General features: G+C 61.6%; 46 protein-coding genes and 2 tRNA genes (1 of these 48 cut by a window edge). 17 read left to right on the top strand and 31 right to left on the bottom strand.

Annotation, left to right across the window (positions count from 1 at the left end; all coding sequences use genetic code 11):
* Positions 1-148 precede the first annotated feature (148 nt).
* The 9 genes from msrQ to mrcB form a co-directional block, all read right to left on the bottom strand.
* Positions 149-760: a protein-methionine-sulfoxide reductase heme-binding subunit MsrQ gene (msrQ, locus tag APH27_RS05845; protein ID WP_060484244.1), complete on the bottom strand. Its 612-nt coding sequence runs from the start codon at positions 758-760 to the stop codon at positions 149-151.
* Complete coding sequence (msrP, locus tag APH27_RS05840) at positions 760-1,773, bottom strand: protein-methionine-sulfoxide reductase catalytic subunit MsrP (protein ID WP_060484243.1); 1,014 nt, start codon at positions 1,771-1,773, stop codon at positions 760-762. The genes msrQ and msrP overlap by 1 nt, the downstream gene beginning before the upstream one ends.
* Positions 1,774-1,852: 79 nt before the next feature.
* Positions 1,853-2,695, bottom strand: coding sequence for a CDP-diacylglycerol--serine O-phosphatidyltransferase (gene pssA, locus APH27_RS05835; protein WP_027917652.1), 843 nt, complete (start codon positions 2,693-2,695; stop codon positions 1,853-1,855).
* 150 nt (positions 2,696-2,845) lie between these two features.
* The gene (ilvC, locus tag APH27_RS05830) at positions 2,846-3,862 is read right to left on the bottom strand and encodes a ketol-acid reductoisomerase (protein WP_027917653.1); all 1,017 of its coding nucleotides are present in this window, start codon (positions 3,860-3,862) and stop codon (positions 2,846-2,848) included.
* A 55-nt stretch (positions 3,863-3,917) separates the two neighbouring features.
* Positions 3,918-4,409, bottom strand: a complete 492-nt coding sequence (gene ilvN, locus APH27_RS05825) for an acetolactate synthase small subunit (protein WP_003250040.1) — start codon at positions 4,407-4,409, stop codon at positions 3,918-3,920.
* A gap of 1 nt (position 4,410) precedes the next feature.
* Positions 4,411-6,135, bottom strand: coding sequence for an acetolactate synthase 3 large subunit (locus APH27_RS05820; RefSeq protein WP_060484248.1), 1,725 nt, complete (start codon positions 6,133-6,135; stop codon positions 4,411-4,413).
* 408 nt (positions 6,136-6,543) lie between these two features.
* Entirely contained in the window at positions 6,544-6,876 is a 333-nt protein-coding gene (locus APH27_RS05815; protein WP_027917655.1) for a YqcC family protein, read from the bottom strand.
* The gene (locus tag APH27_RS05810; protein WP_033696031.1) at positions 6,876-7,664 is read right to left on the bottom strand and encodes a tetratricopeptide repeat protein; all 789 of its coding nucleotides are present in this window, start codon (positions 7,662-7,664) and stop codon (positions 6,876-6,878) included. The genes APH27_RS05815 and APH27_RS05810 overlap by 1 nt, the downstream gene beginning before the upstream one ends.
* A gap of 16 nt (positions 7,665-7,680) precedes the next feature.
* Complete coding sequence (mrcB, locus tag APH27_RS05805) at positions 7,681-10,002, bottom strand: penicillin-binding protein 1B (protein WP_027917657.1); 2,322 nt, start codon at positions 10,000-10,002, stop codon at positions 7,681-7,683.
* Positions 10,003-10,119: 117 nt separating this feature from the next.
* Here mrcB and APH27_RS05800 point away from each other — a divergent pair, with 117 nt between their 5' ends.
* Entirely contained in the window at positions 10,120-11,682 is a 1,563-nt protein-coding gene (locus APH27_RS05800; protein ID WP_060484242.1) for a bifunctional aminoglycoside phosphotransferase/ATP-binding protein, read from the top strand.
* Between the two features lie 171 nt (positions 11,683-11,853).
* A complete protein-coding gene (locus APH27_RS05795; RefSeq protein WP_027917659.1) occupies positions 11,854-12,132 on the top strand; it encodes a TfoX/Sxy family protein in 279 nt (92 codons plus the stop codon).
* A gap of 232 nt (positions 12,133-12,364) precedes the next feature.
* Here the strand turns inward: APH27_RS05795 and APH27_RS05790 are convergent, their stop codons facing one another.
* The 4 genes from APH27_RS05790 to APH27_RS05775 are packed head-to-tail and all read right to left on the bottom strand — an operon-like array spanning position 12,365 to position 15,938.
* On the bottom strand, positions 12,365-13,249 hold the full coding sequence (locus tag APH27_RS05790; RefSeq protein ID WP_060484241.1) for a ChaN family lipoprotein: 885 nt from the start codon (positions 13,247-13,249) through the stop codon (positions 12,365-12,367).
* 12 nt (positions 13,250-13,261) lie between these two features.
* Complete coding sequence (locus APH27_RS05785) at positions 13,262-14,029, bottom strand: heme ABC transporter ATP-binding protein (protein WP_060484240.1); 768 nt, start codon at positions 14,027-14,029, stop codon at positions 13,262-13,264.
* Positions 14,029-15,012 carry an iron ABC transporter permease gene (locus APH27_RS05780; RefSeq protein WP_177326680.1) on the bottom strand — a complete coding sequence of 328 codons (984 nt, stop codon included), beginning with the start codon at positions 15,010-15,012 and terminating at the stop codon, positions 14,029-14,031. The genes APH27_RS05785 and APH27_RS05780 overlap by 1 nt, the downstream gene beginning before the upstream one ends.
* 50 nt (positions 15,013-15,062) lie before the next feature.
* Entirely contained in the window at positions 15,063-15,938 is an 876-nt protein-coding gene (locus tag APH27_RS05775; protein WP_060484239.1) for a hemin ABC transporter substrate-binding protein, read from the bottom strand.
* Between the two features lie 147 nt (positions 15,939-16,085).
* On the opposite strand from APH27_RS05775, the gene APH27_RS05770 reads away from it, so the two are divergent.
* Positions 16,086-16,403, top strand: a complete 318-nt coding sequence (locus tag APH27_RS05770) for a Rieske (2Fe-2S) protein (protein WP_060484238.1) — start codon at positions 16,086-16,088, stop codon at positions 16,401-16,403.
* On the opposite strand, the gene sfsA is transcribed toward APH27_RS05770, so the two are convergent.
* Together sfsA and APH27_RS05760 are read right to left on the bottom strand one after the other, a co-directional pair.
* Positions 16,393-17,106: a DNA/RNA nuclease SfsA gene (gene sfsA / locus APH27_RS05765; RefSeq protein ID WP_060484237.1), complete on the bottom strand. Its 714-nt coding sequence runs from the start codon at positions 17,104-17,106 to the stop codon at positions 16,393-16,395. The genes APH27_RS05770 and sfsA overlap by 11 nt on opposite strands.
* A complete protein-coding gene (locus tag APH27_RS05760) occupies positions 17,107-18,279 on the bottom strand; it encodes a pyridoxal phosphate-dependent aminotransferase (protein ID WP_060484236.1) in 1,173 nt (390 codons plus the stop codon).
* A gap of 210 nt (positions 18,280-18,489) precedes the next feature.
* Between APH27_RS05760 and dksA the strand changes: the two genes are divergently transcribed.
* The 13 genes from dksA (at position 18,490) to APH27_RS05695 (ending at position 37,367) form a co-directional block, all read left to right on the top strand.
* Positions 18,490-18,936 carry an RNA polymerase-binding protein DksA gene (dksA, locus tag APH27_RS05755; protein WP_060484235.1) on the top strand — a complete coding sequence of 149 codons (447 nt, stop codon included), beginning with the start codon at positions 18,490-18,492 and terminating at the stop codon, positions 18,934-18,936.
* Between the two features lie 63 nt (positions 18,937-18,999).
* A complete protein-coding gene (gene gluQRS / locus APH27_RS05750; RefSeq protein ID WP_060484234.1) occupies positions 19,000-19,887 on the top strand; it encodes a tRNA glutamyl-Q(34) synthetase GluQRS in 888 nt (295 codons plus the stop codon).
* Between the two features lie 244 nt (positions 19,888-20,131).
* Entirely contained in the window at positions 20,132-20,308 is a 177-nt protein-coding gene (locus APH27_RS26315) for a hypothetical protein (RefSeq protein ID WP_003250005.1), read from the top strand.
* On the top strand, positions 20,292-23,267 hold the full coding sequence (locus APH27_RS05740; protein WP_027917669.1) for a sensor histidine kinase: 2,976 nt from the start codon (positions 20,292-20,294) through the stop codon (positions 23,265-23,267). The genes APH27_RS26315 and APH27_RS05740 overlap by 17 nt, the downstream gene beginning before the upstream one ends.
* Positions 23,268-23,271: 4 nt before the next feature.
* The gene (locus APH27_RS05735) at positions 23,272-24,717 is read left to right on the top strand and encodes a sigma-54 dependent transcriptional regulator (protein WP_060484233.1); all 1,446 of its coding nucleotides are present in this window, start codon (positions 23,272-23,274) and stop codon (positions 24,715-24,717) included.
* A 949-nt stretch (positions 24,718-25,666) separates the two neighbouring features.
* On the top strand, positions 25,667-27,058 hold the full coding sequence (locus APH27_RS05730; RefSeq protein WP_060484232.1) for a polynucleotide adenylyltransferase PcnB: 1,392 nt from the start codon (positions 25,667-25,669) through the stop codon (positions 27,056-27,058).
* Positions 27,055-27,534 (top strand): 2-amino-4-hydroxy-6-hydroxymethyldihydropteridine diphosphokinase, encoded by a 480-nt coding sequence (folK, locus tag APH27_RS05725; RefSeq protein ID WP_060484231.1) that lies wholly within the window; start codon positions 27,055-27,057, stop codon positions 27,532-27,534. The genes APH27_RS05730 and folK overlap by 4 nt, the downstream gene beginning before the upstream one ends.
* A gap of 262 nt (positions 27,535-27,796) precedes the next feature.
* Entirely contained in the window at positions 27,797-28,597 is an 801-nt protein-coding gene (gene panB / locus APH27_RS05720; RefSeq protein WP_027917673.1) for a 3-methyl-2-oxobutanoate hydroxymethyltransferase, read from the top strand.
* Positions 28,594-29,457 (top strand): pantoate--beta-alanine ligase, encoded by an 864-nt coding sequence (gene panC, locus APH27_RS05715; protein WP_027917674.1) that lies wholly within the window; start codon positions 28,594-28,596, stop codon positions 29,455-29,457. Before panB ends, panC begins: the two co-directional genes overlap by 4 nt.
* 146 nt (positions 29,458-29,603) lie before the next feature.
* Complete coding sequence (pgi, locus tag APH27_RS05710; protein WP_060484230.1) at positions 29,604-31,268, top strand: glucose-6-phosphate isomerase; 1,665 nt, start codon at positions 29,604-29,606, stop codon at positions 31,266-31,268.
* 237 nt (positions 31,269-31,505) lie between these two features.
* On the top strand, positions 31,506-33,440 hold the full coding sequence (gene acs / locus APH27_RS05705) for an acetate--CoA ligase (protein WP_027917676.1): 1,935 nt from the start codon (positions 31,506-31,508) through the stop codon (positions 33,438-33,440).
* A 42-nt stretch (positions 33,441-33,482) separates the two neighbouring features.
* The gene (locus APH27_RS05700) at positions 33,483-34,352 is read left to right on the top strand and encodes an oxygenase MpaB family protein (RefSeq protein WP_060484229.1); all 870 of its coding nucleotides are present in this window, start codon (positions 33,483-33,485) and stop codon (positions 34,350-34,352) included.
* Positions 34,353-34,430: 78 nt separating this feature from the next.
* Positions 34,431-37,367 (top strand): DUF748 domain-containing protein, encoded by a 2,937-nt coding sequence (locus APH27_RS05695; RefSeq protein ID WP_060484228.1) that lies wholly within the window; start codon positions 34,431-34,433, stop codon positions 37,365-37,367.
* A 156-nt stretch (positions 37,368-37,523) separates the two neighbouring features.
* On the opposite strand, the gene APH27_RS05690 is transcribed toward APH27_RS05695, so the two are convergent.
* Positions 37,524-37,937 (bottom strand): VOC family protein, encoded by a 414-nt coding sequence (locus APH27_RS05690; RefSeq protein ID WP_054885629.1) that lies wholly within the window; start codon positions 37,935-37,937, stop codon positions 37,524-37,526.
* Between the two features lie 60 nt (positions 37,938-37,997).
* Between APH27_RS05690 and APH27_RS05685 the strand changes: the two genes are divergently transcribed.
* Complete coding sequence (locus tag APH27_RS05685; protein WP_060484227.1) at positions 37,998-38,300, top strand: putative quinol monooxygenase; 303 nt, start codon at positions 37,998-38,000, stop codon at positions 38,298-38,300.
* Between the two features lie 80 nt (positions 38,301-38,380).
* Here the strand turns inward: APH27_RS05685 and APH27_RS05680 are convergent, their stop codons facing one another.
* From APH27_RS05680 to ftsH, 15 genes are all read right to left on the bottom strand, one after another.
* Complete coding sequence (locus APH27_RS05680; RefSeq protein ID WP_060484226.1) at positions 38,381-38,731, bottom strand: BON domain-containing protein; 351 nt, start codon at positions 38,729-38,731, stop codon at positions 38,381-38,383.
* 263 nt (positions 38,732-38,994) lie between these two features.
* On the bottom strand, positions 38,995-41,100 hold the full coding sequence (pnp, locus tag APH27_RS05675; RefSeq protein WP_027917682.1) for a polyribonucleotide nucleotidyltransferase: 2,106 nt from the start codon (positions 41,098-41,100) through the stop codon (positions 38,995-38,997).
* Positions 41,101-41,350: 250 nt separating this feature from the next.
* A complete protein-coding gene (gene rpsO / locus APH27_RS05670; RefSeq protein ID WP_016391796.1) occupies positions 41,351-41,620 on the bottom strand; it encodes a 30S ribosomal protein S15 in 270 nt (89 codons plus the stop codon).
* Positions 41,621-41,769: 149 nt separating this feature from the next.
* Complete coding sequence (truB, locus tag APH27_RS05665; RefSeq protein WP_060484225.1) at positions 41,770-42,687, bottom strand: tRNA pseudouridine(55) synthase TruB; 918 nt, start codon at positions 42,685-42,687, stop codon at positions 41,770-41,772.
* A gap of 3 nt (positions 42,688-42,690) precedes the next feature.
* Positions 42,691-43,089 carry a 30S ribosome-binding factor RbfA gene (gene rbfA / locus APH27_RS05660; RefSeq protein WP_033696035.1) on the bottom strand — a complete coding sequence of 133 codons (399 nt, stop codon included), beginning with the start codon at positions 43,087-43,089 and terminating at the stop codon, positions 42,691-42,693.
* A 116-nt stretch (positions 43,090-43,205) separates the two neighbouring features.
* Positions 43,206-45,746, bottom strand: coding sequence for a translation initiation factor IF-2 (gene infB, locus APH27_RS05655; protein WP_027917684.1), 2,541 nt, complete (start codon positions 45,744-45,746; stop codon positions 43,206-43,208).
* 27 nt (positions 45,747-45,773) lie between these two features.
* The gene (gene nusA, locus APH27_RS05650) at positions 45,774-47,255 is read right to left on the bottom strand and encodes a transcription termination factor NusA (protein WP_027917685.1); all 1,482 of its coding nucleotides are present in this window, start codon (positions 47,253-47,255) and stop codon (positions 45,774-45,776) included.
* Between the two features lie 59 nt (positions 47,256-47,314).
* The gene (gene rimP, locus APH27_RS05645) at positions 47,315-47,773 is read right to left on the bottom strand and encodes a ribosome maturation factor RimP (protein ID WP_033696040.1); all 459 of its coding nucleotides are present in this window, start codon (positions 47,771-47,773) and stop codon (positions 47,315-47,317) included.
* Between the two features lie 130 nt (positions 47,774-47,903).
* Positions 47,904-47,980 (bottom strand) — tRNA-Met (locus tag APH27_RS05640).
* A 100-nt stretch (positions 47,981-48,080) separates the two neighbouring features.
* A tRNA-Leu gene (locus APH27_RS05635) sits at positions 48,081-48,166 on the bottom strand.
* Between the two features lie 21 nt (positions 48,167-48,187).
* Complete coding sequence (gene secG, locus APH27_RS05630) at positions 48,188-48,583, bottom strand: preprotein translocase subunit SecG (protein WP_060484224.1); 396 nt, start codon at positions 48,581-48,583, stop codon at positions 48,188-48,190.
* A 4-nt stretch (positions 48,584-48,587) separates the two neighbouring features.
* On the bottom strand, positions 48,588-49,343 hold the full coding sequence (gene tpiA, locus APH27_RS05625) for a triose-phosphate isomerase (RefSeq protein WP_060484223.1): 756 nt from the start codon (positions 49,341-49,343) through the stop codon (positions 48,588-48,590).
* Positions 49,344-49,409: 66 nt separating this feature from the next.
* Positions 49,410-50,750 (bottom strand): phosphoglucosamine mutase, encoded by a 1,341-nt coding sequence (gene glmM, locus APH27_RS05620; protein ID WP_027917689.1) that lies wholly within the window; start codon positions 50,748-50,750, stop codon positions 49,410-49,412.
* Between the two features lie 16 nt (positions 50,751-50,766).
* Entirely contained in the window at positions 50,767-51,618 is an 852-nt protein-coding gene (gene folP, locus APH27_RS05615) for a dihydropteroate synthase (protein ID WP_027917690.1), read from the bottom strand.
* Between the two features lie 8 nt (positions 51,619-51,626).
* On the bottom strand, positions 51,627-52,712 hold the 3' portion of the coding sequence (ftsH, locus tag APH27_RS05610; protein WP_027917691.1) for an ATP-dependent zinc metalloprotease FtsH. 819 nt of this gene lie beyond the right edge of the window; only the last 1,086 of its 1,905 coding nucleotides appear in the window; its start codon lies off the right edge, out of view; its stop codon occupies positions 51,627-51,629.

Here is a 52,712-nt window from a genome sequence, read left to right as displayed (position 1 = left end):
TCATTGAATATCAAGGAGTTTGTCGTTCCGATGTCGCTGGAAGTGGGGCGCATTATAAGGGGATTCGAAACCCCGTCAACCGTTAATTTCATTTATTTGAAATATTCCAATCGAAAGGCTCAAAACAGGTACCCGGCCAGCCCCATTCTCAAACCGCCCTTCCCTGCTTCCGGGCAATCCTGGGAAGCACACGCGAAACCAGAGGTACCCGCATCAACATCAGCACAGCAGCCATGCATGCATAGATAGCCCACTCCCTCAGATCCGAACGAACGATCCACAGGAAATGCAGCAGTCCCAGCCCAAGCACCCCGTACACCAACTTATGCAGCTTCTTCCATCGCGCCCCCAGTCGCCGCTGGCTATATCGGTTCGAGGTAGCCGCCAGCACCAGCAACCCAAGAAAGCCGAGCGCACCGACAATAATGTATGGCCGCTTGCGCAGCTCAACCGCCAACTGCCCCCAATCCAGCCCGAGCATGAAGAACAGATAGGCCAGGATATGCAGCACGATATAGGCGAACACCCACAACCCCAGCTGCCGCCGCACCACGATCCAGCCTGACCACCCCGTCATCTTCTGCAGTGGCGTCATGCCCAGCGTTACCAGCAAAAATGTCAGCGCGCCGAGCCCAAGCCGATCCATCATGATCTTCCCGGGGTCCGGCCCCAGCAGATCCATCGCTGCCTCGTACAACCACCACGCGGGGAACAGGCACCCCACTATAAAGATGGCAAACCGAAACCAGGGATAGCGCATCAATAGTTCTTCCGCAGATCGAGCCCGGTATACAGCGACGCCACTTCATCGGCGTAGCCATTGAACATCTGTGTTTGTCGCACATTCGGACTGAACAGGCCGCTTGGTAAGCGCCGCTCGCGGGCTTGAGTCCAGCGCGGATGGTCAACGGTCGGGTTCACATTGGCGAAGAAGCCATACTCATCGGGTGCCAGCCCCTGCCAAGTCGTCCCCGGCTGTTCGGCCACCAGACTGATTCGCACGATCGACTTGATACTCTTGAAGCCGTACTTCCAAGGGACCACCAGACGTAACGGTGCGCCGTTCTGATTGGGCAGCTCCCGGCCATACATCCCTACCGCCAGAATAGCCAGAGGGTGCATCGCCTCATCAAGGCGCAAGCCTTCTCTGTAGGGCCAGTCGATCAAGGCAAAACCTGAGCGCTGCCCGGGCATATGCTGCGGATCCTTTAGCGTCTCGAAGCGCACGTAGCGCGCCTTCGAGGTCGGCTCGACCTGTTTGAGGACTTGCGCCAAGGGGAAGCCAAGCCAGGGAATGACCATCGACCACGCCTCGACGCAACGTAGCCGGTAGATACGCTCTTCAAGCTGATAGGGTTTGACGAAATCTTCCAGCGCGTAGCGCCCCGGTTTGCCCACCTCGCCATCCACCACTATCGACCAGGGCTCGGTCTTCAGGTTGCCGCCATTGGCGGCCGGGTCACCCTTGTCAGGCCCGAACTCATAGAAGTTATTGTAGTGGGTGGCATCCTTGAAGGGCGTGATCGCCTCGTCCTTGACCGTCACTGCCTGCCAGCGCGCAGCACCGAGCTTGTCGCTAAACCAGGCTGGCGCGGAGCCGGCCTCCACATCGGTATAACGCGATACTTCAACCGCACTAGCCGCAACGGGTAAAGCGCCCAGGGCCAGGCCGGCCAATGAGCCACCGAGCAGGGTACGCCGGGAAAGGTAGATGCCTTCGGGGGTGATCTCCGCTGCCTTGCAGTCGGAAGACCTGGGAAGCTTGATGAGCATGGTCGGCTCCACAGCACTGGATAACGGATGTACCAGTAAGACTATGGAGCCGGAGGGTTATTCCAACGTTAAATAATTATCACGCCTTGCGCCGACGACCGCGCAGCAGGAACTGGATCGGCCCCGATGCCGCATAGGCGAGGAAGATCAGCAGCAGGATGCGCGGTGGGTCGCTGAACACCACGGCAAACACCAGCACCACAGCCAGGATCGCCACGAACGGCACGCGCCCTTTGAGGTCCAGTTCTTTGAAGCTGTTGTACTTGATGTTGCTGACCATCAGCATGCCTGCAGCAGCCACCAGCAGCGCCACCAGGAACGACAGCTTGGAACCCTGGATGCCGTAGTCGCTGAACGCCCATACCGTACCGGCGACTACACCCGCGGCAGCCGGGCTGGCCAGGCCGATGAAGTAGCGCTTGTCGGCAGTGCCGACCTGGGTATTGAAACGCGCCAGACGCAGCGCCGCACCGGCCACATAGATGAAGGCGACCATCCAGCCTACCTTGCCCATGTCACCCAGCGCCCAACCAAAGGCCAACAAGGCCGGAGCCACACCGAAGGCGACCATGTCCGACAGCGAGTCGTACTCGGCACCGAAGGCGCTCTGGGTATTGGTCATACGCGCCACGCGGCCGTCGAGGCCGTCGAGCACCATGGCCACGAAGATCGCAATGGCGGCGAAGGCGAAATACTTGCTCGCCTCGCGTGGGTCGCCAGCGCTCTGCGCGCTCATCGAGCTGATGATGGAATAAAAACCGGCAAACAGGTTTGCGGTGGTGAACAGGTTGGGCAGCAGATAGATGCCGCGATGGCGCACCTTGCGCCCTTCGGCGTCATGCCCTTCTTCAACGTGCTCATCGACAGGTAGCAGGCTTTCGGCGTCGGAGGGCTTGTTCGGCTCTTCGGGACGTTCGCTCATGGAGGGTACCTTGCAACAGGATGGAAAATGTTCGACACGGGCCCGCGAAACAGGTTCTGACGGCGGGCCACTGGTCTGCTTTATACCAGAAGCTGACTGCCAGAACGAAAAAACGCGGCCGAAGCCGCGTTTTTCATCTTTCGATAAGACTTAGTTCTTGGTCTTGTCGACGATTTTGTTAGCCGAGATCCACGGCATCATCGAACGCAGCTGCTCGCCGATGATTTCGATGCCGTGAGCGGCGTTGTTGCGGCGCTTGGCGGTCATCGAAGGGTAGTTGGTAGCGCCTTCGGAGATGAACATCTTCGCGTACTCGCCGTCCTGGATGCGCTTCAGAGCGTTGCGCATTGCCTTGCGGGATTCTTCGTTGATGACTTCCGGACCGGTGACGTACTCACCGTACTCGGCGTTGTTGGAGATCGAGTAGTTCATGTTGGCGATGCCGCCTTCGTACATGAGGTCAACGATCAGCTTCAGCTCGTGCAGGCACTCGAAGTAGGCCATTTCCGGCGCGTAGCCCGCTTCAACCAGGGTTTCGAAACCGGCTTTTACCAGCTCGACGGTACCGCCGCACAGAACAGCCTGCTCACCGAACAGGTCGGTTTCGGTCTCGTCCTTGAAGGTGGTTTCGATGATGCCGGTACGGCCGCCACCGACGCCAGCGGCGTAAGACAGCGCAACGTTCTTGGCGTTGCCCGAAGCGTCCTGGTAAATAGCGATCAGGTCAGGGATGCCGCCGCCTTTGACGAACTCGGAGCGAACGGTGTGGCCCGGGGCTTTCGGCGCGATCATGATCACGTCGAGGTCGGCACGCGGAACAACCTGGTTGTAGTGGATCGAGAAGCCGTGGGAGAAGGCCAGGGTAGCGCCCTTCTTGATGTTCGGCTCGATCTCGTTCTTGTACAGCTGGCCCTGGAACTCGTCCGGGGTCAGGATCATGACCAGGTCGGCAGCAGCGACGGCGGTAGCCACGTCGGCAACTTTCAGGCCGTGGGCTTCAGCCTTGGCAACGGTAGCCGAACCTTTACGCAGACCGACGGTAACGTCTACACCGGAGTCCTTCAGGTTGCACGCCTGAGCGTGGCCCTGGGAGCCGTAACCGATGATGGCGACTTTCTTACCCTGGATGATGGAAAGGTCGCAGTCTTTATCGTAGAAAACTTTCATGAAAATACCCCTGGTTATATCTCGGCCCCTGCGGAGCCATCGCTAATTTTTGAATTTAGATGCTGAGCACTTTGTCGCCCCGGGCAATGCCGGTAACGCCGCTGCGCACGGTTTCGAGAATCGATGCGGTGCCGATCGCCTGGATGAAGCTGTCCAGTTTGTCGCTGGTGCCGCTCAGCTGCACGGTGTATACGCTGGCGGTTACATCGACGATCTGGCCACGGAAGATATCCGTGGTGCGCTTGATCTCGGCGCGCTGGGCACCGGTGGCCTTGACCTTGACCAACATCAGTTCACGCTCGATGTGAGCGCTTTCCGACAGGTCGACGAGTTTGACCACTTCGACCAGTTTGTTCAGGTTCTTGGTGATCTGCTCGATCACTTCGTCATGGCCAACGGTGGTCAGCGTCAGACGCGACAGGGTCGGGTCTTCGGTCGGCGCCACGGTCAGGCTTTCAATGTTGTAGTTGCGCTGGGAGAACAGGCCGACCACACGGGACAGAGCACCGGGTTCGTTTTCCAGCAGCAGGGAAATGATGTGCCGCATATCAGGTACGCTCCGTCTTGCTCAGCCACATGTCACGCATCGAGCCATCCTTGATCTGCATCGGATAGACGTGCTCGCTGCGGTCGACCGCGATGTCGATGAATACCAGGCGGTCCTTCATCGCAAACGCTTCTTCCAGCTTCGGCTTGAGGTCTTTCAGGCTGGTGATGCGGATGCCCACATGGCCATAGGCCTCGGCCAGCTTGATGAAATCAGGCAGCGACTCGACGTACGAGTGCGAGTGACGACCGTTGTAGGCCATGTCCTGCCATTGGCGGACCATGCCCAACACACCGTTGTTCAGGTTAACGATCTTCACCGGCAGGCCGTACTGCATGCAGGTGGACAGCTCCTGGATGTTCATCTGGATGCTGCCTTCGCCGGTCACGCAGGCCACGTCCTGATCCGGGAAGTTGAGCTTGACGCCCATCGCCGCCGGGAAGCCGAAGCCCATGGTGCCCAGGCCACCGGAGTTGATCCAGCGGTTCGGCTTGTTGAAGCGGTAGTACTGCGCCGCGAACATCTGGTGCTGGCCAACGTCGGAGGTGACGAAGGCATCGCCATTGGTCACTTCGCAGAGCGTCTCGATGACCTTCTGCGGCTTGATGACGTTCCCGTCGCCCTTGTCGTAAGGGAACAGCTCGCCATTGCCACGCCACTCGTCGATCTGCTTCCACCAGGCATCCAGCGCCGCCTTGTCAGGCTGCTCGCCGATTTCCTTGAGGATACCGAGCATTTCGCTGAGCACGCTGTCGACCGGGCCGACGATCGGCACGTCGGCCTTGATCATCTTGGAAATCGACGCAGGGTCAATGTCGACATGGATGATCTTGGCGTTCGGGCAGAACTTGGCCGGGCCGTTGACCACACGGTCGTCGAAACGCGCACCGACAGCGAAGATCACATCGGCATTGTGCATGGCCATGTTGGCGGTGAAGCTGCCGTGCATGCCGAGCATGCCGAGGAACTGACGGTCGGTACCCGGGAAGCCACCCAGCCCCATCAGGGTATTGGTGACTGGCAGGTTCAGCGATTTGGCGATTTCGGTCAGCGCTTCGGAGCCACCGCCGAGAATCACGCCGCCACCGGCGTAGACGATCGGGCGCTTGGCGGCCAGGAGCATCTCGGCAGCCTTGCGGATCTGGCCGGAGTGACCACGTACAGCCGGGCTGTACGAGCGCAGCTTGACCTTCTTCGGATAGACGTACTCGAACTTCTCGGCCGGATTGGTCATATCTTTTGGAATGTCGACCACGACCGGGCCTGGGCGACCGGATTGCGCCAGGTAGAAGGCTTTCTTGAGTACTTCAGGGATCTCGGTCGGGTTCTTGATCATGAAGCTGTGCTTCACGATCGGCCGCGAGATACCGATCATGTCGGTTTCCTGGAAGGCATCGGTACCTACCATGGTGCTAGGCACCTGGCCGGACAGGATGACCATCGGAATCGAGTCCATGTAGGCGGTGGCAATGCCGGTAATGGCATTGGTTGCGCCCGGGCCGGAGGTTACCAGCACCACACCGGCCTTGCCGGTGGCGCGGGCGTAGCCGTCCGCCATATGGGTTGCCGCCTGCTCGTGACGAACCAGGATGTGTTCCACTTCCGGTTCTTTGAACAGTGCGTCGTAAACATGAAGGAGAGCACCACCAGGGTACCCGTAGATGTGCTTAACGCCTTCGTCACGCAAGAAGCGGACGACCATCTCAGCGCCAGATAAAAGCTCCACGTTGTTCACCTCTAAAACGCCAGAATACCGTCCCTAGTGGACGGGTCTTAATAGGTTTACTGCCAAGCAGAGCATGAGCGAACGTTCAGCACTGACTGAGCAAGTATTGGGAGCTCCCCAGAGTGTTGCGGGGGTTTCCCACCCAGCGCGAGGTAACGCGTTGCGGGGTGTAACAGGCGGCGCGGGTGTGCGCCTCATGATCTGCTTAGCGGGTCTGCTTCTGGCAGTCCCTCTACAGCGGAATCTGGATTCTTGTGATTTGGCGCCGACAAGTCAAGAAAAATTATTGCCAATTTTTCCCGAAGATGAATTCCTGCCACCACTAAAAACCAAGTCAGCAGCAGAAAAAATAAGATTTCCATAAAAAAGGGCCACAATCTGCGGCCCCTGAAGGAAAAACTGAAGAAATCAGGCGGAAGGAGCGATCAATTGATCGAAAGCTGCCAATAGCCGGCGCAGCTCGCGGCTTTCCTCCGGACGATCGGTGAACACGGTTTCCGCCATCACCAGGATGCTGGAGGCATTGGGCAGCGGATGGCCGAGTTCGATGATGATCTTCATGCGTGGCAGGAAGATCCACTGCAACCACTGCTCGAAGCTGAGCGTGTCGACCGCGAACGGTACGGTGCTGGCCAGCGCTTCATCACGGGGCGGCTCGTCATCCCACCAGCCCTGCACCTGCAGCTCACGCTCGATGAGCAGCAGGTGGTCGGCGATATCGAGAATGCGTTGCTCGATCATCACGAGTTGACCCGCGCTTTCTGCCGCGCCAGGGCGGCACCGGCGCTGTCACCCTGTTTTTCGCGCGCTTGCGCAATGGTGTTCCACAGTTCGGCCTGCAGGTCGGGGCGGCCATTGGCGTAGGTCAGCGCACGGCGGGCCAGTTGTTCGGCCTGCGGCGCATCGCCTTGCGACAGGCGCACCTGGGCCAGACGGAACAGTACCTGCGGCTCGCGCGGGGCGATTCGTTGGGCACGCTCCAGGCTTGAGGCGGCTCCATTGTAGTCACCGCTGCCCTGCTGCGACTGGGCGGTAGTCAGCAGCGCCAGCACCGGGCCGTCGAGCTGTTCATCGGCCGACAGCCCACCGGAAGCCGCATTGCTGCGCGGAATGCCGGTCGGTGCGCTGGAAGCAGCTGGCGTGCTGTTCATCGAGGCAATATCGAACGGTTCATCGGCAATCGGGTTGGGATTGGTGGTCATTGGCGCCGAAGTGACCGGGCCTGGAGTGATCGGACCGGTACTGATAGGAGCCGCGCCGTTGGCCGCCGGGAACGTCTGGATGCCGGCAGCACCGGCGCCTTGTGGAATCATGACGGTCACGCCTGAGTCCTCGGGCAGCGACTGCGCCTGCGAGGTGCCGTTGCTCATGCCCGCAGCCGAACGATTGGCCTGGACACGCTCACTATTGGACACCCGGGTGCTCGAGTCCACCACCGGAATGTTGCCACGCTGCACGGTCGAACAACCCTGGAGCACCACCAGCGCCGTCACGGCAGGAAACAGCCACTTATTCAATTCACACCTCATCAATGCTGCTCAGGGCTCAGTTCATCCAGCCCTTGACCCAGTCCATGACCGACTCTACGGGATTCTGCTCGCCGCCACAGGTTGCACCGGCAGGCGGTTCGCTGCCGCGAATATACGGCATCTGCACGGCTCCCGGACAGCTTCTGTCGGAGCCATGGCCACTGTACGGGTCGATCCACGCCTGCACCACGTTGTCCGGCTGCGGCATGTCCAACGGCAGCGGGTCGGCCTTCTTCATGAAGCTGGTCCAGACCTGCAAGGCGCCTGTGGCACCGGTAAATGGCGTTTTACCGTTGTCGTCACGGCCCATCCACACCACAGCCAGCAGGTCCTGGCTGAAGCCGGAGAACCAGCTGTCGCGCGAATCGTTACTGGTACCGGTCTTGCCCGCCAGAGTCAGTGAACTTGGCAGCACGTTGTATACCGAGCGGCCGGTACCCTCACGCATCACCCGCTGCATGGCGTTCTGCACCAGGTAGATGGAACCTGGATCGAAGGTCTGCTGGATCTGGAACGGGTAGCGCTTGAGCGGCTCGCCTTCGGCGGTGAGCACACTGCGGATGCCGCGCATCGGCGTGTTGAAGCCACCGTTGGCAATGGTCTGGTACATGGTCGCGACTTGCATCGGCGACATGCCGCCAGCGCCCAGCAGCATCGCCGGGAAGGCCGGCCAGTCAACATTGACGCCAAGGCGACCGATGGTCTTGATCACGTTCGGCACACCCACTTCCAGGCCGAGTTTCGCGGTCGACAGGTTCAGCGAATTGGCCAGGCCCTGGTACAGGTAGATCGTGCCGTGCGAACGCCGGTCATAGTTCTGTGGGCGCCACACTTGGCCATCGGCGCCCTTGACTGAGAATGGCTCGTCCTGCACCCAGCTGGTCAGGGTGTACTTGCTTGGCTGTTCCAGCGCGGTCAGGTAGACCGCCGGCTTGACCAGTGAGCCGATTGGCCGCACGGCGTCGATGGCACGGTTGAAGCCTGCATAACCGGACTGGCGACTGCCGATCAGTGCCTGCACTTCGCCGGTTTCCGGGTTGGTGACGACCATCGCCGATTCCACCTCGTCGGCACCTTTGCGCCCGGCCAGGCGCTTGAAGGTTTCGGCCATGGAGGTTTCGGCCTTCATCTGCAGGATCGGGTCGAAACTGGTGAAGATGCGCAGGCCTTCTTCGGTCAAGTCTTCGTCGCGGTAGTCCTGGCGCAGCTGACGCTTGACCAGGTCAAGGAAGGCCGGGAACGAGCTGTCGGCGAGGCTGCCGCGCTTGGTCACGCCCAGCGGCATCTTCTTCGCCGCATCGACTTCCGCCTGGCTGGCCACGCCCTGCTCGGCCACCAGGTCGAGGACCAGGTTACGCCGCGCCAGCGCACGTTCAGGGTAACGCCGCGGGTTGTAATAGGAAGGCCCCTTGACCATGCCTACCAGCAATGCGATCTGGTGCAGTTTCAGCTCTGACAGCGGCTGGCTGAAGAAGAACTGGCTTGCCAGGCCGAAGCCATGCACTGCGCGCTGGCCATCCTGGCCGACGAACACTTCATTGAGGTAGGCCTCGAGGATTTCGCGCTTGTCGTAGTGCATTTCCAGCAGCACGGCCATCATCGCTTCGGTCAGCTTGCGGCTGAGGCTGCGTTCACTGGTCAGGTAGAAATTCTTCACCAGCTGCTGGGTCAGGGTACTGCCGCCCTGGCGCATCGAGCCTGAGGAGGTATTGACCCACATGGCCCGGGCAATGGACTTGGGCGACACACCGAAGTGGCTGTAGAAGTCCCGGTCCTCGGTGGCTACCAGGGTTTCGAGCAGGTACGGCGGTACCTGGTCGATCTTGATCAGGATGCGGTCTTCGAGGTTTTTCGGGTAGATACCGCCGATCATCAGCGGTTCCAGTCGCACCACATCGAGCTTCTTGCCGTTGGCACCGGCAAGCTCAGCCACGTAGTCGCCAGAGAAGCGCACTCGCACGAACTGCGCAGGCTCCATGCCCTCGTAGAACTGGAAGCCACGGGTGTTGAGGTCTACGGTATTGCCGTTGACCGCTGCCGCACCGGGGCCGTTGGCCGCGCTTTCACGCCGGTAGCCGAGGGCATCGAGTTCGGTGAGGAAGTCGTTCTTGCTCAGTTTCTGGCCAGAGAATAGCTCCAGCGGCCGGGCATACACCTTGGCCGGGATGGTCCAGCGCTTGCCGGAGAACTTCTCCTGGACGACGGCATCGAGGTAAACCGCGAAGCCGGCGACGATCACCAGGCCGACCAGGCTGAGCTTCAAGGCCCAGCCCAGCCAGGCGCGCGAGCGGCCGGTCGGGCGTTTCTGAGGGGTACGAGGATTTCGGGTTCGAGTCATGGCGGCGGATTATACGCACTTTATAAAGGGTAGGCAGGCGCCCTCTGGCGGTAGGCAGGGACGGCACCATTGACCATAATGGCGCTTTCGAATTCCCTGCCCCCGGAAGGATTTCCCGTGAGCCAAGCCTTGATCAATGCATTGCAGAACCCTGCCCTGTTCCCTCACCCCGTGGACGGGTTGCAGCTCATCGAGACGCACATCTCCTGGGTCCTGCTCACCGGCGAGTACGCCTACAAAATCAAGAAGCCGATGAACTTCGGCTTCCTGGACTTCACCAGCCTGGACCAGCGCCAGCATTTCTGTAACGAAGAATTGCGCCTGAACCAGCGCCTGACCGAAGGCCTGTACCTTGAAGTGCTGCCGATCACCGGCAGTGCCGAAACCCCACAGATCGGTGGTGAAGGCGAAGTGATCGAGTATGTGCTGAAGATGCGCCAGTTCCCTCAAGGCCAGATGCTCAATACCCTGCAAGCCAACGGCGAGCTGAACACTGGCCACATCGACCAGATGGCCCGGCAGATTGCCGAGTTTCACCTGCAGACCCCGAAAGTGCCCGCCGATCAGCCGTATGGCTCGCCTGAAAGCGTCATGGCCCCGGTCGAGCAGAATTTCGAGCAGATTCGGCCTTTCCTCACCGACAAGGCCGACCTGCAACAACTGGATAACCTGCAAGCCTGGGCACGCAGCAGTTTCGAGCGCCTTCAAGGCCTGTTCGCAGCACGCAAGGCCAATGGCTTCACCCGTGAATGCCATGGCGACATCCATCTGGGTAACGCGACGGTGATCGACGGCAAGGTCGTGATCTTCGACTGCATCGAGTTCAACGAACCGTTCCGCAAGACCGATGTATGGGCCGACACCGGTTTCCTCGCCATGGACCTGGAAGACCGTGGCCTCAAGTGCCTGGCACGACGTTTCGTCAGCCAATACCTGGAGCTGACCGGCGACTACGAAGGCCTCGAAGTGCTCAACTTCTACAAGGCCTACCGCGCTCTGGTCCGCGCCAAGATCGCCCTGTTCAGCATGCCGGCCGATGCGGACGGTGTGCAGCGTGCCACCAGCCTGCGCACGTACCGCAACTATGCCAACCTGGCAGAAAGCTACAGCGCCATCCCTTCCCGCCTGATGGCTATCACCCATGGCGTGTCGGCAGTAGGCAAAAGCCACGTGGCCATGCGCCTGGTCGAGGCCCTCGGCGCGGTTCGCGTGCGTTCGGATGTGGAGCGCAAGCGCCTGTTCGGTGAACAGCCACAACAGAACGCAGGCCAGCTCACTGCCGGCATCTATGACCAGGACGCCAGCGCGGCGACCTACCAGCGCCTGCATGAACTGGCCGCAACGATCTTGCGTGCCGGCTTCCCGGTGGTGCTCGATGCCACTTACCTCATGGCCGAACAGCGTCAGGCCGCCGCAGCCGTGGCCAGCGAGACTGGCGTGCCGTTCCTGATCCTCGACTGCCATGCCCCGGAAGCGGTGATCACCAGCTGGCTGGAGCAGCGCCAGGCCCAGAATAGCGACCCGTCGGATGCCACACTGGAGGTGATCAAGGCCCAGCAGGCCAGCCGTGAGCCACTGGATGTACAGGAGCTGGTCCACAGCACCCGCATCGATACCCAGGAAGCCAGCGGCATGGACCAGGTAATCGAACAGATTCGCCAGCGCCTGCCAGGCCTGTAAGTTCGCTTTACGCCTGTTCCGGCCTGTTGCCGGAACAGGTTCCTGCCGCTCGAGGGCAGCTCGTCGTCCCCGATGGCAAAAGGCCGCGCATTTCCTATCCCCCGCTACACTCCTCTCTGACCTGCTCGCGATTTATCCCCTAGACCCGTTCAGCCATCGCAAGGAGGCTCGATGAACGATGAATTGCAGCACCTGAAGAATCTTGGCAAGACCTCCGCGCAGTGGTTGCATGCGGCCGGTATCCACAGTGCATCGGACTTGCGCAGGCTGGGTGCCGTGGGTGCCTACCAGGCGGTGAAGACACGAGGGTTCCGGGCGTCGAAGGTGCTGTTGTATGCCATTGAAGGTGCATTGCTGGACATGCACTGGAACGATTTGCCAGCCGAACGTAAAGAAGCGCTCAACCAGCAACTCGATGCGAAATGCCCTATGCAAAAAAATATGAAATAAACGCACGAAGGGGATTGACGCTGTAATGAGAATCGTTATGATTATCACAACTGGTCGCGAGACTGGTTGGATAAGCTAAGAGCCCCTGGTTCGGACTCTCAGATTATCTCCTCATCAGGCTAATCACGGTTATTGACCCGGCATTTTGCCGGGTCTTTTTTTGCCCGCAGGTTTTCGCTTCAGGCCAGACACGCCCCTGTAGGAGCAGTCTTGCCGGAGCGCCGGACCGGTCCTACCTCAGCTGGGCGCAGTAGTCCTGCTCTGGCATCGCCGCCGTGTACCAGACATAGTCGGCCATCCCGGGCTCGGCGTGTTCACCTGCCTCCAGCAGCAGCAATACCTTGCTCGCGCCTTTCGCGCCCAGATCGGCAAGGTGCAAAGGCACCCCCAGGTCCTTGCGCGCATGGTACGCACCGGCAAACAGCAATGCCGGCTGCGGTGCCGCCAGCAGCCGCTCGGCAATACGCCGATCCCGTTGCTGTTGCACGGCCAGCATTGCTGGCAGTTGGCTTTCCGGCAGCATGCCACAGTGCCCCTGCTTCACCTGTTCGAGCAGTACCGCCCTGACTGCCGGCGCATTCGACCGGTTCCCCGACAGAACCGCAGGGTGCCGGTAGGCTTGGCGCATCTCTGTGGGTGACAGGTTGGCCGCCAGCAGCGGAACATGGTGCTGCAAAGCCTCTTGCACGATTGGGCCGTAAAGTTGCCAGTCCCAGCCATCTTCCCAAGCCAGGGCCTTGGGCAGGTCTTGCGGCAATTGCGCCTGCCCCGCTAGCGCATCGACGCGGGGCTGCTGCTCGGGTTGCAGCATTTCCAGCAGCAGGCTGCCCTGTGCCCGGCGTTGCTGCAACGCACGCATCAACCACAGCTGCAAGGCGTGATGATCCGGGTTGTCATGCTTCTCACCGACCAGCACGCGCGGCGCATCGGCCAGGCTCTCGATCAACTGTTCGGGAGTGATCACCCGCCCGCTGGCCAGATCGTGGATCTGCCCTAGCTCGGCGTTACCGCGCCCTTCGCTGCTCTGCCATGCAGGCAACGGCGGCAAGCTGGCCTGGCAACCACCCAGCGTCAGCACCAGGCACAGTAACGAACCGCACAGCAACGGATGAGCCACGAGCAGTGCCTCCTAGCGGGTAATGATCAGCGGGTGCCCCCGCTCCGGGTGCGCCTGCACCAGCACATCGATACCGAAGACCACCTTGAGCGAAGCCGGTGTCAGTACCTCCGGTGGTGTGGCCAGGGCATGGCAGCGCCCGCTTTCGAGTAGCAAGATGCGATCACAGTAGCGCGCCGCCAGGTTCAGGTCATGCAGAATCACCAGCACGGCGGCGCCGCTGTCGGCGAAACGGCGCACGGCTTTCAGGGTAGTGTGCTGATGCAGTGGGTCGAGCATCGAAGTCGGCTCATCAAGCAACAGCGTGGTGCCCTCTACACCAGGCCAAAGCTGAGCCAGCACGCGGGCCAGGTGCACCCTCTGCCGCTCACCGCCAGACAAGGCCAGGTAACTTCGCCCCACCAGGTGCGAGGCATCCGCTGCCTGCAGGGCCTCTGCTACGATTTCGGCGTCACGCCGTTGCCCGGTGTCGTGGGGCATGCGCCCCATGGCCACCACTTCCTCGACCTTGAACGAGAACCCCAGGCTGGAAACCTGCGGCAGCACCGCCAGGTGCCTGGCGCGCGCCTGCCCAGCCCAGTCAGCCAGCGGCCGCCCTTGCAGCGTCACTTTTCCGCGGTCCGGCGCCAACTCGCCACACAGTACCCCGAGCAGGCTACTCTTGCCGGCGCCATTGGGACCGAGAACGCCCACCACCTGCCCAGGGCTCAACTGCAGATCAATCCCGAGCAACACATCATTGCTGCCCCGCTTCAGGTGCAGCCCCTCGACTTGCAACATCAACTGCGCCCTCGTATCAGCAGAATCAGGAAGAACGGCGCGCCAATAAAAGCGGTGACGATACCGATCGGCAGCTCAGCAGGCGCCAGCAGCAGCCTGGCTGCGAGATCGGCGAACAGCATGAGTATGCCCCCAGCCAGCAACGATGCAGGCAGTACCACGCGGTGATCGGGCCCGGCCAGCAAACGCACCAGGTGGGGTACCACCAGGCCGATGAAACCGATCAGCCCCGCAGCCGCCACTGCTGCGCCCACACCCAACGCCGTGCAGAACACCAACTCGCGCTTGAGGCGCTCGACATCAACCCCCAGGTGCCGTGCCTCCGACTCTCCCAGCAACAACGCATTCAACGCCTTCGAGCGGCGCGGCAACCACATCGCCACACCGCCTGCGATCAGCAGCAAAGGCCAAAGGCGCTCGTAGCTTGCACCGTTGAGGCTGCCCAGGTTCCAGAAGGTCAGCGTACGCAGGGTGGCATCATCGGCCAGGTAGGAAAACAAGCCTACGGCAGCACCGCCCAGTGCGGTCATGGCCACACCGGCCAACAACATCGTGGCGACATTGGTCTGACCGTCGCGACGCCCCAGGCGATAAACCAGCGCGGTCACGCCCAGCCCGCCGATGAAAGCGCACAGCGACAACAGGTAGGGAGCAAGCGCATCCGGCATACCACCCAGCCAACTGCCCCCCACAATAGCCACCGCCGCCCCCATCGCCGCCCCAGCGGCAACCCCCACCAGGCCTGGGTCGGCCAGCGGGTTGCGAAACAGCCCCTGCATGGCCACACCAGACAATGCCAGTACCGCGCCCACTGCCAACCCCAGCAAGGTGCGCGGCAGACGGATCTGCCCCAGGATCATCTCGGCCTGCTGCAGACCGTCTGCGGCAATTGGTAGCCCCAACAGGCGAAGGCCAGCACGCAGGGTATCGACCAGCGGCAGGCTGACCGGCCCCAAGGCCAGCGACAGCCAGACTGCCAGCAGGCAAAGCAATATCAGGCAAACAAACAGTGTTCGCGGCTGGATCCGTTGTTTCATTTAGCTGCGCTTGCCGGGTAGAACGCAGTCGCCAGTTCCTGCAAGGCAGCTGGCAGGCGCGGGCCGAGCCCCCCAACCAGCAATGTCGGGTCGAGCGACACCAGGCGCTTGTCACGCACTGCACGCGAAACTGCCAGTGCCGGATTTTCCTTGAGCAGCGCCTGCAATGCCTGCTCGCCACTCAGCGCACGATCGGAGAACACCACCACATCCGGATCGAGCGCCGCCAGCGCCTCATTGGAAAAGTTCTTGTAGCCTTGGTGCTCAGCCAGGTTGCGCGCCCCCGCCTGGCGCAACACCCAGTCCCCTGCCGTGCCCTGCCCGGCAATCAGCGGCTTGGCGCCGGCATGGCCAACCAGCAGCAACACACCTGGCGCCTTGTGATGCTGCTGGGCCTGCTTCACCTGCAGTTGCAGCGCTTCGAGTTGCTGGTGATAGCTGGCAGACAACTGTGCCGCTTTCTCCTCGGCACCCAACAAAGCCCCCAACTGCTTGAGGTTCTGGTCCACGGCAGCCAGCTCGGCCTGGCTGGAGAACAGCTCGACACGCACGCCCGCCTTGCGCACCTGTGCCAGCACAGGCGGCGGCCCCATTTCCTCGGTGCCGACCAGCACATCCGGGCGCAAGCTGAGAATGCCCTCGGCCGACAACTGCCGCTGATAGCCAACACTCGGCAAGGCCTTCAGCGACTCAGGGTGCTGGCTGGTGGTATCGACACCCACCAGGCGTGGCTCACCGCCCAGCGCACTGATCCACTCGCTCAGCGCCCCGCCCGCACTGACCCAACGCTGCGGCAGTTCGACGGCCAAGGCCTGGGTGGCAACAACGAGAGCTGCGCACAGGGCGAGCAAGGCAGCGGGACGGCGCATCATCGGATTCCTTCTGAAGGCGGGCCGTACGCCTTGTGGCGGGCGGCAGAACTGCGCACCATAGCGGCTGGCGCAGCGAATGCGGGCAATTTGATAATTATTCGCATTGAAGCGTCAAGCCACCACTTTGTTTCACGAGCCTTCCCAGCAATGCACTTTATCTGTCCTTCCGCGGCCTTGGCCGAGGGCCATAGCCGCGCCTTCAGCGTAGACGGCATCGACTTTTTCGGCGTGCGCCGCCACGGTCAGGTGCATCTTTACCGCAACCGCTGCCCACATCGCGGTATCCCACTGAGCTGGGCGCAGGACGCCTTTCTCGACGACAGCGCCAGCCTGATCCACTGCGCCCATCATGGCGCGCTGTTTCTGATCGACAGTGGCGAATGCGTGGCTGGCCCCTGCGAAGGGGGTATGCTCCAGCCCCTGGGCTGCCATGAAGACAGCCAGGGCATCTGGCTCAAGGGTTGAGCAGCACCGGCAGCGGGCGGTCGATGACGATTTGCTCGCTGTCCAGGCGCACACCGTAGGCCAGTACCTCGACCCCATCCGCCACCGCAGCGCGTAGCGCACTGGCATAGGCGAAGTCGATCTCGTCTGCGGGGCGCACGGCCTCGATACCGGTAAGGTTCACACAGTACAGCTGCACCGCACGGATGCCCTGGCGGGCCAACGCCGCCAACTCGCGCAGGTGCTTGGCACCACGCTGGGTGACGGCATCCGGGAACGCTGCCACGGCTGTGTCCGGGTAACCCAGGGTCACGCTCTTGACCTCGACATAGGCTGGCCCATCGGCAAACTCCAGGCGAAAGTCCACCCGGCTGCGCTCTTCGCCGTAAGCGACCTCGCGTTTTAGTGAGGTAAAGCCGGCCAGTTCCTCGATCACCCCGGCGCGCAGTGCCTCTTCAACCAACGCATTGGCCCGCCCCGTATTGATACAGGCCAGCCGGCCCTGGGGCGTTTCGCTGATTTCCCACGTACCTGGCAGCTTGCGCTTGGGGTCGTTGGAGCGGCTGAACCACACCTGCCCGCCCTCGCGCATGCAATTGAGCATGGAACCGGTGTTCGGGCAGTGGATGGTCAGTTGCTCGCCATTGGCCAGTTCGATGTCAGCCAGAAAGCGCTTGTAACGGCGCAGCAGGCGCCCTTGCTCCAGTTGAGGAAAGAACACCATTTACCCCTGCCAGCTCCGCAGCCCACGGGCGATACGCTCGACCGCCTGCTCCAGGCGCGGCAGGCTCTGGGTGTAGGCAAAACGTACATGGTGGCCGGCCAGATGGCGGCCAAAATCCAGTCCTGGGGTGAAGGCTACATGCTCGGTTTCGAGGAAATGCTGGCAGAAGGCAAAGGCATCCCCACCAAACGCGCTGATGTCGGCATACAGGTAGAACGCCCCCTGCGGCTCGACGGCAATGCGCAAGCCCAGTTCACGCAGGGCTGGCAACAGGTAATCGCGGCGACGGGCGAACTCGGCACGGCGTTCTTCGAAAATCGCCAGAGTCTCCGGCTGAAAACAGGCCAGCGCCGCATGCTGGGCCATGCTCGGTGCACTGATGTAGAGGTTCTGCGCCAGCTTCTCCAGATCGGCCACGGCATTGGGCGGTGCCACCAGCCAGCCGAGCCGCCAGCCGGTCATGCCGAAATACTTGGAAAAACTATTAAGGACGAACGCTGAGTCGTCCACTTCCAGCACACTCGGCGCGTCCATGCCGTAGGTCAGGCCGTGGTAGATCTCATCCACCACCAGGTGCCCATGGCGCTCTCGGGTGGCCTTGGACAGGCTGGCCAAATCGTCACGGCTCAACACAGTACCCGTCGGGTTGGCTGGCGAGGCGACCAGCGCGCCCACGCTGTCCTTGTCCCAGTAACGCGCGACCAGATCGGCGGTCAGCTGATAGTTGACCTCAGGCCCCACCGGCACCAGCTGCGCGCCGCCTTCGACCAGGCGCAGGAAGTGGCGGTTGCACGGGTAACCCGGGTCGGCCAGCAGCCAGTGCTTGCCGGGGTCGACCAGCAGGCTGCTGGCCAGCAGCAGCGCGCCGGAGCCGCCCGGGGTGATGAGAATCCGCTCTGGATCAACTTGCAGGCCATAGCGCTGGCCATAAAAACCGGCGATGGCCTCGCGCAGCGCTGGCAGCCCACGGGCGGCGGTGTAGCGGGTATGCCCGGCGGCCAAGGCGGCCTGGCCGGCGGCGACGATCGGCGCGGCAGTGGTGAAGTCCGGCTCGCCGATTTCCAGGTGGATCACGTCATGCCCGGCCGCTTGCAGCTCGTTGGCCCGCGCCAGCAACGCCATGACGTGGAAGGGTTCGATGGCGCGGCTGCGCGCACTGTAGGGGTGGGCCATGACCTTCTCTCAATTGGGTCTAAACTGTTTATTCTACCTGCGCACGGCATCGAACGTGCGCGGCGCGGCGCTGTCAATACCTAGGATCGGGCGGGGTAGCGCACCCCCGATCTATCTGGTAAGTTCGGCGGCTCGCAGTCGCAGGGCCGGCGGGTGCCGGAGATGGAGCAGCCTGCGCATTGGATCAGATGAGTGAGAGGCGGTCTATTCATGTCCACCGTAGAAAAGCAAAAAACCGGTCAGACCATGTACGGTGTCGAGCCCTATAAAGAGACCAAGGGCGAAGAGTACATGGGCGAATCCATGAAAACGCACTTCACCAAGCTTCTCAATGCTTGGAAAGGCGAGCTCATGCAGAGTGTCGACCGCACCGTAGACCACATGAAGGACGAAGCTGCGAACTTCCCGGACCCGGCCGACCGCGCCAGCCAGGAAGAAGAATTTGCCCTGGAGCTGCGCAATCGCGATCGCGAGCGCAAGCTGATCAAGAAGATCGACAAGACGCTGCAGAAAATCGTGGACGAAGAGTACGGCTGGTGCGATTCCTGCGGTATCGAGATCGGCCTGCGCCGTCTGGAAGCCCGTCCGACCGCCGATCTGTGCTTCGACTGCAAGGAAATCTCGGAGAAAAAGGAAAAGACCGTCGGCAAAGGCTGACACTTCTCCCATCCGAACGGGGCGCATCTTGCGCCCCGTTTCATTTATATGCCCGGCAATGCCATGAAAGACTCCCGTTACATCGGACGCTTCGCCCCCACCCCGAGCGGTTTCCTGCATTTCGGCTCGCTGGTCGCCGCCCTTGCCTCCTGGCTCGATGCCCGTGCAGTAGACGGCCGCTGGCTGCTGCGCATGGAAGACACCGACCCGCCCCGGGAGATGCCCGGGGCCCGCGACGCGATCCTGCAGACCCTGGAGCGCTACGGCCTGGAATGGGACGGTGAGGTGGTGTACCAGAGCCAGCGCCACGATGCCTATGCCGCAGTGGTCGACCGCCTGTTCAGCATGGGCCTGGCCTACGCCTGTACCTGTTCGCGCAAGCAGCTGGAAGGCCACAATGGCATCTACCCAGGGTTTTGCCGCAACGCCGGTCATGCCCGTGAAGGCGCAGCGATCCGGTTGCGGGTGCCTGAGCTGGTCTACCGCTTTACCGACCGGGTGCAGGGCGAGTTCCAGCAGCACCTGGGGCGTGATGTTGGGGATTTCGTGATCCAGCGGCGTGACGGGCTGTATGCCTATCAACTGGCGGTGGTACTGGATGATGCCTGGCAGGGTGTTACCGACATCGTGCGCGGGGCCGACCTGCTCGACAACACCCCGCGCCAGCTGTACCTGCAGGAACTGCTGGGCTTCTCGCAGCCGCGTTACCTGCACATTCCGCTGATCGTGCAGCCTGATGGGCACAAGCTGGGCAAGTCCTATCGCTCGCCGCCGCTGCAGGCGGAGCATGCGACGCCGCTGTTGTTGCGGGCGCTGCGTGCACTGGGGCAGGCGACCGAGCCGGAGTGGTTGCTGGGGACCCCTGCCGAGGTGCTGGCGATGGCCCGCAAGCAGTGGCGGCCGGACGCGATTGCGCAGCGGGCCACGGTGCCAGAGGCTGATTTGCACTGACGCAGGGCCGGCCTCTTCGCGGGTAAACCCGCTCCCACAGGGATCGCGCCAAGCCTGGAGGCCACGCTGAATCTGTGGGAGCGGGTTTACCCGAGAATGGGCCGCAACAGGCAACCTCCCCTCAAAAACAAAAGCCCAATAAATTCAAACCCTTGGCGAACCCCACCGATTACCGCTAGCATCGCCACAGTCAATTGCGCCAATAATAACTCCAAGCCCGCAGCGCCCAACCATCGAGGCCAGCATGTACATCTATCGTTTGGTCCTGCTTCTGGTCGTGGGGATCTACCTGTTCTCCCCGGCCATCATGGACTGGTGGATCGAACCGACCGGTGCCTGGTACCGCCCCTACCTGCTCTGGCTGATCCTGATCGTCGTCACCTTCATCCTGCAGAGCCAACGAGATGCCGATGAGCTTTAGCCTGACCCAGATGATCCTGATCAGCGCCGCGTACCTGATGGTGCTGTTCGGCGTGGCCTGGATCAGTGAGCGCGGGCTGATCCCGCGTTCGATCATTCGCCACCCGCTGACCTACACCTTGTCGCTGGGCGTCTACGCCAGTGCCTGGGCCTTTTATGGTTCGGTGGGCCTGGCTTACCAATATGGCTACGGCTTCCTTGCCTGTTACCTGGGGGTGTCCGGTGCATTCCTGCTGGCGCCGGTGCTGCTGTATCCGATCCTCAAGATCACTCGCACCTACCAGCTGTCGTCGCTGGCCGACCTGCTGGCGTTCCGCTTTCGCAGCACCTGGGCCGGCGCGCTGACCACGATCATCATGCTGATCGGCGTGCTGCCGCTGCTGGCCTTGCAGATCCAGGCGGTGGCCGACTCGATCAGCATCCTCACCGGCGAGCCGGTCAAGGCACGGGTGGCGTTCGCCTTCTGCACCCTGATCATCCTGTTCACCATCTTCTTCGGTTCGCGCCACATCGCCACGCGCGAGAAGCACGAAGGCCTGGTGTTCGCCATCGCCTTCGAGTCGGTTATCAAGCTGCTGGCCCTGGGCGGCGTCGGCCTCTACGCGTTGTACGGTGTGTTCGGTGGTCCCCACGAGCTGGAAGTGTGGTTGCTGCAGAACCAGACCGCCCTGGCAGCATTGCACACGCCGCTGCAGGAAGGCCCATGGCGCACCCTGCTGCTGGTGTTCTTCGCCTCGGCCATCGTCATGCCGCACATGTACCACATGGCCTTCACCGAAAACCTCAACCCACGCTCGCTGGTCAGCGCCAGCTGGGGCCTGCCGCTGTTCCTGCTGCTGATGAGCCTGGCTGTGCCGCTGGTGCTGTGGGCCGGCCTGCGTCTGGGCGCCAGCACCAACCCCGAGTACTTCACCCTGGGCCTGGGGATCGCCGCCAACAATCAGGCGCTAGCCTTGCTGGCCTACGTTGGCGGGCTTGCGTCCGCCAGCGGGCTGATCATCGTCACGACCCTTGCGTTGTCGGGCATGGCCCTCAACCACCTGGTGCTGCCGCTGTACCAACCACCGGCCGAAGGCAATATCTACCGGTGGCTGAAATGGACCCGCCGGGCGCTGATCGTCGCCATCATCACTGCCGGGTTCGTCTTCTACCTGACCCAGAACAACCACCAGAGCCTGGCCAACCTGGGTATCGTCGCCTTCGTCGCCACCTTGCAGTTCCTGCCGGGCGTGTTGTCGGTGCTGTACTGGCCGACCGCCAACCGCCGCGGTTTCATCGCTGGGCTGCTGGCAGGGACCCTGGTGTGGATGGTGACCATGCTGCTGCCGCTGTTGGGCAACCTGCAGGGTTTCTACATTCCGCTGCTGGACATGATCTATGTACTCGACGACACCAGTTGGCACATGGCGGCCATCGCTTCGCTGGCGGCCAACGTCCTGCTGTTCACGCTGATTTCGCTGTTCACCAATGCCAGCACCGAAGAGGTCAGCGCCGCGGAAGCCTGCGCCGTGGACAACGTACGCCGCCCGCAGCGCCGCGAGTTGCATGCCGCATCGCCGCAGGAGTTCGCCACACAGTTGGCTAAACCCCTGGGTGCCAAGGCCGCGCAGAAAGAAGTCGAACAGGCCCTGCGTGACCTCTACCTGCCGTTCGACGAGCGCCGCCCCTATGCCTTGCGCCGCTTGCGTGACCGTATCGAGGCCAACCTTTCCGGCCTGATGGGGCCGAGCGTGGCCCAGGACATGGTCGAGACGTTCCTGCCCTACAAATCGGGTAACGAAAACTACGTCACCGAGGACATCCACTTCATCGAAAGCCGCCTGGAAGACTACCACTCGCGCCTCACCGGCCTGGCTGCCGAGCTTGACGCCCTGCGTCGCTACCACCGCCAGACCCTGCAGGAACTGCCCATGGGCGTCTGCTCGCTGGCCAAGGACCAGGAAATCCTGATGTGGAACAAGGCCATGGAAGAGTTGACCGGCATCGCCGCCAAGCACGTGGTCGGCTCACGCCTGGTGACCATCGGCGAACCTTGGCGCGGCCTGCTGCAAGGCTTCATCAACGTGCCCGACGAACACCTGCACAAGCAGCGCCTGGCGCTGGACGGCCAGCCGCGCTGGCTGAACCTGCACAAGGCAGCCATCGATGAGCCCCTGGCACCGGGCAACAGCGGCCTGGTGCTGCTGGTGGAAGACCTTACCGAAACCCAGGCCCTGGAAGACAAGTTGGTGCACTCCGAGCGCCTGGCCAGCATCGGCCGCCTGGCTGCAGGTGTGGCCCACGAAATCGGCAACCCGATCACCGGCATCGCCTGCCTGGCGCAAAACTTGCGCGAAGAGCGCGAAGGCGATGGCGAAATCATCGAGCTGTCCAGCCAGATCCTCGAACAGACCAAGCGCGTCTCGCGCATCGTCCAGTCGCTGATGAGCTTCGCCCACGCTGGCGGCAGCCACCAGAACAGCGAAGAGCCAGTCTGCCTGGCCGAGGTGGCGCAGGATGCCATCGGTCTGCTGGCATTGAACCGGCGCAACTTCGAAGTACAGTTCTTCAATCTCTGCGACCCGGACCACTGGGCCGAAGGGGACCCGCAGCGCCTCGCCCAGGTGCTGATCAACCTGCTCTCCAACGCCCGTGACGCCTCGCCTCCCGGCAGCGCCGTGCGGGTACGCAGCGAAGTCAGCGAACACACCGTCGACCTGATCGTCGAGGACGAGGGCAGCGGTATTCCGAAAAACATCATGGACCGCCTGTTCGAACCGTTCTTCACCACCAAGGACCCGGGCGAGGGAACCGGACTGGGGCTCGCTCTGGTCTATTCCATCGTGGAAGAGCATTATGGGCAAATCACCATCGACAGCCCGGCCGACATCGAACGGCAACGTGGCACCCGGATCCGCGTGACCCTGCCCCGGCATGTCGTAGCGACGTCCCCTGAAATTCGAGACCGTCGAGAGAATTGAATCAATGCCGCACATTCTGATCGTCGAAGACGAAACCATCATCCGCTCGGCCCTGCGCCGGCTGCTCGAACGGAACCAGTACCAGGTCAGCGAAGCCGGCTCGGTGCAGGAAGCCCAGGAACGCTTCAGCATTGCTACCTTCGACCTGATCGTCAGCGACCTGCGCCTGCCAGGCGCCCCAGGCACCGAGCTGATCAAGCTCGGCCAGGGCACCCCGGTGCTGATCATGACCAGCTACGCCAGCCTGCGCTCGGCGGTGGACTCGATGAAGATGGGCGCGGTGGACTACATCGCCAAGCCTTTCGACCACGATGAAATGCTCCAGGCCGTGGCACGCATCCTGCGTGACCGGCAGAACGCACCGGCAGCCGCGCCGGCCCCGGCCGCCGAGCCGCGGGCCAACGGCAAGGCCGCGCCATCCGACAAAGGTGCCGCAGCCGCCAATGGCGAGATCGGCATCATCGGTTCTTGCCCGCCGATGCAGGATATGTACAGCAAGATCCGCAAAGTTGCGCCTACCGACTCCAACGTGCTGATCCAGGGTGAGTCGGGCACCGGTAAAGAGCTGGTCGCCCGCGCCCTGCACAACCTGTCGCGGCGCGCCAAGGCGCCGATGATCTCGGTGAACTGCGCGGCCATTCCGGAAACCCTGATCGAGTCGGAACTGTTCGGCCACGAAAAAGGCGCATTCACCGGCGCCAGTGCCGGCCGCGCTGGCCTGGTGGAAGCCGCCGATGGCGGCACTCTGTTCCTCGATGAAATCGGTGAATTGCCGCTGGAAGCCCAGGCCCGCCTGCTGCGGGTGCTGCAGGAAGGTGAAATCCGTCGGGTCGGGTCGGTGCAGTCGCAAAAAGTCGACGTGCGCCTGATCGCCGCGACTCACCGCGACCTGAAGAACCTGGCCAAGGCCGGGCAGTTCCGCGAAGACCTTTATTACCGCCTGCACGTGATCGCCTTGAAGCTGCCAGCCCTGCGCGAGCGCGGCAGTGACGTCAACGAGATCGCCAACGCCTTCCTCGCCCGCCAGAGCGCACGTATCGGCCGTGACGACCTGCACTTCTCGGCCGAGGCCGAGCAAGCCATTCGTCATTACAGCTGGCCGGGTAACGTGCGCGAACTGGAAAACGCCGTGGAGCGCGCGGTGATCCTCAGCGAGAGCGCGGAAATTTCCGCCGACATGCTGGGCATCGACATCGAACTCAGTGACCTCGAAGAGGATGACATCCTCGACAATGCCCTGGTCGCGGCCAGCGCCAGCAGTGCCAGCCACGAACCGACCGAAGACCTGTCGCTGGAGGATTATTTCCAGCATTTCGTGCTCGAGCACCAGGACCACATGACCGAGACCGAGCTGGCACGCAAGCTGGGTGTCAGCCGCAAGTGTCTGTGGGAACGGCGCCAGCGCCTGGGCATCCCGCGGCGCAAGAGCAACGCCACCAGCGATAACTGAGTATGTCGCGAGCGTTTCAGCGCCTGTGAGACCGAGCGCCGCCCGCGCGGCGCATCGCGGATGAATCCGCTCCCACATTTGTTGCAACGTGGCCATGTCTGACAGGCCATGATTGTCAGCCTTGTTTGTTGGGCACAAGTCACGCGCCAAGGCTGGCAACCATTACGTTACAGGTTCGGTACGTTGCAACAGCTGTAGGAGCGGATTCATCCGCGATGCGCCGCGCGGGCGGCGCTCGATCTCATAGGCGCTGAACGTCTCACGGCGGGCCTACCTCGGTAACACCTCAGTTCCCGCACAAATCTGTTACCCAATCGTTGCGCCGTAACAGTTCCCGAGGCGTACGGTAACGAAAAATCTACATTTTCAGCCCGCCGCCAACCGCAAATTTCCGCCAACCCCTTGATTTCATTGGGTTTCGAAAAGTTGGCACGGCACCTGCTATATGTCTGGTACAAGAACAATAACAAGCACAGCAACTCAGAATAAGAACAAGACGAAACGGCTCACGCACAATAAAAACAAGACGGCGGAGGCGCAGCTAACTGATTCTTTTGGAGAGGATGCGTGTTTGGGGCTTGCCCCACGACCAGGCAGAGAACAACAAAAACTGCACTTAAAAGCAGCGCCTGAACTGGTTGGATCGAAGGATCAACGTGACATCAGCGGCCAAAGCAATCCGTTTGCTCTTTACCCCTGGATTGGGGGTCGTCCACAAGCTTCGAGATTTGTGGACAGGGCACTCAACAAAAACAAGAAGCCCAGTAAAAAAACAATAAGAGCACGCAACGACTTCTTGGGGAGCTTAGGCTCCCCTTGTCGTTTCTCCCCTTCTGGCAGCCCTTCCTGCCAACGCCTACACCATTCCCTGAGTAAATGCTAGAATCCCCGCCCATCATGCGGCCATTCTCCTATTCTTGGCCGATCATTCCTTCAAACAGTGCATCCCATGCTGAAGAAGCTGTTCCAGTCTTTCCGCCCTCCCGTACCGGGCCAGCACCACCGGCGCACCACGCCCGAGGTGATCAACAAGAGCCAACACTCGCTGCAGCGCCACCAGTTCAGCCGCCACGCGGTGAACATCGTCGAGCGCCTGCAGAGTGCGGGCTACCAGGCATACCTGGTCGGTGGCTGCGTCCGCGACCTGATGCTGGGCATCACGCCCAAGGACTTCGACGTCGCCACCAGCGCCACGCCCGAGCAAGTGCGTGCCGAGTTTCGCAACGCGCGCATCATTGGCCGGCGCTTCAAGCTGGTCCACGTGCATTTCGGCCGTGAGATCATCGAAGTCGCTACCTTCCGCGCCCCCCACTCGGAAGACGACCAGGGCGACAGCCACCGTTCGTCGCACAACGCCAGTGGTCGCATCCTGCGTGACAACGTGTACGGCACCCTGGAAGAAGACGCGCAACGCCGCGACTTCACCATCAACGCCCTCTACTACGACCCGGTCAGCGAGCGCATCCTCGACTACGCAAACGGCGTGCACGATGTGCGCAACCGCCTGTTGCGCCTGATCGGCGACCCGACCCACCGCTACCAGGAAGACCCAGTGCGCATGCTGCGTGCTGTGCGTTTCGCCGCCAAGCTCGACTTCGGCATCGAGAAGCACACCTTCCAGCCGATCCGCAAACTGGCCCCGTTGCTGCGCGAGATCCCACCAGCGCGCCTGTTCGAGGAATGCCTCAAGCTGTTCCTCTCCGGCCAGGGTGCAATCGCCTTCGAAATGCTGGTCGACCTGGAGTTGTTCGAGCCGCTGTTCCCGGCCAGTGCCCATGCCCTGGACGAGCGCCCGACCTACACCCATACCCTGATCAGCCAGGCGCTGAACAACACCGACCTGCGCGTCAAGCAAGGCAAGCCGGTAACCCCGGCCTTCTTGTTCGCCGCGCTGCTCTGGCCTGCCCTGCCAAGCCGCGTGCTGCATCTGCAGAACCAGGGTGTGCCGCCGATTCCGGCCATGAACGGTGCAGCCCACGACCTGATCGCCGAGCAATGCGCTCGTATCGCCATTCCCAAGCGCTTCACCCTGCCGATCCGCGAGATCTGGGACATGCAGGAACGCCTGCCGCGCCGCAGCGGCAAACGCGCTGACCTACTGCTCGACAACCCGCGCTTCCGCGCCGGCTACGACTTCCTGCTGCTGCGCGAAAGCGCTGGCGAGGAAACCGATGACCTCGGCCAGTGGTGGACCGATTACCAGGATGCCAACGACAGCGAGCGTCGCGAGATGATCCGCGAACTCGGCAGCCGTGACGAAGGCACGGCTGCCGGCCCGCGCAAACGCAAGCGCAGCGGCAGCAAGCGCAAACGCAGCGGTGGTGACGAGGCGTTCGAGTGACCACGCGCGCCTACATTGGCCTGGGCAGCAACCTGGACGCACCTGCCGAGCAGTTGCGCAGCGCCATGCAGGCGCTTGACCAGGTTGATGGCAGCCGCCTGGTGGCGGCTTCGGCCCTGTACACCAGCGATTCGCTGCTGCCCGGTCAACCGCGCTACACCAACGCCGTGGCCGCCCTAGACACCACATTGGCGCCACTGGACCTGCTCGACGCCCTGCAGGCCATCGAGAACGGCCATGGCCGCGTGCGCAAGGAACGCTGGGGCCCGCGCACCCTCGACCTGGATATCCTGCTGTTCGGTGACCAGGTAATCGACGTGCCACGCCTGCAGGTACCGCACTACCACATGCACGCACGCCCCTTCGTGCTGTACCCCTTGGCCGAACTGGTAGCGGGCGACTTCTGCCTGGCCGATGGCCGTGCGCTCGCCCAACTGCTCGAAGCTTGCCCGTTCGTCGGCCTGGAACGCCTGTAAACCGGGCGTTTGAGACATTCAGCAGAACACGGTAACGCCAGTAACACCCTGTTAGTAACAATGCGGTAACAGGGTGATTGACTTCCCCCACCTCGCTCACGACTATAGGCGTCCCGTGTGGCACCAAAGTGCCGCATACCCGTATTTAGGCCCGGACGGACCTGTGCCCGAACATCACGCGCGATGATGTGCCGCTCCGGAAGATGACTACACGCGTTGTATGCAGTCGTTTTTCACAGCGCCTGAACGAGGATTTTCCTACATGCCTGAAGTAACCCTGACCACCCTGCATGGCCTCAAGGCCAAGGGTGAAAAGATCACCATGCTGACCTGCTACGATGCGACCTTCGCCAAGGCCTGCAGCCAGGCCGGCGTCGACGTGTTGCTGGTGGGCGACTCCCTGGGCATGGTCCTGCAGGGCCATGACAGCACGCTGCCCGTCACCACTGCCGAAATGGCCTACCACACCGCCTGTGTCAAACGCGGCAACGATGGCGCGCTGATCCTCGCCGACCTGCCGTTCATGGCCCACGCCACGCCCGAGCAGGCCTTCGCCAACTGCGCCACGCTGATGCAAGCCGGCGCCCACATGATCAAGCTTGAAGGCGCCGCCTGGCTGGCCGAAACCATTCGCCTGCTGGCCGAACGCGGCGTACCGGTGTGTGCGCACATGGGCCTGACCCCGCAGACCGTCAACGTGCTGGGCGGTTACAAGGTCCAGGGCCGCCAGGAAGCGCAGGCGCGGCAGATGCGTGCCGACGCCATTGCCCTGGAACAAGCCGGCGCGGCGATGCTGCTGCTGGAGTGCGTACCCAGCGAGTTGGCGGCGGAAATCACCCAGGCAGTGGGCATTCCGGTGATCGGCATCGGCGCCGGTAGCGCCACCGACGGCCAAGTGCTGGTGCTGCACGACATGCTCGGCCTGTCACTCAGTGGTCGGGTGCCAAAGTTCGTCAAGAACTTCATGGATGGCCAGCCTGACATCCAGAGCGCCCTCACCGCCTACGTGAAGGCCGTCAAGGACGTTACCTTCCCTGCAGCCGAGCACGGATTCAGCGCATGAACACAGTCAAGACCGTCCGCGAACTGCGTGCCGCCGTCGCCCGCGCCCGCAGCGAAGGCAAGCGAATCGCCTTCGTGCCGACCATGGGCAACCTGCACAGCGGCCATGCCGCGCTGGTGACCAAGGCCGCCCAACGTGCCGATTTCGTGGTCGCCAGCATCTTCGTCAACCCGCTGCAGTTCGGTGCCAACGAAGACCTCGACAAATACCCGCGCACCCTCGCTGCCGACCAGCAGCGCCTGCTCGATGCGGGCTGCCACCTGCTGTTCGCGCCCACTGTCGAAGAGATGTACCCCGACGGCATGGCCGTGCAAACCCGCGTCAGCGTGCCCAGCCTCTCCGAGGGCCTGTGCGGTGCCAGCCGCCCTGGGCATTTCGAAGGCGTGGCGACCGTGGTCAGCAAGCTGTTCAACATGGTCCAGCCAGACCTGGCCGTGTTTGGCGAGAAGGACTACCAGCAGCTGGCAGTGATCCGTGCCATGGTGCGCGACCTGAACATGCCGATCCAGATCATCGGTGAGCCGACCGTGCGCGCCGAAGATGGCCTGGCGCTGTCTTCGCGCAACGGATACCTGACGCCTGAACAACGCAGCACCGCACCCGTGGTGTATCGCACCTTGAAGCAGATCGGTGAAGCGCTTGGCCGTGGCCAGGCAGATTTCGCGGCGCTGCTCGAGCAAGGCAAGGCGGATCTGATCGCTGCCGGGCTGCGCCCGGACTACCTGGAAGTGCGTCATGCAGTGAACCTGCGCCCGGCAACATTCGGCGACCGGGACCTGGTGATTCTCGTAGCGGCATACCTGGGTAACACTCGCCTTATCGACAACCTTTACCTGCATCTGGACGAGAAAACCGCATAATGGCTTGGGGCGCGCCCAGCGCCCCTCCCAAAATCCCCTGCCATACCCATTCCCTGCGCGTGGCCTTTGCCTATAATGATGGCCAGTCTGAACCCGGCAATGACTGCCCTGTCCAAGGCTCACCACGCATCAAGGAATTCCGCGCAATGGCGTATTACCGAACCCCCCACGATGTGACGGCCCTGCCCGCCTGGCAGGACCTGCAGAAACACCGCGACGCCATGCAAAGCTTCAGCATGCGCGAAGCCTTTGCCGCCGATGCCAAGCGCTTCGACCAATTCTCCCTCAGCAGCTGCGGGTTGTTCCTCGACTATTCGAAAAACCTGATCACCGACGAAACCCGCGACCTGCTGGTGAACCTGGCGGAACAAGTCGGCCTGCAGGATGCGATCAAGTCGATGTTCAGCGGCGAGATCATCAACGCCTCCGAAGGCCGCCCGGTGCTGCACACCGCGCTGCGCCGCCCGGTAGGCGACAAGCTCAGCGTCAACGGCGTCAACGTGATGCCGGAAGTGCACAAGGTACTCAACCAGATCACCGAGCTGGTCGGCCGCATTCATGACGGCTTGTGGCGTGGCTACAGCGAAAAGCCGATCACCGATGTGGTCAACATTGGCATCGGCGGCTCGTTCCTCGGCCCCGAGCTGGTTTCCGAAGCTCTGTTGCCTTATGCCCAGCGCGGCGTGCGCTGCCATTACCTGGCCAATATCGACGGCAGTGAATTCCATGAGCTGTCGGCCAACCTGCGCGCCGAAACCACGCTGTTCATCGTCTCGTCGAAGTCGTTCAACACCCTCGAGACGCTGAAGAACGCCATGGCCGCGCGCACCTGGTACCTGGCCCAAGGCGGCACGGAAGCAGAGCTGTATCGCCACTTCATCGCAGTATCCAGCAACAAGGCCGCCGCCGTGGCATTCGGCATTCGTGAAGAGAACATCTTCCCGATGTGGGACTGGGTAGGCGGGCGCTACTCGCTGTGGTCGGCCATCGGCCTGCCAATCGCCTTGGCCATTGGCACCGCCAACTTCAAGGAGTTGCTGTCGGGTGCCTACACCATGGACCAGCACTTCCAGACCGCACCGTTCGACAAGAACATGCCGGTGCTGCTGGCCCTGCTGGGTGTCTGGTACGGCAACTTCTGGGGCGCGAGCAGCCACGCGATCCTGCCGTATGACCATTACCTGCGCAACATCACCAAGCACCTGCAACAGCTGGATATGGAGTCCAACGGCAAGAGCGTGCTGCAAGATGGCACCCCGGTCAAAACCGATACCGGCCCGGTGATCTGGGGCGGCGTCGGCTGCAACGGCCAGCATGCCTATCACCAGTTGCTGCACCAGGGCACCCAGCTGATCCCGGCCGACTTCATCGTGCCAGTGGTCAGCTTCAACCCGGTGGCCGACCACCATCAGTGGCTGTACGCCAACTGCCTGTCGCAAAGCCAGGCGCTGATGCTCGGCAAGACCCGTGAGGAAGCCGAGGCCGAATTGCGCCAAAAGGGCCTGAACGAAGCGGACATCGAAAAGCTCGCGCCGCACAAGGTGATCCCGGGCAACCGCCCGAGCAACACTCTGGTGGTCGAGCGTATCAGCCCGCGTCGCCTGGGCGCACTGGTGGCGATGTACGAGCACAAGGTGTTCGTGCAAAGCGTGATCTGGGGCATCAATGCCTTCGACCAGTGGGGCGTGGAACTGGGCAAGGAACTGGGCAAGGGCGTTTACCAGCGCTTGGTCGGCAGCCTGGAAGACAGCGCCGAAGATGGCTCCACCCAGGGCCTGATCAATTACTTCCGCGGTCGTCACCGCGGTTGACCCGCGCTCACCAGGCTGCTCTTTGTGGGAGCGGCCTGGTGTCGCGAAAGGGCCGCAGAGCGGCCCCGGCCATTCATGCTTTTACTCTAGGATCTGGGGCTGCTTCGCAGCCCTTTCGCGACACAAGGCCGCTCCTACAACCTCAGCACCAGCCTTCAAGGAACATCCCCGCTGACTACACTGTCCATCGAATAGCCGCTGCTGTCCCTCGCCCCTCACAAGAGCAGGACCACCGCCATGTTCGATATCAGGCAGTATCCCCAGGCCCTGGCCGTCAGCCAGGCCGCCAGCCTCTCCCCCGACGACTACCAGCGCCTCTACCGCCAGTCGGTCGATGACCCCGACACCTTCTGGGCAGAACAGGCCAAACGCCTCAACTGGATCAAACCCTGGTCGAGCGTCCAGCAATGTGACCTGAAGACCGGCAAGGCCCGCTGGTTCGACGGTGGCCAACTGAACGTCAGCTACAACTGCATTGATCGTCACCTGGCCCAGCGCGGCGGACAAACCGCACTGCTGTGGGAAGGCGACGACCCCAAGGATTCCAAGGCCATCACCTACCGCGAACTGCACCGTCAGGTCTGCCGCCTGGCCAATGCCCTGAAGGCACGCGGCGTGAACAAAGGCGACCGAGTGTGCATCTACATGCCGATGATTCCCGAAGCCGCTTACGCCATGCTCGCCTGCACACGCATCGGCGCCATCCACTCGGTGGTGTTCGGCGGCTTCTCCCCAGATGCCCTGCGCGACCGCATTCTCGACGCTGACTGCCGCACCGTGATCACCGCCGATGAAGGTGTGCGGGGTGGCAAGCGCATCCCCCTCAAGCAGAACGTCGACAAGGCCCTGGCCAGCTGCCCTGCAGTCAGCAGCGTGTTCGTGGTGCGTCGCACCGGTGGCGATGTGGCCTGGAGCCAGGGTCGCGACCTCTGGTACCACGAAGCGACCGACAAGGCCGGTGACGATTGCCCACCAGCGCCGATGGATGCTGAAGACCCGTTGTTCATCCTGTATACCTCCGGCAGCACCGGCAAGCCCAAGGGCGTGCTGCATACCACCGGTGGCTACCTGCTGCAGGCGACGATGACCTTCAAGGTGGTGTTCGACTACCGCGACGGCGAGGTGTTCTGGTGCACGGCCGACGTCGGCTGGGTCACGGGCCACAGCTACATCGTTTACGGGCCGCTGGCCAACGGTGCGATTTCGCTGATGTTCGAAGGCGTACCCAACTACCCGGACACTTCGCGCTTCTGGCAGGTGGTGGACAAACACCAGGTGAACATCTTCTACACCGCGCCCACCGCGCTGCGCGCATTGATGCGTGAGGGTTCGGCACCGCTGCAGAGCACCTCGCGCGAAAGCCTGCGCCTGCTCGGCAGCGTTGGCGAACCGATCAACCCCGAAGCCTGGGAGTGGTACTTCGAAGAGGTTGGGCAAAAGCGCTGCCCAATCGTCGACACCTGGTGGCAGACCGAAACCGGCGGCATCATGCTCACGCCGCTACCAGGAGCCCAAAGGCTCAAGCCCGGCTGCGCCACACAGCCAATGTTCGGCGTGCAGCCGGTGCTGCTGGACGACAAAGGCAAACTGATCGAGGGCCCGGGCGCCGGTCTGCTGGTGATCAAGGCCAGCTGGCCCGGGCAGATCCGCAGCGTCTATGGCGACCACCAGCGTATGGTCGATACCTACTTCAAGCCCATGCCCGGTTACTACTTCACCGGTGACGGCGCCCGCCGCGATGCCGACGGCGATTACTGGATCACCGGCCGCATCGATGATGTGATCAACGTCTCCGGCCACCGCATCGGCACTGCCGAGGTAGAAAGCGCGCTGGTGCTGCACGACAGCGTCGCCGAGGCCGCCGTGGTCGGCTACCCCCATGACCTCAAGGGCCAAGGCGTGTATGCCTTCGTCACCACCATGAACGGTATTACCCCTGACGATGCACTCAAGGCCGAGCTGCTGACACTGGTCAGCAAGGAGATCGGCAGCTTTGCCAAGCCGGAACTGATCCAGTGGGCACCCGCCTTGCCCAAGACCCGCTCGGGCAAGATCATGCGGCGTATACTGCGCAAGATTGCCTGCAACGAACTGGACAACCTCGGCGACACCTCGACCCTGGCCGACCCAAGCGTGGTGCAGGGCCTGATCGACAAACGCCTCAATCAATAACGGGCGGCCACTTGCCATGGCCGTCCTGAAGCACAGGACGCCATGGAAGCCCTACGCCGCCGCATCGAAACCCAGGTCATGAGCCTCACCGGGCTTGCCCTCGGCCAGCTCGACCTCGAGTCCCCCAAAGGCGACCCTGGCCTGTTCGGCCCGCACAGCATCAGTTGGCGGGTGCATGGCGACTTCCCGAGCATGCTGGTCGGCGGTATCAGTGCGCTGATGCTGCAACTGCTGCACCCATTGGCCCTGGCCGGGGTGTGGGACCACTCCAACTTCCGCGAAGACCTGCTCGGCCGCCTGCGCCGCACCAGCCAGTTCATCTCTGGCACCACCTTCGGCGCTACCGGCGATGCCGAATGGCTGATCGACAAGGTGCGCACCATCCACTTGCAGGTGACCGGCACCGCGCCCGATGGCAGCCCATATGCCGCAAGTGACCCCGACCTGCTGACCTGGGTGCACGTGGCGGAGGTCAGCAGCTTCCTCGCAGCCCACCTGCGCTACCGCGACCCCGGCCTTTCACGTGCCGATCAGGACGCCTATTACGCCGAGATCGCCCTGATCGCCGAACGCCTCGGGGCGCGCAATGTCCCCCGCTCCTGCCAGCAGGTCGCGGACTACCTGCACCGAATGCGCCCACAACTGCAATGCAGCGCGCGTAGCCTGGAGGTTGTCGAGATCCTGCTCGATGCACCCGCGCCAAGCCGCCTTGCCGAGCCGGTCGGCAAGCTAATGTTGCATGCCGGCATCGATCTGCTGCCGGGCTGGGCCCAGGCCATGCTCGGCCTGCAACAAGGGCCGCTGCAACGGCGCATGATCCGCCTTGGCCTGCAAAGCACAGCGCCAATTCTGCGCTGGGCCATGCGAGACGGCTCTGCACATCGGGCCAGGCGACGCATGGGTATCGAGTGACGGGAAATGGTCGCCCCAGCGGAACCGATTTAACGTGCCATACTCCAACCACTCCTGCTTAGACAGACGAAGCGACACATGTACAAAGGATTGACTCGCGCCCTCGGCGCCCTGCTGGCTCTGGTGGCCCTATACAGCCTGCTCGGCTTCCTCATTCTTCCTGGTGTCGCCTTGCGTATCGCCAACCAGCAGCTGGCGCAGTACGCCACCGTGCCGGCACACCTGCAACGCATCGAACTCAACCCCTTCAGCCTCGAGCTGACGCTTTGGGGCCTGCAGCTCGGCGAGCCTGGCAAGGAGCAGGTCGGCTTTGAACGGCTGTACGCCAACCTGGCGCTCGACAGCTTGTGGAGCGGCGCCCTGCACCTGCAGGCCATCGAACTCGACAAGCCACGCAACGAGGTGCTGTTCGCCAAGGACGGTACGCTCAACCTGACCCAACTGTTCAAGTTGCCCGCCAGCGAACCCAAGCCAGAGCAGCCACCCAGCGACCCGTTCCCACTGCGTATTGGCAGCATCAAGCTCAGTGGCGGTTATCTGCACTTCGAGGACCAGCGCCCGAGCGAGCCGATCGAGTTCATCTACGACGACATGAACCTGGAGCTGAAAAACCTCAGCACCCTGCCAGACGACAACGCCGACATGACCTTGGTGGCCAAGGGCCCCAATGGCGGCCAGGTCGACTGGACCGGCACCCTGAGCCTGGCCCCCTTGGGCTCGGAAGGCACCCTGAAAGTCACCGACGGCAAGATGAAACTGTTCTGGCCCTACGTGCGCGATGCCCTGCCGCTGGTGCTGGAAGACGGCGTGCTCAACCTCGACACCCACTACAAGCTCAACCTGTCCAAGGAAACCGAGCTGTTGCTGGACAATACCTCGGTCAAGATCGCGCCGTTCGCCATCAAGGCCCCGGATGACCGGCCGCTGGTGCGCCTGGCCAGCCTGGAAGTAAGCGAGACGTCCATCGACCTGGCCAAGCAGCTGGTCACCGTCGGCAAGGTTCGCAGCGAAAAGCTGGAAACCTGGGCGGCTCTGGAAAAGGACGGCCAACTCGACTGGCAGAAGCTGTTCGCCAGCCAGCCGGCCAAAGCCACGCCGAAGGAGAAAGCCGAGCCGGCGGCTGCCGAACCAACGCCGCAGGAGAAAGCCGCAAAGGCGCCAAGCAAGCCGTGGCAGGTACTGCTCAAGGACGTGCAACTGCGCGACTACCAGGTACACCTCGCCGACCGTAGCCAGAAGGAGCCGGTAGCGCTGGATGTCGGCCCGCTGAACCTCGACATGCAGGGTTTCGACAGCCTCAACCAGTCGCCTTTTACCCTCAAGCTCGACACCGGCGTTGGCAAACAAGGCAAGCTGCAGGCAGCAGGTGAAGTGAACCTGGCGCCGGTCACCGCCAAGCTCGATGTCAGCACCCGTGACATCGACCTGCGTATCGCCCAGGCGTACATCAGCCCGTTCATTCGCCTCGAACTGCGCAGCGGCATGCTCGCCAGCGACCTCAAGGTCGACCTCAAGCGCACCGAGCCTCTGGCCTTCACGGTTGCTGGCAAGGCCCAGGTCAACCAGCTGCATACCCTGGACACCATCAAGGGCCGTGATTTCGTCAAATGGCAGCAAGTAAACGTCGATGCCCTGTCGTATGTGCACGGTGATGCCTTGTCGATCGACAAAGTCACCCTGCTGCAGCCCTACGCGCGTTTCATCATCAACGAAGACCGCACCACCAGCATCGACGACCTGCTGATCCCGCAACCGGCCGGCGCGCCGTCCAGCAGCCCGGCCAAGCCAGCCAGTGCTGCAGCCAGCAAGCCCCTCGGCATCCACATCGGCCAGATCGACATCAACGATGGCTCGGCCAACTTCGCCGACCTGACCCTGACACCGAACTTCGCCACCGCCATCCAGCAGCTCAACGGCCAGATAGGCACCATCGACAACCGCAAGCCGGCACCGGCCAAGGTCGACGTCAAAGGCAAGGTCGACCGTTATGCCCCGGTCACCATCAAGGGCGCGCTCAACCCGTTCAACCCGCTGGCCAGCCTGGATATCGCCACCAGTTTCAAGCGCGTCGAACTGACCACGTTGACCCCCTACTCCGGCAAGTTCGCTGGTTTCCGTATCCGCAAAGGCCGGCTGAACCTCGACCTGCACTACCTGATCACCAACGGCCAGCTCAAGGCCGAGAACAAGGTGGTGGTCGAACAGCTGCAACTGGGGGAAAAGGTCGAGAGCCCTGATGCGGTGGACCTCCCAATCCGCTTGGCGATCGCCTTGCTCAAGGACACCGAAGGGCGGATCTCCATCGAACTGCCGGTTTCGGGCGACCTCAACAACCCGCAGTTCAGCGTCATGCCGATCGTCTGGCAGACCCTGCGCAACCTGGTGCTGCGTGCGGCCCAGGCGCCGTTCAAGTTCATCGGCGGGCTGATTGCCGGTGGTGGCTCGCAAGACCTGGGTACGGTGGCCTTCGCCCCTGGTTCCAGCGAGCTTAGTGGAGATGCGCAGTCGACCCTGGACAAACTGGCATCGGCGCTCAAGGAGCGCCCGGAACTGCGCCTGGAAATCGAAGGCACCAGCGCCCAGAGCAGCGACGGCCCGTTGATCGCCCAGCAGCGCCTGGAACGTGAATACCAGGCGACCTGGTACAAGATCCTGCAGCGCCGTGGCGACAAGGTACCGGCCAACGCCTCGATGCTGCAGGTCGATGACAGCGACAAACCGGCGATGCTCGAAGGCATCTACCGCACCCGCCTGAAACAGCAACCCCCAGCCGAGTGGGAGCAATTGAGCCGGGACGAGCGCGCCACCAAGCTGCGCGAGGCAGTGATCAAGTCCTGGGCTGAAAGCACGGCATTACTGCGTACCCTTGGCCAGGAGCGGGCCAGCAGCATCAAGGACTACCTGGTCGACAAGGGCAAGCTCGAAGATGACCGGGTGTATTTCATCGACACCAACCTTGGGCAGGCTGAACGTGATGGGCGGGTGGTTACCCCGATGCACCTGGATGCTGAGTAGCCACAAGCCTGTATGCGCCCTTGCAGGAGCGGCCTTGTGTCGCGAAAGGGGTGCGAAGCGCCCCCATGATTGCAGCTTCGCCGCATGAGTTGCCGGGGCCGCTGCGCGGCCCTTTCGCGACACAAGGCCGCTCCTACGGGCAGACGCGATACTGGCTCACACCAGCCGCTGCCCCGACACCGATGGGTGATACAGCGGCTGTACCTTGTTCCCCGCAGGGTCCAGCAGGTGGAAGCTGCGCGCACCATCACCATGGTTGAACGGTTTGTCGAGCAAGGTCACACCACGCGCCTTGAAGTACTGGTACCAGGCCTCCAGCTCTTCCACGCTATCGACGATGAAGCCGTAATGGTCGAGCGTCTGCAACCCATTGGCCGCCCCTGCCCCACGCCCCAGCGACAGATTGTCGTTACCGCAGGTCAGGTAAACCAGGTCCTCGTTGGCCCGGTTCAGCACCTCCATGCCCATCACATCGACGTAGAAACGCTCGCACTCCTCCAGATTGGGCACCAGCAGGGCAATATGGCGCAAGCCATTCAGGCGACCGGGACGAGCAGGTAATTCAGACATTGGCGCGACTCCTTTTTTGTATACAATTCTAAATTGAATTTAAAACAAAAGGATCGCCCTGTGTATAGCCTGTTCATCAAGACCCGTGTAAAACCTGGTTGCGCCGAAGCCTTCCTGACCGCCATCAAGGTCAATGCCGCTGCCTCCGTCGCTACCGAACCAGGTTGCCTGGTGTTCGACGTATCCCAGGACAGGCTCGACCCCGACGTGATCTACCTGTACGAGATCTACCGCGACGATGATGCGTACGAAGCGCACACGCAGACCGCACATTTCCGCGACAGCCGCCCGCAGGTCGAGCCGCTGATCGTCGAACAGGAATGCTTCGAGAGCGATGTGATCGCCCGCAATCCGGTGTATTGAACGTACATGAAAAAGCCCCGGCACAGGCCGGGGCTTTTTCAGTGAAGGTGGCCAAGTCCGTTTGGCCGACGGGACATTCCTTATTCGGCTTTCAGGCCATCAGCGGAAACGGCCTTCACGCCTTTGATTTTCTTGGTGATATCAACCGCCATTTTTTTCTGCGATTCGGTAACGGCAGTTTCCGACGACAGGGATACGACACCTTTGTTGGTCTCGACCTTGATGTCGCTGCCTGGAATGCCCTTCTCGGTCATGAGGTCCGATTTCACCTTGGTAGTGATCCAGGTGTCCGAGGTCGCTTCCTTGGCTTTGGTCACCTCACCGGCCGCGATCGTCATGGGGGCCTGGGTGGACTGTTGGGCGAACGCCGCGTTAGCCATGGTCAGGGTCAGAGCGGTAGCAGTAGCGGCAGCAATGGCGAACTTCTTCATGTGGGTCACTCCTGTTTTTCGAAAGGTCTGCGCCGTAAGTCCTGGCGGCAGGTAAGAGTGTAGTTGCATGTGCTGTGCCAGCTTTACCGCTTCGCTTGTTTCTTTATAAATCAATGACTTATGAGAAGCTTCAGACAGTAGCAGTCGTGCATTTTGCAATCAGGCCACAAAACCTGCATGCAAGATGCAAGTACGCAAAAGGTTCCCGATGCGCATAAAAAAAAGGGCCCCGAAGGGCCCCTTTCCTGTTGCGTGTCAGTCGCTTAGACGCCCGAGGCCTTGGCCGCGGCAACGTCCTTGATCGACAGCTTGATACGGCCGCGGTTGTCCACGTCCAGTACCAGCACTTCAACTTCCTGACCTTCTTTCAGCACATCGGTGACTTTCTCTACGCGAGCGTCGCTCAGCATCGAGATGTGCACCAGGCCGTCCTTGCCAGGCAGGATGTTGACGAAGGCGCCGAAGTCGACAATACGCTCGACCTTGCCGACGTAGATCTTGCCGATCTCGGCCTCGGCAGTGATGCCCAGGATGCGCTGCTTGGCAGCCTCTGCTGCTTCCTTGGTTTCGCCGAAGATCTTGATCGAGCCGTCGTCTTCGATGTCGATCGAAGCCTTGGTCTCTTCGCAGATGGCACGAATGGTGGCGCCGCCTTTGCCGATGACGTCACGGATCTTGTCGGTGTCGATCTTCATCGCGATCATGGTCGGGGCGTTGGCCGACAGCTCGGTACGCGACTCGCCAATGATCTGGTTCATCTGGCCGAGGATATTCAGGCGCGCTTCCAGGGCCTGACCCAGGGCGATTTCCATGATCTCTTCGGTGATACCGTTGATCTTGATGTCCATCTGCAGCGCGGTAACACCTTTGGCGGTACCCGCAACCTTGAAGTCCATGTCGCCGAGGTGGTCTTCGTCGCCCAGGATGTCGGTCAGGACTGCGAACTTGTCGCCTTCCTTGACCAGGCCCATGGCGATGCCGGCAACCGGAGCCTTCATCGGTACACCGGCGTCCATCAGAGCCAGGGAAGCACCGCAAACCGAGGCCATGGAGCTCGAACCGTTGGATTCGGTGATTTCCGAAACCACGCGGATGGTGTACGGGAACACGTCAGCGGCTGGCAGCATGGCCTGAACCGAACGACGGGCCAGACGGCCGTGGCCGATTTCGCGGCGGCCGGCACCCCCCATGCGACCACACTCGCCTACCGAGAACGGTGGGAAGTTGTAGTGCAGCATGAACGGGTCTTTCTTCTCACCTTCGAGGGTGTCCAGCAGCTGGGCGTCACGCGCAGTACCCAGGGTCGCAACGACCAGGGCCTGGGTTTCGCCACGGGTGAACAGCGCCGAACCGTGAGTCTTCGGCAGTACGCCGACTTCGATGTTCAGGGGGCGTACGGTCTTGGTGTCGCGGCCGTCGATACGTGGCTTGCCGTTGACGATGTTTTCACGAACGGTGCGGTATTCGATTTCGCCGAAGATGTCTTTGACTTCACCAGCCGAAGGCTGGCCTTCTTCACCGGAGAACTTGGCAACGGCCTGATCGCGTAGCTCGCCCAGGCGTGCGTAGCGGTCAGCCTTGACGGTGATGGTGTAGCCCTGCGAAACGGCTTCGCCGAACTCGGCGCGGATAGCGTTGAACAGTTCGGTGTTGGCAACGGCTGGTTTCCAGTCCCAGGTCGGCTTGGCAGCTTCTGCGGCCAGTTCTTTGACAGCCTGGATAACAGCCTGGAATTCGTCGTGGGCGAACAGTACAGCGCCCAGCATCTGGTCTTCGGTCAGCTCCTGAGCTTCCGATTCAACCATCAGCACCGCATCGGAAGTACCGGCAACGACCATGTCCAGGCTCGAGGCAGCCAGTTGCTCGTAGGTCGGGTTCAGCAGGTAGCCGGTGCTTTCGTGGAAGGCAACGCGGGCAGCGCCGATCGGGCCTTCGAACGGAATGCCGGAGATAGCCAGGGCAGCCGAGGTACCGATCATCGCAGCGATGTCCGGATCGGTCTTCTTGCTGGTGGAAACCACGGTGCAGACAACCTGCACTTCGTTCATGAAACCTTCAGGGAACAGCGGACGGATCGGACGGTCGATCAGGCGCGAGGTCAGCGTCTCTTTCTCGGAAGGACGGCCTTCACGCTTGAAGAAGCCACCCGGGATCTTACCGGCGGCGTAGGTCTTTTCCTGATAGTGGACCGACAGCGGGAAGAAACCCTTGCCTGGGTCGGCCTGCTTGGCGCCAACCACGGTCACCAGCACGGTGACGTCGTTGTCGACGGTAACCAGCACGGCGCCGGTTGCCTGGCGGGCGATACGGCCCGTTTCGAGAGTAACGGTCGATTGACCGAACTGGAATTTCTTGATTACCGGGTTCACGGTTTCCTACCTTTTTCAGTGGCTCTGGGGGGAACTGGTTTCTTGCGAATTCTTGGGCAGAACGGGGGATCGGCCCCATTGACCGTCCAGATACAACACGAGGTTGGGAGCCTGGCTGCTGCGCGGTAAACCGCTCAGCAAAACCAGGCTGCCAACCTCGGAGATACGCGTGGCGTGTCCGACGACGATGCTGCAAAGCAGCATAGCCGAAGCCTGCGACACGCCATGCACACCACTGACCAGGCCGCTATTAGCGACGCAGGCCCAGGCGACCGATCAGGGCGCTGTAACGAGTGGTGTCTTTGCCCTTCAGGTAGTCCAGCAGCTTACGACGCTGGTTGACCATACGGATCAGACCACGACGGGAGTGGTGGTCTTTATCGTTGGCCTTGAAGTGGCCTTGCAGTTTGTTGATGTTGGCGGTCAGCAGAGCAACCTGCACTTCCGGGCTACCGGTATCGCCGGCGGCTTGCTGGTAATCGGCAACGATCTGAGCTTTTTCTTCAACGCTGAGGGCCATGAGGCTTCTCCAAATTAAACGGATCCCGCAAGCGGGCTCCAATAGGCCAGGGGCAAAACCCTGTATTAATAAAATGAGTTGTGACCGTGCCTACTGACAGCCACCCTCGGTCCACCGGTTTCAGCCTAAGCCTGCGCCTGTGGTTTCGGTCATTCCGACCGAATCAGTCGACGCGGCGCAATGCGCCCGTCTTCGCTCACTTCACCGATACCGATGAAGCGGCCATTGTGATCCTGTACGCGGACCATGCCGAACTGCGGTGCATCCGGCGCACGCACTGCCTGGCCATGCAGCCAGTAGAAAGCGCTGTGCTCGGACAGGCACACCAGTGGCCAGTCCTGCAGCCCACTGTCGGACGGCATCAGGAAGCGATCGAGCGCTTCGTTGCCACCTTCGGCATGGGCCTGCTCGAGTTCCTCGAGGGTTACCGTCTGGGCCAGGGCGAACGGCCCGGCCTGGGTCCGGCGCAGCTCGGCGACATAAGCGCCGCAGCCCAGAGCCTCGCCGATATCCTCCACCAGGGTACGGATATAGGTGCCTTTGCTGCAGCCTACCGACAACCGTGCACGGGCGCCTTCGCACTCGAGCAACTCCAAGCGGCCAATAGTAACAGAACGCGCCTCGCGCTCCACTACCTCTCCTGCACGCGCCAGTTTGTAAAGCGGCTGGCCGTCGCGCTTGAGCGCCGAGTACATCGGCGGTACTTGGAGGATTTCACCGCGAAAACGCGGAATCACCGCTTCGATATCGGCGCGACCAACGGTCACCTCACGGGTCTGCAGGACTTCGCCTTCAGCGTCCGCGGTGCTGGTAGTCTGCCCCATCTGCATGACCGTTTCGTAGCCCTTGTCAGAATCGAGCAAGTACTGCGAAAACTTGGTCGCCTCACCGAAGCACAGCGGCAGCACGCCGGTGGCCAGCGGGTCGAGGCTGCCGGTGTGGCCGGCCTTCTCGGCATTGAGCAACCAGCGGACTTTCTGCAACGCGGCGTTGGAGGTGAAACCCAGCGGCTTGTCGAGCAGGATGATGCCGCTGACGTTGCGGCGGATACGTTTGACCTGGGCCACCGCTTACTCCTTGGCGTCCGGCTCGTCGGCATCCTTGTGCAGGCGGTCTTCGGCCACTGCACGCTCGATCAGCGCCGACAGGTGGACACCTCGGCTGACACTTTCATCGAAGTGGAAGTGCAGCTGCGGCACGCTGCGCAGCTGCATCGAGCGGCCCAGGTGCAGGCGCAGGAAGCTTGCGGCGCTGTTCAGAGCCTTGAGCGACTGCTGCACGGCGTCTGGCGCTTCTTCGCCCATGACGGTGATGAAGACCTTGGCATGGCCCAGGTCGCGGCTGACATCCACTGCGGTGATGGTCACCAGACCGACGCGTGGGTCTTTGACTTCACGGCGGATCAGCTCGGCCAGCTCGCGCTGCATCTGATCACCGATACGTTGGGTACGGCTGTATTCTTTGGCCATTCTTGCTACCTGTAACTTAAAGCGGCAAACGCCCGGTGAGGCTGAAGCCTGACCGGGCGCTACCTACTGAGGCGCTGCCCACCGCCCTGCGGCGGGGGCTGGCGCCCTGCTCACCCTTAAAGGGTACGAGCAACCTGGACTTTCTCGAAGACTTCGATCTTGTCGCCGACCTTGACGTCGTTGTAGCTCTTGACGCCAATACCGCACTCCATGCCCGAACGAACTTCGGAAGCGTCGTCCTTGAAGCGACGCAGCGATTCCAGCTCGCCTTCGAAGATCACAACGTCGTCGCGCAGTACGCGGATCGGACGGTTGCGGTACACGGTACCCTCGATGACCATACAGCCAGCGATGGCGCCGAACTTCGGCGAACGGAACACGTCACGTACTTCTGCAACGCCCAGGATGTTCTCGCGAACATCGCTGCCGAGCATGCCGGTCAGGGCCTTCTTGACGTCTTCGATGATGTCGTAGATCACGTTGTAGTAACGCATATCCAGACCTTCCTGCTCGACGATCTTGCGCGCGCCGGCATCGGCACGCACGTTGAAGCCGAACAGTACTGCATTCGAAGCCAGCGCCAGGTTGGCGTCGCTTTCGGTGATACCACCTACGCCGCCACCGATCACGCGGACCTGAACTTCGTCGTTGCCCAGGCCGCCGAGCGAGCCCTGCAGTGCTTCCAGGGAACCACGCACGTCGGTCTTGAGGACGATGTTGAGGGTCTTCTTCTCTTCCTGACCCATGGTCTCGAAGATGTTTTCCAGCTTGCCGGCGTGAGCACGGGCCAGCTTGACCTCGCGGTACTTGCCTTGACGGAACAGGGCCACTTCGCGGGCCTTCTTCTCGTCGGCAACCACGGACAGCTCGTCACCGGCTTCCGGGGTACCGTCCAGGCCAAGAATCTCGACCGGGATCGACGGGCCGGCTTCCTTCACAGGCTTGCCGTTCTCGTCGAGCATGGCACGCACGCGGCCATAATTGGAGCCGCACAGGACCATGTCGCCCTGACGCAGGGTACCGTCCTGAACCAGGATGGTTGCCACCGGGCCACGGCCCTTGTCCAGGCGCGATTCAACCACAACGCCACGACCTGGAGCGGTCGGGGTGGCGGTCAGCTCGAGGATCTCGGCCTGCAGCAGGACAGCTTCGAGCAGTTCGTCGACACCGGTACCCATCTTCGCCGAAACCTTGACGAACGGAGTGTCACCACCCCAGTCCTCGGAGGTCACGCCTTCGACGGCCAGTTCGTTGCGGATGCGATCGAGGTCGGCGCCCGGCTTGTCGATCTTGTTCACTGCAACCACCAGCGGAACGCCAGCTGCCTTGGCATGCTGAACGGCTTCGCGGGTCTGCGGCATCACGCCGTCGTCCGCCGCCACCACCAGGATGACGATGTCGGTCGCCTTGGCACCACGAGCACGCATCTGAGTGAACGCTGCGTGGCCCGGGGTATCGAGGAAGGTGACCATGCCGCGGTCGGTTTCCACGTGGTAGGCGCCGATGTGCTGGGTAATACCACCGGCTTCGCCAGCAGCAACCTTGGCACGACGGATGTAGTCGAGCAGCGAGGTCTTGCCATGGTCAACGTGACCCATGACGGTAACCACCGGCGCGCGCGACTCGGTCTGGCCTTCGAACTTCAGCGATTCGGCCAGGGAGTCTTCCAGGGCGGTGTCGCTGACCAGAGTGACCTTGTGGCCCAGCTCTTCTGCGATCAGCTGAGCGGTTTCCTGGTCGAGTACCTGGTTAATGGTAACCGGGGTGCCCATCTTGAACATGAACTTGACCACTTCGGCGCCCTTGACGGACATCTGGTTGGCCAGTTCCGAGACAGTGATGGTCTCGCCGATGGTCACGTCACGAATGACTGGGCCGGTCGGGTTCTGGAAGCCGTGCTGGTTACGCTTCTTCAGCTTGCTCTTGCCACCGCGACCACGACGAGCGCCATCGCTCTCTTCGTCGGTGGTGCGCGGTGCGGCACGAGGAGTCGGAGCCTTTTCCTTCTCCTTGACCTTGACCTTGATCGACACGCGCGGCGCTTCGCCACGACGCTCGCCACCACGACGGTCTTCGTCACGGGTGCGGCCTTCGTTGCGACGGGCTTCGTCCTTCTTGCGCTCGGCAGCACGAGCTGCGGCATCCTCGGACGCTGGAACGTCGGCGACTACCGGAGCTGGAGCAGCGGCAGGCGCTGGCTCGGCCTTGGCGACAGGCGCCGGGGCTGGAGCTGGCGCATCGGCTGCCTGACGGCGAGCCTGCTCTTCATTGCGCTGACGAACTTCGGCCTCGACCTTGTCGCGAGCGGCATTTTCAGCCGCGCGGCGCTCATCCTGCTCACGCTTCTGCTCAGCCTGGATTTCTTCAGGGCTGCGCTGCACGAAAACTTTCTTCTTGCGTACTTCTACGCTGATGCTCTTGCTACCGGCGACACGCAGGGTGCTGGTGGTCTTGCGCTGCAAGGTAATCTTGCGCGGCTCTTCCACCTTGCTCTTGTGGCTGCTCTTCAAATGGGTCAGCAGAGTCTGCTTCTCATTGTCGGTCACTACCTGACCGGCGTCGGTGTGCGGCAGACCTGCCTCACGCATCTGCTGCAGCAGGCGCTCTACCGGTGCCTCGACCTCTTGGGCCAGTTCTTTCACCGTGACTTGCGTCATGCACTTCTCTCCTCAGGCCGCGCCTAATTACTCGAACCAGTGGGCTCGGGCGGCCATGATCAACTTGCCGGCACGCTCTTCGTCGATGCCGTCGATGTCGAGCAGGTCGTCAATCGACTGCTCGGCCAGGTCTTCGCGGTTAACCACGCCGCGCACCGCCAGTTCCGCTGCCAGGTCCTTGTCCATACCCTCGAGAGAGAGCAGGTCGTCGGACGGATGGGCGTCTGCCAGTTTTTCTTCGGTAGCGATGGCCTTGGTCAACAAACGGTCCTTGGCACGAGCGCGCAGCTCATTGACGATATCTTCGTCAAAGCCATCGATGTTGAGCATTTCTTCCAACGGTACGTAGGCAATTTCTTCGAGGCTGGTAAAGCCTTCGTCGACCAGCACTTGGGCCAGCTCCTCGTCGACTTCCAGTTCATCGATGAAATTGCGCAGGATGTCGCCGGTTTCAGCCTGTTGCTTGGCCTGGATGTCCTTCTCGGTCATCACGTTCAGGGTCCAGCCAGTCAGCTGACTGGCAAGGCGAACGTTCTGACCACCACGGCCAATAGCTTGTGCCAGGTTGTCTTCGGCAACGGCAATGTCCATTGCATGGGCATCTTCATCGACGATGATCGCCGCGACTTCGGCCGGCGACATGGCGTTGATGACGAACTGCGCCGGGTTCTCGTCCCAGAGGACGATATCCACACGCTCACCACCCAGCTCGCCGGATACGGCCTGGACGCGCGAACCGCGCATGCCGATGCAGGCACCTTGCGGGTCGATGCGCTTGTCCTTGGAGCGGACGGCGATCTTGGCACGCGAACCCGGATCACGGGAGGCAGCCATGACTTCAATGAGCCCTTCAGCGATTTCCGGCACTTCGATGCGGAACAGCTCGATCAGCATCTGCGGCGCGGTGCGCGACAGGATCAGCTGAGGGCCGCGGTTCTCGGTGCGGATTTCCTTGAGCAGCGCACGCAGGCGCACGCCAACCCGGAAGGTCTCACGTGGAATGATGTCTTCGCGGGCCAGCAAGGCCTCAGCGTTGTTACCCAGGTCGACGATAACGTTGTCACGGGTAACTTTCTTGACGGTGCCGGAGATGATCTCATTGACCCGCTCGCGGTAAGCGTCGACCACCTGGGCGCGCTCGGCTTCACGGACCTTCTGCACAATGACCTGTTTGGCGGTCTGCGCGGCGATACGGCCGAACTCGATGGACTCGATCTTTTCTTCGATCACGTCACCGACTTTCGCTTCCGGGTGGGTGTCCTTGATCTTGTCCAGCCAGGTTTCAATCGCCGGGTCATCCAGGTCGTTTTCATCGACCACGGTCCAGCGACGGAAAGTCTCATAGCTACCGGTGTGGCGGTTGATTTCCACACGCAGGTCGACTTCGTCCTCAAAACGTTTTTTGGTTGCAGTAGCCAGGGCCACTTCCAGCGCTTCGAAAATGACGCCGGGCGGTACACCTTTTTCGTTGGATACCGATTCAACAACCAGCAGTACTTCTTTGCTCATCGTACGCCTCGCCTTGCGCAAGCCATTGGGCCCGGATAGTCCGCCGGGCCCGGCACGTCTCAGTCAAAACTGGGAATAATATTGGCCTTGTCGATCGAGTCGATCGGCAGCAGGAACTCTTGATTGTCAACCTGGACAACCACATCCTGATCCTCCACACCGCGGAGAAGGCCCTGGAAGTTACGACGACCCTCGAAGGGTGAACGCAGCTTGATCTTCACTTGTTCGCCGGCATGCGAGGCAAACTGTTCCAGAGTGAACAGTGGGCGATCCATGCCTGGAGAGGAGACCTCAAGGGTATATTCGCTGCTGATCGGATCTTCCACGTCGAGGATCGCGCTGGCCTGACGGCTGACCGCTTCGCAGTCGTCCACCAGGATGCCGTCTTCCTTGTCGATATAGATGCGCAGTACCGAATGCTTACCCTGGGATACGTACTCGATCCCCCAGCACTGATAGCCCAGACCCTCGACCACCGGGGCCAACAAGGCCTGCAACTGTTCTAGCTTGCTCGACACCTGAACCCCCTCGTGCATGCTGTGCAAATAAAAAATGGGCGAAGCGCCCATCCCTGAAAGCGCCGTAGGACAACGACGCCGTAAATTGTTCGGCTAGCAAAAAGCCCCTGAAAAGGGGCTCCGCTGAAGCTGGTTGCGGGGGCTGGATTTGAACCAACGACCTTCGGGTTATGAGCCCGACGAGCTACCAAGCTGCTCCACCCCGCGACAAAGCTGGGGCGAAAGTATAAGACTTAACCTGCTTAGGGGTCAAACCCAAACCTTCACCTGCAAGAAAGCCCGCTAAAGCGGGCTCTCAAGCTTCAATTGGTACCGAGAAGGGGACTCGAACCCCTACACCCTATGGGCACAACCACCTCAAGGTTGCGTGTCTACCAATTCCACCACCTCGGCAATACTACTACTTGAAACCCGTTACTTCTGCTCTTCGGCCGGAGGAGGTACATCACCTTTGCTGGTGGTTTCGCTCTTCTGCTCCTGGAGCACCGGTACATCATCATTAACTGCCGGTTTTTGCGGCTCTTTCACTTCTAGCACCGCTGGATCTGGAAGACCTGCTTGGCTAAGCTGGTGAGCTTGTTGCTTCGCGAAGTATCCTAACCCAAGTGCTGTCAAAAAGAAAGTGGCAGCGAGTATAGCAGTTAATTTACTCAGGAAGGTAGCAGAACCTTGACTCCCGAACACAGTGTTTGATGCACCTGCGCCGAAAGATGCACCTGCTTCCGCACCCTTACCCTGTTGCAACAGAACCAGCACTACAAGCGACAGCGCTGCCAACAGATGAAAAACAACGATAACTGTTTCCAGCATTTGTTCAGTTTCCTGCGGCGCGACAAATTGCACCGAATTCGTCTGCGTTCAGGGACGCTCCACCAATGAGCCCCCCATCGATATCCGGCATGCCGAACAGTTCGGCCGCATTGGCCGCCTTCACGCTGCCGCCGTAGAGAAGCTGCACGTTTGCGGCAACTTCGGCGTCTTCGGCCGCCAACTGAGCGCGGATGGCAGCATGCACATCCTGAGCTTGTTGAGGCGAAGCCGTCAAACCTGTGCCAATGGCCCAAACCGGCTCATAAGCAATAACTGCATTGGCAAAAGCTTTAACACCGAACGCGTCGATGATACTGCTTAGTTGACCCCCGACAACTTCGAGTGTCTTGCCTGCCTCACGCTCTTCGAGGGTCTCCCCTACGCACAGCACCGGCATTAAACCACTAAGTTGAGCGGCTGCAAACTTATCTTTCAGCACTTCTTCACTTTCGCCGATGATCTGACGACGCTCGGAGTGGCCAATCAAGACCAACTTGCAACCTGCTTCAACCAACTGACTTGGTGCAACTTCACCGGTCAGCGCGCCCTGCTCGGGCTTTACCGCAGAATTCTGTGCTCCAACAATGATCCCTTTACCCTGCAGACCATCAACCACCTGATTGATGAACAGCGCAGGCGGGAACACCGCGACTTCAACACCATTTGGCACGGACATATTGCCCAGGCCCAGGATCAGCTCAGCGACGCTGGCGCGGGTACCGTGCATCTTCCAGTTACCAGCTACCATAGGGCGACGCATGCTTTACCTCGTCGGTCAAAGTGGGCGCAGATCTTACCCAACCCGATCTGCGCTGGCAAGCCTATTTCAGGCACAAACTTCTGCGACCAGTTTGGCCAGAGCTTCAGCGTGGCTGCGCACCTGGCTTTCGTCGTCACCTTCGACCATCACCCGCACCAAAGGCTCGGTGCCAGACTTGCGCAACAGCACACGCCCACGCCCGGCCATGGCCTCGGTCACCTTGGCGCTGGCCTCTTTGACTGCCGGATGCTCAAGGGGGTCGACCTTGCTTGCGCCAAACCGCACGTTGATCAACACCTGAGGGCACTTGCGCAAGGCCTGACGCGCCTGCGCCAGGGTCTCGCCACGGCGCTTGAGCGCCATCAGCACCTGCAGCGCGGCAATGATCGCATCACCGGTGGTGGTGTGGTTGCAGCACACCACATGCCCGGAATTTTCACCACCGAGCAACCAGTCACGCTCAAGCAGTTCGGCCATCACGTAGCGATCGCCTACCTTGGCCCGCACGAAGGGGATATCCAGGTCCTTGAGCGCGAGCTCCAGGCCCAAGTTGCTCATCAGTGTCCCAACCACCCCACCCTGCAACTTGCCACGCTCGTGCAGGTCTCGGGCAATGATGAACAGCAACTCGTCGCCATCGACGATGGCCCCGGTGTGATCGACCATCAATACCCGGTCACCATCGCCGTCGAACGCGATACCCAGGTCGGCATGCCCCACCAGCACGGCAGCCTGCAATGATTCGATGTGAGTCGAGCCGCAGGCCTCGTTGATGTTCAGGCCGTCCGGCTGCGCGTGCAGCACGGTAACATCGGCGCCGAGCTCGCGAAACACGCTCGGGGCAACCTTGTAGGTGGCACCGTGAGCGCAATCGACCACCAGCTTGAGTCCGTCGAAGCTGGTGCTGCTCGGCACGCTGCTCTTGCAGAACTCGATATAGCGGCCGGCTGCGTCGTTGATACGGGAAACCTTGCCCAACTTGCCCGACTCGACAACGGTCATTGGCTGATCAAGCAACTCCTCGATCATCAGCTCGACTTCGTCAGGCAACTTGGTGCCTTGCCCGGAAAAGAACTTGATGCCGTTGTCATCGTGCGGGTTGTGCGAGGCACTGATGACGATGCCCGCTTCAGCATGGAAGGTGCGGGTCAGGTATGCGATGGCCGGCGTCGGCATAGGCCCCAGCAGCATCACGTCAGCGCCAGCTGCAGACAAACCGGCCTCGAGCGCAGACTCGAACATGTAACCGGAAATACGCGTGTCCTTGCCCACCAGCACACGGCAATTACCTTGCTTGCGAAAAGCCATACCAGCAGCCCAGCCCAGCTTCAACATGAAATCCGGAGTGATCGGGTATTCACCGACGCGGCCACGGATACCGTCGGTACCAAAATATTTTCTGCTCATAGGGACTCCAGCGTTCTTATTCGGCGTTCTGTACTGCAGCAATCATGCGCACCACATCGACGGTTTCGGCCACATCATGGACGCGCAGGATGCTGGCACCCTTGGTCATGGCCAGAGCCGCCAGCGCGAGGCTGCCGTACAATCGCTCACCGACCGGACGATCCAGCGTCAGGCCAATCATGCTCTTGCGCGAAACGCCCACCAAAAGTGGGCGCCCAAGGCGGTAGAGCGCTTCCATGTGCTTGAACAGGCTGAGGTTATGCGCCAGTGTCTTGGCGAAACCGAAGCCTGGATCAAGAATGATTCGTTCGGCGGGGATGCCCGCCGCTGCGCAAGCGGCCATCCGCTGTTCAAGATAGCGCGATACGTCGGCAGTCACATCTTCGTATTGCGGATCGTCCTGCATGTTCCCGGGCTCGCCTCGCATGTGCATCAGGCAAACTGGCAAGCCAGTGTCCGCCGCCGCATCCAAGGCACCATCGCGCTCCAGGGCACGCACGTCGTTGATCAGGCCAGCACCCAGCCGCGCCGACTCGCGAATGACCGCAGGCGTTGAGGTATCGACCGAAATGACCACATCGAAGCGACTGTTGATGGCCTCAACCATCGGCGCCACCCGCTCGATCTCTTCGGTGACCGAAACGGCACGCGCACCAGGGCGAGTCGACTCGCCACCGATGTCGATCAGCGTGGCGCCTGCCGCGATCATCGCCTCGGCATGCCGCAACGCCTCGTCGCGCTGGCTGAAGCGCCCGCCATCGGAGAAAGAGTCGGGAGTGATGTTGAGAATACCCATTACATGAGTACGAGAAAGATCAAGAACCCGGTTGCCGCAAGGCAACCGGGTCGGGTACTGCACTGAGCTCATAGATGCCCTTAGTGTTGAGCTGCTGGGCCGCCGATCGGCGATTCAGGGCGATCATTCTGAGCAGTCGGGGTGCCCGAATCCTTGTCATCGTCCCAGTCACGGGGTTCGCGCGGAGTACGGCCCGCCATGATGTCGTCAATCTGATCGGCATCAATGGTCTCGTACTTCATCAAGGCTTCGGTCATTGCTTCAAGCTTGTCGCGGTTATCGATCAACAGTTGCTTGGCCGTGGCGTAGCATTGGTCGATGATGCTGCGCACCTCGGAGTCGATCAGCTTTGCAGTCTCGCCGGAAACACTTGAGTGCTGGCTGCCAGCACTTCGGCCGAGGAAGACCTCGCCCTCCTCTTCCGCATACATCAGCGGGCCAAGCTTTTCGGACAAGCCCCACTTGGTGACCATGTTGCGAGCGATCTGGCTGGCTCGCATGATGTCGTTGGAAGCACCGGTGGTGACACCATCGAAGCCCAGCGTCATCTCCTCGGCGATCCGGCCGCCGTACAGCGAGCAGATCTGGCTGATCAGCGCGCGCTTGGACAAGCTGTATCGGTCCTCTTCCGGAAGGAACATGGTCACACCCAGGGCTCGACCACGCGGGATGATCGAAACCTTGTAGACCGGATCGTGCTCAGGCACCAGGCGACCGACAATCGCGTGCCCAGCTTCGTGATAGGCGGTGTTCTTCTTTTCCTTCTCGGACATGACCATGGTCTTGCGCTCGGCGCCCATCATGATCTTGTCCTTGGCCAGTTCGAACTCTTTCATTTCGACCAGGCGCTTGTTGGAGCGAGCGGCAAACAGCGAAGCCTCGTTGACCAGGTTGGCCAGATCGGCGCCGGAGAAGCCTGGGGTACCACGGGCAATGACTGCCGGGTTGACGTTCTCACCAACGGGCACTTTGCGCATGTGCACTTTAAGGATCTGTTCACGACCACGGATGTCCGGCAGACCGACCACGACCTGACGGTCGAAGCGACCAGGACGCAGCAACGCAGGGTCGAGCACGTCCGGGCGGTTGGTGGCGGCAATGACGATGATGCCATCGTTCATTTCGAAGCCGTCCATCTCCACCAGCAACTGGTTGAGGGTCTGCTC

It is taken from the genome of Pseudomonas sp. NBRC 111123, assembly GCF_001320205.1.
Taxonomy (GTDB): domain Bacteria; phylum Pseudomonadota; class Gammaproteobacteria; order Pseudomonadales; family Pseudomonadaceae; genus Aquipseudomonas; species Aquipseudomonas putida_J.
Note: the sequence above shows the minus strand (reverse complement) of the source record. Positions and strands in the feature narration are given on the sequence as shown.

Bases quoted from the DNA above. Each gene is read 5' to 3' on its own strand.
- msrQ (WP_060484244.1), bottom strand. From the start codon at position 760: ATGCGCTATCCCTGGTTTCGGTTTGCCATCTTTATAGTGGGGTGCCTG.
- msrP (WP_060484243.1), bottom strand. From the start codon at position 1,773: ATGCTCATCAAGCTTCCCAGGTCTTCCGACTGCAAGGCAGCGGAGATC.
- pssA (WP_027917652.1), bottom strand. From the start codon at position 2,695: ATGAGCGAACGTCCCGAAGAGCCGAACAAGCCCTCCGACGCCGAAAGC.
- ilvC (WP_027917653.1), bottom strand. From the start codon at position 3,862: ATGAAAGTTTTCTACGATAAAGACTGCGACCTTTCCATCATCCAGGGT.
- ilvN (WP_003250040.1), bottom strand. From the start codon at position 4,409: ATGCGGCACATCATTTCCCTGCTGCTGGAAAACGAACCCGGTGCTCTG.
- APH27_RS05815 (WP_027917655.1), bottom strand. From the start codon at position 6,876: ATGATCGAGCAACGCATTCTCGATATCGCCGACCACCTGCTGCTCATC.
- APH27_RS05810 (WP_033696031.1), bottom strand. From the start codon at position 7,664: ATGAGGTGTGAATTGAATAAGTGGCTGTTTCCTGCCGTGACGGCGCTG.
- mrcB (WP_027917657.1), bottom strand. From the start codon at position 10,002: ATGACTCGAACCCGAAATCCTCGTACCCCTCAGAAACGCCCGACCGGC.
- APH27_RS05795 (WP_027917659.1), top strand. From the start codon at position 11,854: ATGAACGATGAATTGCAGCACCTGAAGAATCTTGGCAAGACCTCCGCG.
- APH27_RS05785 (WP_060484240.1), bottom strand. From the start codon at position 14,029: ATGTTGCAAGTCGAGGGGCTGCACCTGAAGCGGGGCAGCAATGATGTG.
- APH27_RS05775 (WP_060484239.1), bottom strand. From the start codon at position 15,938: ATGATGCGCCGTCCCGCTGCCTTGCTCGCCCTGTGCGCAGCTCTCGTT.
- APH27_RS05770 (WP_060484238.1), top strand. From the start codon at position 16,086: ATGCACTTTATCTGTCCTTCCGCGGCCTTGGCCGAGGGCCATAGCCGC.
- sfsA (WP_060484237.1), bottom strand. From the start codon at position 17,106: ATGGTGTTCTTTCCTCAACTGGAGCAAGGGCGCCTGCTGCGCCGTTAC.
- APH27_RS05760 (WP_060484236.1), bottom strand. From the start codon at position 18,279: ATGGCCCACCCCTACAGTGCGCGCAGCCGCGCCATCGAACCCTTCCAC.
- dksA (WP_060484235.1), top strand. From the start codon at position 18,490: ATGTCCACCGTAGAAAAGCAAAAAACCGGTCAGACCATGTACGGTGTC.
- gluQRS (WP_060484234.1), top strand. From the start codon at position 19,000: ATGAAAGACTCCCGTTACATCGGACGCTTCGCCCCCACCCCGAGCGGT.
- APH27_RS26315 (WP_003250005.1), top strand. From the start codon at position 20,132: ATGTACATCTATCGTTTGGTCCTGCTTCTGGTCGTGGGGATCTACCTG.
- APH27_RS05740 (WP_027917669.1), top strand. From the start codon at position 20,292: ATGCCGATGAGCTTTAGCCTGACCCAGATGATCCTGATCAGCGCCGCG.
- APH27_RS05735 (WP_060484233.1), top strand. From the start codon at position 23,272: ATGCCGCACATTCTGATCGTCGAAGACGAAACCATCATCCGCTCGGCC.
- APH27_RS05730 (WP_060484232.1), top strand. From the start codon at position 25,667: ATGCTGAAGAAGCTGTTCCAGTCTTTCCGCCCTCCCGTACCGGGCCAG.
- panB (WP_027917673.1), top strand. From the start codon at position 27,797: ATGCCTGAAGTAACCCTGACCACCCTGCATGGCCTCAAGGCCAAGGGT.
- panC (WP_027917674.1), top strand. From the start codon at position 28,594: ATGAACACAGTCAAGACCGTCCGCGAACTGCGTGCCGCCGTCGCCCGC.
- pgi (WP_060484230.1), top strand. From the start codon at position 29,604: ATGGCGTATTACCGAACCCCCCACGATGTGACGGCCCTGCCCGCCTGG.
- acs (WP_027917676.1), top strand. From the start codon at position 31,506: ATGTTCGATATCAGGCAGTATCCCCAGGCCCTGGCCGTCAGCCAGGCC.
- APH27_RS05700 (WP_060484229.1), top strand. From the start codon at position 33,483: ATGGAAGCCCTACGCCGCCGCATCGAAACCCAGGTCATGAGCCTCACC.
- APH27_RS05695 (WP_060484228.1), top strand. From the start codon at position 34,431: ATGTACAAAGGATTGACTCGCGCCCTCGGCGCCCTGCTGGCTCTGGTG.
- APH27_RS05690 (WP_054885629.1), bottom strand. From the start codon at position 37,937: ATGTCTGAATTACCTGCTCGTCCCGGTCGCCTGAATGGCTTGCGCCAT.
- APH27_RS05680 (WP_060484226.1), bottom strand. From the start codon at position 38,731: ATGAAGAAGTTCGCCATTGCTGCCGCTACTGCTACCGCTCTGACCCTG.
- rpsO (WP_016391796.1), bottom strand. From the start codon at position 41,620: ATGGCCCTCAGCGTTGAAGAAAAAGCTCAGATCGTTGCCGATTACCAG.
- rbfA (WP_033696035.1), bottom strand. From the start codon at position 43,089: ATGGCCAAAGAATACAGCCGTACCCAACGTATCGGTGATCAGATGCAG.
- infB (WP_027917684.1), bottom strand. From the start codon at position 45,746: ATGACGCAAGTCACGGTGAAAGAACTGGCCCAAGAGGTCGAGGCACCG.
- nusA (WP_027917685.1), bottom strand. From the start codon at position 47,255: ATGAGCAAAGAAGTACTGCTGGTTGTTGAATCGGTATCCAACGAAAAA.
- secG (WP_060484224.1), bottom strand. From the start codon at position 48,583: ATGCTGGAAACAGTTATCGTTGTTTTTCATCTGTTGGCAGCGCTGTCG.
- tpiA (WP_060484223.1), bottom strand. From the start codon at position 49,343: ATGCGTCGCCCTATGGTAGCTGGTAACTGGAAGATGCACGGTACCCGC.
- glmM (WP_027917689.1), bottom strand. From the start codon at position 50,750: ATGAGCAGAAAATATTTTGGTACCGACGGTATCCGTGGCCGCGTCGGT.
- folP (WP_027917690.1), bottom strand. From the start codon at position 51,618: ATGAGCTCAGTGCAGTACCCGACCCGGTTGCCTTGCGGCAACCGGGTT.